The organism is Actinomadura madurae, from assembly GCF_047130825.1.
In the GTDB taxonomy this organism is placed as follows: domain Bacteria; phylum Actinomycetota; class Actinomycetes; order Streptosporangiales; family Streptosporangiaceae; genus Spirillospora; species Spirillospora madurae.
This window is the reverse complement of record NZ_CP083237.1, coordinates 5,451,325-5,508,995: the sequence shown is the minus strand read 5'-3', so window position 1 is coordinate 5,508,995 and position 57,671 is coordinate 5,451,325. Positions and strand designations below refer to the sequence as shown.

At 74.6% G+C, this 57,671-nt stretch carries 45 protein-coding genes (1 of these 45 running past the window's edge); 24 read left to right on the top strand and 21 right to left on the bottom strand.

Going from position 1 to position 57,671, the window contains the following annotated elements:
- The first annotated feature begins 115 nt into the window (after positions 1 to 115).
- The 6 genes from K8Z49_RS24860 to K8Z49_RS24835 all read left to right on the top strand — a co-directional run bounded on the left by K8Z49_RS24860 (position 116) and on the right by K8Z49_RS24835 (position 7,521).
- Positions 116 to 922: an IPT/TIG domain-containing protein gene (locus K8Z49_RS24860; protein WP_412515353.1), complete on the top strand. Its 807-nt coding sequence runs from the start codon at positions 116 to 118 to the stop codon at positions 920 to 922.
- 90 nt (positions 923 to 1,012) lie between these two features.
- Complete coding sequence (locus K8Z49_RS24855; RefSeq protein ID WP_412515352.1) at positions 1,013 to 2,002, top strand: WxL domain-containing protein; 990 nt, start codon at positions 1,013 to 1,015, stop codon at positions 2,000 to 2,002.
- Positions 2,002 to 2,976 carry a WxL protein peptidoglycan domain-containing protein gene (locus K8Z49_RS24850; RefSeq protein ID WP_024934815.1) on the top strand — a complete coding sequence of 325 codons (975 nt, stop codon included), beginning with the start codon at positions 2,002 to 2,004 and terminating at the stop codon, positions 2,974 to 2,976. Before K8Z49_RS24855 ends, K8Z49_RS24850 begins: the two co-directional genes overlap by 1 nt.
- The gene (locus tag K8Z49_RS24845; protein WP_412515351.1) at positions 2,973 to 4,118 is read left to right on the top strand and encodes a hypothetical protein; all 1,146 of its coding nucleotides are present in this window, start codon (positions 2,973 to 2,975) and stop codon (positions 4,116 to 4,118) included. The genes K8Z49_RS24850 and K8Z49_RS24845 overlap by 4 nt, the downstream gene beginning before the upstream one ends.
- Positions 4,115 to 4,765, top strand: coding sequence for a heme oxygenase (biliverdin-producing) (locus K8Z49_RS24840; protein ID WP_412515350.1), 651 nt, complete (start codon positions 4,115 to 4,117; stop codon positions 4,763 to 4,765). Before K8Z49_RS24845 ends, K8Z49_RS24840 begins: the two co-directional genes overlap by 4 nt.
- Positions 4,766 to 4,890: 125 nt before the next feature.
- Positions 4,891 to 7,521, top strand: coding sequence for a cation-translocating P-type ATPase (locus tag K8Z49_RS24835; RefSeq protein WP_412515349.1), 2,631 nt, complete (start codon positions 4,891 to 4,893; stop codon positions 7,519 to 7,521).
- Here the strand turns inward: K8Z49_RS24835 and K8Z49_RS24830 are convergent.
- The 3 genes from K8Z49_RS24830 to K8Z49_RS24820 all read right to left on the bottom strand — a co-directional run bounded on the left by K8Z49_RS24830 (position 7,511) and on the right by K8Z49_RS24820 (position 9,936).
- On the bottom strand, positions 7,511 to 8,512 hold the full coding sequence (locus tag K8Z49_RS24830; RefSeq protein WP_412515348.1) for an NAD(P)-dependent alcohol dehydrogenase: 1,002 nt from the start codon (positions 8,510 to 8,512) through the stop codon (positions 7,511 to 7,513). The two genes, K8Z49_RS24835 and K8Z49_RS24830, sit on opposite strands and share 11 nt — an antisense overlap.
- A 92-nt stretch (positions 8,513 to 8,604) precedes the next feature.
- Positions 8,605 to 9,321: a TetR/AcrR family transcriptional regulator gene (locus K8Z49_RS24825; protein WP_177287882.1), complete on the bottom strand. Its 717-nt coding sequence runs from the start codon at positions 9,319 to 9,321 to the stop codon at positions 8,605 to 8,607.
- A gap of 36 nt (positions 9,322 to 9,357) precedes the next feature.
- A complete protein-coding gene (locus K8Z49_RS24820) occupies positions 9,358 to 9,936 on the bottom strand; it encodes a methyltransferase domain-containing protein (protein WP_412515347.1) in 579 nt (192 codons plus the stop codon).
- 131 nt (positions 9,937 to 10,067) lie between these two features.
- On the opposite strand from K8Z49_RS24820, the gene K8Z49_RS24815 reads away from it, so the two are divergent.
- Positions 10,068 to 11,006 (top strand): NBR1-Ig-like domain-containing protein, encoded by a 939-nt coding sequence (locus K8Z49_RS24815; RefSeq protein WP_111830587.1) that lies wholly within the window; start codon positions 10,068 to 10,070, stop codon positions 11,004 to 11,006.
- Positions 11,007 to 11,058: 52 nt separating this feature from the next.
- On the opposite strand, the gene K8Z49_RS24810 is transcribed toward K8Z49_RS24815, so the two are convergent.
- From K8Z49_RS24810 to K8Z49_RS24800, 3 genes are read right to left on the bottom strand one after another with little or no spacing between them, the layout of a single operon-like run.
- Complete coding sequence (locus K8Z49_RS24810) at positions 11,059 to 11,994, bottom strand: SpoIID/LytB domain-containing protein (RefSeq protein ID WP_412515346.1); 936 nt, start codon at positions 11,992 to 11,994, stop codon at positions 11,059 to 11,061.
- 37 nt (positions 11,995 to 12,031) lie between these two features.
- Positions 12,032 to 12,919, bottom strand: a complete 888-nt coding sequence (locus tag K8Z49_RS24805) for a peptidase inhibitor family I36 protein (protein ID WP_412515345.1) — start codon at positions 12,917 to 12,919, stop codon at positions 12,032 to 12,034.
- Between the two features lie 41 nt (positions 12,920 to 12,960).
- A complete protein-coding gene (locus K8Z49_RS24800; protein ID WP_412515344.1) occupies positions 12,961 to 13,806 on the bottom strand; it encodes a peptidoglycan-binding protein in 846 nt (281 codons plus the stop codon).
- A gap of 304 nt (positions 13,807 to 14,110) precedes the next feature.
- Here K8Z49_RS24800 and K8Z49_RS24795 point away from each other — a divergent pair, with 304 nt between their 5' ends.
- On the top strand, positions 14,111 to 17,863 hold the full coding sequence (locus K8Z49_RS24795; RefSeq protein WP_412515343.1) for a protein kinase domain-containing protein: 3,753 nt from the start codon (positions 14,111 to 14,113) through the stop codon (positions 17,861 to 17,863).
- Between the two features lie 18 nt (positions 17,864 to 17,881).
- Here the strand turns inward: K8Z49_RS24795 and K8Z49_RS24790 are convergent, their stop codons facing one another.
- Both K8Z49_RS24790 and K8Z49_RS24785 read right to left on the bottom strand, forming a co-directional pair.
- Positions 17,882 to 18,274 carry a nuclear transport factor 2 family protein gene (locus K8Z49_RS24790; protein ID WP_021596539.1) on the bottom strand — a complete coding sequence of 131 codons (393 nt, stop codon included), beginning with the start codon at positions 18,272 to 18,274 and terminating at the stop codon, positions 17,882 to 17,884.
- Complete coding sequence (locus tag K8Z49_RS24785) at positions 18,271 to 18,945, bottom strand: TetR/AcrR family transcriptional regulator (protein ID WP_021596540.1); 675 nt, start codon at positions 18,943 to 18,945, stop codon at positions 18,271 to 18,273. The genes K8Z49_RS24790 and K8Z49_RS24785 overlap by 4 nt, the downstream gene beginning before the upstream one ends.
- 113 nt (positions 18,946 to 19,058) lie before the next feature.
- Between K8Z49_RS24785 and K8Z49_RS24780 the strand changes: the two genes are divergently transcribed.
- Positions 19,059 to 19,517, top strand: a complete 459-nt coding sequence (locus tag K8Z49_RS24780; RefSeq protein ID WP_052357381.1) for a DUF6069 family protein — start codon at positions 19,059 to 19,061, stop codon at positions 19,515 to 19,517.
- A gap of 928 nt (positions 19,518 to 20,445) precedes the next feature.
- Here K8Z49_RS24780 and K8Z49_RS24775 read toward each other — a convergent pair.
- Entirely contained in the window at positions 20,446 to 21,630 is a 1,185-nt protein-coding gene (locus K8Z49_RS24775; protein ID WP_021599143.1) for an aminotransferase class III-fold pyridoxal phosphate-dependent enzyme, read from the bottom strand.
- On the bottom strand, positions 21,627 to 23,198 hold the full coding sequence (locus tag K8Z49_RS24770) for an FAD-dependent oxidoreductase (RefSeq protein WP_412515342.1): 1,572 nt from the start codon (positions 23,196 to 23,198) through the stop codon (positions 21,627 to 21,629). Before K8Z49_RS24770 ends, K8Z49_RS24775 begins: the two co-directional genes overlap by 4 nt.
- Before the next feature lie 192 nt (positions 23,199 to 23,390).
- Here K8Z49_RS24770 and K8Z49_RS24765 point away from each other — a divergent pair, with 192 nt between their 5' ends.
- Genes K8Z49_RS24765 through K8Z49_RS24750 form a run of 4 tightly spaced genes read left to right on the top strand, consistent with a single transcriptional unit; the run spans position 23,391 to position 27,530 of the window.
- The gene (locus K8Z49_RS24765; RefSeq protein ID WP_181663181.1) at positions 23,391 to 25,076 is read left to right on the top strand and encodes a condensation domain-containing protein; all 1,686 of its coding nucleotides are present in this window, start codon (positions 23,391 to 23,393) and stop codon (positions 25,074 to 25,076) included.
- Positions 25,073 to 25,975, top strand: a complete 903-nt coding sequence (locus tag K8Z49_RS24760) for a transglutaminase domain-containing protein (protein ID WP_412515341.1) — start codon at positions 25,073 to 25,075, stop codon at positions 25,973 to 25,975. Before K8Z49_RS24765 ends, K8Z49_RS24760 begins: the two co-directional genes overlap by 4 nt.
- Before the next feature lie 39 nt (positions 25,976 to 26,014).
- Positions 26,015 to 26,287 (top strand): phosphopantetheine-binding protein, encoded by a 273-nt coding sequence (locus K8Z49_RS24755; protein WP_021599147.1) that lies wholly within the window; start codon positions 26,015 to 26,017, stop codon positions 26,285 to 26,287.
- Positions 26,288 to 26,291: 4 nt separating this feature from the next.
- A complete protein-coding gene (locus tag K8Z49_RS24750; RefSeq protein ID WP_412515340.1) occupies positions 26,292 to 27,530 on the top strand; it encodes an acyl-CoA dehydrogenase family protein in 1,239 nt (412 codons plus the stop codon).
- A 14-nt stretch (positions 27,531 to 27,544) separates the two neighbouring features.
- On the opposite strand, the gene K8Z49_RS24745 is transcribed toward K8Z49_RS24750, so the two are convergent.
- Complete coding sequence (locus tag K8Z49_RS24745) at positions 27,545 to 28,396, bottom strand: cupin-like domain-containing protein (RefSeq protein WP_412515339.1); 852 nt, start codon at positions 28,394 to 28,396, stop codon at positions 27,545 to 27,547.
- Between the two features lie 108 nt (positions 28,397 to 28,504).
- Here K8Z49_RS24745 and K8Z49_RS24740 point away from each other — a divergent pair, with 108 nt between their 5' ends.
- The 7 genes from K8Z49_RS24740 to K8Z49_RS24710 all read left to right on the top strand — a co-directional run bounded on the left by K8Z49_RS24740 (position 28,505) and on the right by K8Z49_RS24710 (position 39,184).
- Positions 28,505 to 30,259: an AMP-binding protein gene (locus tag K8Z49_RS24740; RefSeq protein ID WP_412515338.1), complete on the top strand. Its 1,755-nt coding sequence runs from the start codon at positions 28,505 to 28,507 to the stop codon at positions 30,257 to 30,259.
- On the top strand, positions 30,256 to 31,659 hold the full coding sequence (locus tag K8Z49_RS24735; RefSeq protein WP_412515337.1) for a hypothetical protein: 1,404 nt from the start codon (positions 30,256 to 30,258) through the stop codon (positions 31,657 to 31,659). Before K8Z49_RS24740 ends, K8Z49_RS24735 begins: the two co-directional genes overlap by 4 nt.
- Entirely contained in the window at positions 31,656 to 32,867 is a 1,212-nt protein-coding gene (locus K8Z49_RS24730) for a diaminopimelate decarboxylase family protein (protein WP_412515336.1), read from the top strand. Before K8Z49_RS24735 ends, K8Z49_RS24730 begins: the two co-directional genes overlap by 4 nt.
- A gap of 278 nt (positions 32,868 to 33,145) precedes the next feature.
- Positions 33,146 to 34,567 carry an asparagine synthase-related protein gene (locus K8Z49_RS24725; RefSeq protein WP_412515335.1) on the top strand — a complete coding sequence of 474 codons (1,422 nt, stop codon included), beginning with the start codon at positions 33,146 to 33,148 and terminating at the stop codon, positions 34,565 to 34,567.
- A complete protein-coding gene (locus K8Z49_RS24720; protein ID WP_412515334.1) occupies positions 34,564 to 36,399 on the top strand; it encodes an alpha/beta hydrolase family protein in 1,836 nt (611 codons plus the stop codon). The genes K8Z49_RS24725 and K8Z49_RS24720 overlap by 4 nt, the downstream gene beginning before the upstream one ends.
- Complete coding sequence (locus K8Z49_RS24715) at positions 36,396 to 37,808, top strand: hypothetical protein (RefSeq protein WP_111830576.1); 1,413 nt, start codon at positions 36,396 to 36,398, stop codon at positions 37,806 to 37,808. The genes K8Z49_RS24720 and K8Z49_RS24715 overlap by 4 nt, the downstream gene beginning before the upstream one ends.
- A complete protein-coding gene (locus K8Z49_RS24710; RefSeq protein ID WP_412515333.1) occupies positions 37,805 to 39,184 on the top strand; it encodes a hypothetical protein in 1,380 nt (459 codons plus the stop codon). Before K8Z49_RS24715 ends, K8Z49_RS24710 begins: the two co-directional genes overlap by 4 nt.
- Here the strand turns inward: K8Z49_RS24710 and K8Z49_RS24705 are convergent.
- The gene (locus tag K8Z49_RS24705) at positions 39,138 to 39,908 is read right to left on the bottom strand and encodes a TfuA-like protein (protein WP_412515332.1); all 771 of its coding nucleotides are present in this window, start codon (positions 39,906 to 39,908) and stop codon (positions 39,138 to 39,140) included. The genes K8Z49_RS24710 and K8Z49_RS24705 overlap by 47 nt on opposite strands.
- Positions 39,905 to 41,062, bottom strand: coding sequence for a YcaO-like family protein (locus tag K8Z49_RS24700; protein WP_412515331.1), 1,158 nt, complete (start codon positions 41,060 to 41,062; stop codon positions 39,905 to 39,907). Before K8Z49_RS24700 ends, K8Z49_RS24705 begins: the two co-directional genes overlap by 4 nt.
- 127 nt (positions 41,063 to 41,189) lie before the next feature.
- On the opposite strand from K8Z49_RS24700, the gene K8Z49_RS24695 reads away from it, so the two are divergent.
- On the top strand, positions 41,190 to 42,101 hold the full coding sequence (locus tag K8Z49_RS24695; RefSeq protein WP_412515330.1) for an arginase family protein: 912 nt from the start codon (positions 41,190 to 41,192) through the stop codon (positions 42,099 to 42,101).
- A 2-nt stretch (positions 42,102 to 42,103) separates the two neighbouring features.
- Here the strand turns inward: K8Z49_RS24695 and K8Z49_RS24690 are convergent, their stop codons facing one another.
- The 5 genes from K8Z49_RS24690 to K8Z49_RS24670 all read right to left on the bottom strand — a co-directional run bounded on the left by K8Z49_RS24690 (position 42,104) and on the right by K8Z49_RS24670 (position 48,109).
- Entirely contained in the window at positions 42,104 to 44,011 is a 1,908-nt protein-coding gene (locus K8Z49_RS24690; RefSeq protein ID WP_412515329.1) for an ABC transporter ATP-binding protein, read from the bottom strand.
- Between the two features lie 3 nt (positions 44,012 to 44,014).
- Positions 44,015 to 44,941 carry a phytanoyl-CoA dioxygenase family protein gene (locus tag K8Z49_RS24685; RefSeq protein ID WP_412515328.1) on the bottom strand — a complete coding sequence of 309 codons (927 nt, stop codon included), beginning with the start codon at positions 44,939 to 44,941 and terminating at the stop codon, positions 44,015 to 44,017.
- A 46-nt stretch (positions 44,942 to 44,987) separates the two neighbouring features.
- Positions 44,988 to 45,320, bottom strand: coding sequence for an N-acetyltransferase family protein (locus tag K8Z49_RS24680; RefSeq protein ID WP_412515327.1), 333 nt, complete (start codon positions 45,318 to 45,320; stop codon positions 44,988 to 44,990).
- A gap of 249 nt (positions 45,321 to 45,569) precedes the next feature.
- On the bottom strand, positions 45,570 to 46,124 hold the full coding sequence (locus K8Z49_RS24675; RefSeq protein ID WP_021596669.1) for an LmbU family transcriptional regulator: 555 nt from the start codon (positions 46,122 to 46,124) through the stop codon (positions 45,570 to 45,572).
- A 395-nt stretch (positions 46,125 to 46,519) separates the two neighbouring features.
- Positions 46,520 to 48,109: a bis-aminopropyl spermidine synthase family protein gene (locus tag K8Z49_RS24670; RefSeq protein WP_412515326.1), complete on the bottom strand. Its 1,590-nt coding sequence runs from the start codon at positions 48,107 to 48,109 to the stop codon at positions 46,520 to 46,522.
- A gap of 107 nt (positions 48,110 to 48,216) precedes the next feature.
- On the opposite strand from K8Z49_RS24670, the gene ligA reads away from it, so the two are divergent.
- Both ligA and K8Z49_RS24660 read left to right on the top strand, forming a co-directional pair.
- A complete protein-coding gene (ligA, locus tag K8Z49_RS24665) occupies positions 48,217 to 50,208 on the top strand; it encodes an NAD-dependent DNA ligase LigA (RefSeq protein WP_412515325.1) in 1,992 nt (663 codons plus the stop codon).
- Positions 50,209 to 50,325: 117 nt separating this feature from the next.
- A complete protein-coding gene (locus K8Z49_RS24660) occupies positions 50,326 to 50,880 on the top strand; it encodes a hypothetical protein (protein WP_021596672.1) in 555 nt (184 codons plus the stop codon).
- Between the two features lie 40 nt (positions 50,881 to 50,920).
- Here the strand turns inward: K8Z49_RS24660 and K8Z49_RS24655 are convergent, their stop codons facing one another.
- From K8Z49_RS24655 to K8Z49_RS24645, 3 genes are all read right to left on the bottom strand, one after another.
- Positions 50,921 to 53,794: a BTAD domain-containing putative transcriptional regulator gene (locus K8Z49_RS24655; RefSeq protein WP_111830571.1), complete on the bottom strand. Its 2,874-nt coding sequence runs from the start codon at positions 53,792 to 53,794 to the stop codon at positions 50,921 to 50,923.
- Positions 53,795 to 53,883: 89 nt separating this feature from the next.
- Positions 53,884 to 55,365, bottom strand: coding sequence for an MFS transporter (locus K8Z49_RS24650; RefSeq protein ID WP_021596674.1), 1,482 nt, complete (start codon positions 55,363 to 55,365; stop codon positions 53,884 to 53,886).
- The gene (locus K8Z49_RS24645; protein ID WP_021596675.1) at positions 55,362 to 56,633 is read right to left on the bottom strand and encodes a metal-dependent hydrolase family protein; all 1,272 of its coding nucleotides are present in this window, start codon (positions 56,631 to 56,633) and stop codon (positions 55,362 to 55,364) included. The genes K8Z49_RS24650 and K8Z49_RS24645 overlap by 4 nt, the downstream gene beginning before the upstream one ends.
- A gap of 90 nt (positions 56,634 to 56,723) precedes the next feature.
- On the opposite strand from K8Z49_RS24645, the gene K8Z49_RS24640 reads away from it, so the two are divergent.
- Positions 56,724 to 57,671: the 5' portion of an Lrp/AsnC family transcriptional regulator gene (locus K8Z49_RS24640; RefSeq protein WP_024934832.1), read on the top strand. The gene runs 66 nt beyond the window's last position; the window shows 948 of its 1,014 coding nt (coding positions 1–948); its start codon is at positions 56,724 to 56,726; the stop codon falls past the right edge of the window.

Genomic DNA, 57,671 nt, shown 5'->3' with positions numbered 1-57,671 from the left:
GTGTCCTTCCCTCTCTGGTGTTGCGTGTGGACGTGTGCGTGTGGACGGCGCGGGTTCTAGACGGTGATCGTTCGTTAGATTAGCTTAGGCTTACCTAAGTTTTAAGAGGTAAGCCTTGCCTAACTCATCGTCGATCTCCCGGGGCGCCGCGGCGGCCGTCGCCGTCGCGGTCCTCACGCTGGCGCTCCTCGTCCCCGCCCCTCCCGCCTTCGCGGCGTCGGTGTCGGTGTCGCCGACGTCCGGGGTGGACCCCGGCGGTCAGACGATCACCGTGCGCGGGTCCGGCTTCGATCCGGACCGCAACAACGGGGCCGGCGTGTACGTGGTGTTCGGGCCGCGCCGCGCGGACTGGACGACCAACGCCAACGCGTACCAGGCGGCGACGTGGGTGCACCGCGGCGCGTCGGCGGGCGCGGGCCAGGCGCCGATGACCGCCTCCGGCGGCTTCTCCATCGGCCTCTCGGTGAAGGCCCGGTACACCGACGGCGACGGCAGGAAGGTCGACTGCCTGACCACCCGGTGCTACGTCATCACGATGGCCGCGCACGGCGTCCCCGACCGCGGCCAGGACACCGTCACCCCGATCACGTTCCGCGGCTCCAAGGCGGGCGGCGGGCAGGGGGTGGACGGCTCGTCCGGCTCGTCCGGGGCGAAGAAGGGGGACGGCGGCTCCTCGCCCGCGAGCACGCCCAAGCCGGGCGCCCCGTCCGCGAGTTCGTCCGGCTCGCCGGCGGCGGGTGCGGCTCCGCGAGAGGGGGCGGCCGTGGACGCGTCCCCGGCGGCCGGTGTCGAACGGACGGTGCGAGGCGGCCGGGCCACGCCCGCGTGGCCGTTCCTGGCCACGACCGGGGCGGCCCTGATCGCCGTGATCGCCGCTCGCCGGTGGGGCCGCCGCCGTGCCGCCCGCCGGGGAGCGCCGTGATCTCCGGCCCGCCCCTCTTGATCCATGACGGCGTCCCGATACAGTCTTCAACTTAGGTAAGCCTTACCTAAGTTTCATGAAGGGAACCCGATGAGGAAGACGACCAGACGGCTCGCCCGCGGCGGGGTCCTGCTCGCCGCGAGCGGGCTGGCCCTCGCGGCGTTCGGGGCCGCCCCCGCGTCCGCGGCGGGTCCCGCGACGACCGTCACCCCGGCGACCGGCGCCGACCCGGACGGCCAGGATCTCGTCGTCCGCGGCAGCGGCTTCGACCCCACGGCGAACAACCGGTTCGGCGTCTACGTGGTGTTCGGGCCGAAGCGCGACGACTACGCCACCAACGCCAACGCCTACCAGGCGTCCAAGTGGGTGCACCTCGGCGCCACCCCCGGCCCCGGGCAGGACGTCATGAACGCCGACGGCACCTTCGACATCACGCTGCCGGGCATCAAGGCCGCGTACACCGACGGCGACGGCAACCACGTCGACTGCCTGACCACCCGGTGCTACGTCATCACGATGGCCGCGCACGGCGTCCCCGACCGCGGCCAGGACAGCTTCACCCCCGTCACCTTCACCGGCGGGGAGAACCCCACCGACCCGGGCGACCCCGGCAACGACCCCGGGACGCCCGCCGGGACCGGGCGGCAGACCCTCTCCACCACCGTGCGCAACGGCGCGCTGACCCTCGCACTGGACGGCGACACCGCCCAGCTGAGCGAGGTGGCGCCCGGCCGGCACTCCACCGGCGCGCTGCGGACCGCCACGGTCACCGACGCCCGCGGCACCCAGGCGGGCTGGAGCCTCGTCGGCGAGGTCACCGACTTCGGCGGCGCGGCGGGCGGCACCATCCCGGCGTCCGTCCTCACCTGGTCGCCCACCGCCGCCGTCGTGGACGACGGCTCGCGGGGGACGGTCACCGCGGGCACCGCCGGGTCCCTCGGGGCGCCCCGCACGCTGGCGTCCTCGGCCGCCGGCGCCAGCGGCGGCGTGTTCCAGGCGGGCGCGGGCCTGGACCTCGGCGTCCCCGCCGGCACCGCGCCGGGCGACTACACCGCCACCCTCACCCTGACCCTGTCCTGATGAACCCGTCGCGCGGCGCGGCCGTCCTGCTCGCGGCGGCCGCCCTGACCGTGCCCGCGGCGCTGCCGGCGGCCGCCCGCGCCCGCGCCGCGCCCGCGCCGCCGTCCGGCGGGTTCGCCTGGTCGGTCCGGCCGGCCGGCGCCAAGGGGCAGGCGCGGCGCGACTTCTTCGTCTACTCCCTCACCCCTGGGCAGCGCGTCCGGGACACGGTCGTGATCACGAACCTGGGCACCCGCCCGCTGAGCCTCCGGGTCTATGCCACCGACGCGTTCACCACAACGGACGGGTCGTTCGCCCTGCTCACCGCCGACCGTCCCGCCGCCGGCATCGGCACCTGGATCGCCATCGGCGGCGCAGCAGCCCGCACCGTCGAGCCCGGCCGCTCCATCCGGGTGCCCTTCACCCTCACCGTGCCCGCCGCCGCCACGCCCGGCGACCACTCCGGCGGCGTGATCGCCGCCGTCACCGAGCAGGCCGCCACGGCGGGCGGGCGCCGCGTCAACGTCGACCGCCGGGTCGCGGCCCGCGTGTACGCCAGGGTGGACGGCCCGCTGACCGCCGCCCTCCAGGTGGAGTCGCTGACGATCGCGCACGACCTGCCGCCGCTCGGCGGCGACGTCCGGGTCACCTACCGGGTCCGCAACACCGGGAACGTCCGGCTGTCCGCCGGGGCGCGGGTCGGGATCACCGGACCGTTCGGCGCCGGCCTCGGCCGCCCCGCCACCCGGCGCCTCCCGGAGCTGCTGCCCGGCAGCGCCTACACGCTGACCGACCGGATCAGCGGCGTGTTCCCGGCCGGCCCCCTGACCGCCACCCTGCGGCTGACCCCGTCCGGCGGCGACGGCCCGGCCGCCCCGCGCCCCACGGTGCGGACCGCCCGCTGGTGGTCGACGCCCTGGGTGCCCGTCGCGCTCCTCCTGCTCGCCGCCGGCACCGCCGTCCTTCTGAGACGCCGCCGCGGGACCCGGTCATGAGGGCGCTGCTCGCCGCCGCGCTGGCCGTCCCGCAGATCGCCTTCCAGGCACCCGGGCCGACGGTCCAGGCCGACCGCGCCGAGGCGCGCGTGGGCGACACCGTCACCGTCGACCTGGCCGCGTGGCCGCCCGGCAACGTGCTGGTCGAGCTGTGCGGCAACGGCGGCGCGCGCGGCTCGGCCGACTGCGCCGTCGCGGCGGCCGCTACCACCTTCGTGGACGCGAACGGGCGCGGCACCGCGATGGTCACCGTCGTCAGGCCGCCGGTCGGCTGCCCCTGCGTCATCTCCGCCCGCCCGGTCACCGGCGGCCGGGCCCGGGCCGTCCCGCTGGCGGTCAAGGGCGTCCCGACGCTGCCGGCGACCCGGCGCGGGAACGCCTCCGCCGCGCCCGCCCGCGACCTGGCCGTCTCCGGGGTCCGGGTGAGCGGCGGCGGGCCGGCCGCCTGGTTCGGCGGGCCCGCCGAGCGGACCGTGACGTTCACCGTCCGCAACACCGGCACCGCCCCCGTCACCGACCCGCCCCTCGCGCTGGCCGCCGGACGCGGCGACCGGCCCACCGGCATGCTGGAGGCACCGAGGATCGGCACCCTCCAGCCGGGGGCGCAGCGCACCTACACCGTCCGCGCCCGCCTGCCCGCGCCGGCCTTCGGCCGCTACGCCGTCGCCGGCGAGGTCACCGGCGTCGACCGCCCGGTCCGGTTCACCGCACGCACCTCGTCCTACCCGTGGGCGCTGCCCGCCCTGATCGCGCTCGCCGCCCCGGCCGTCCTCGCCCGGGAACTGCGCCGCGGGCGCCGGAGGCACGCCGGGCCGCGCCCGGTCCCCGCCACGCGCGCGGTCACGATGAACGAGATCGTGGCCGTCAACATCGGCCAGTGGCGGCGCGTCCGGAACCTCTCGCGGACCGCGCTGGCCGAGGCGCTCGCCCCGCACACCGCGACCGCGTGGACCGGCGGGGACGTCGAGCACGCCGAGACCGCCACCCCGCCCCGCCGCTTCGACGCCGACGAACTGCTGGCCTTCAGCCGCGCCCTGGACGTCCCGCTCCCGGCGCTGCTGCTGCCGCCCGCCGGCTACGAGGTGGCCGCCGCACCGCACGTGACCCCCGCACCGCCCGTTCGCCAAGGAGGACGACGATGACCAGCGAGCAGTTCTCGGCCCGGTTGCGGGCGGCCACCCGCCCCGACCACGATGGCGTCGAGCACTCGTCCTACATGACCGCGCTCGTCGAGGGCCGGCTCGACCTGGAGCAGTACGCGCTGCTGATCGAGCAGCTCTGCTTCGTCTACGACGTCCTGGAGCAGGCGGCCGACCGGATGCGCGGCGACGGGACCGCCGGCGCGTTCGACCTGCCAGGCTTCCGCCGGATGCCCGCGCTCCGCGCCGACCTGGAGTTCCTCCACGGGCCGGGCTGGGCCGGGCGGCTGCGCGCCGACGACGCCACGCGGCGCTACTGCGACCGTCTCCGCGAGGTGTGCTTCGACTGGCCCGGCGGCTTCGTCGCCCACCACTACACCCGCTACCTCGGCGACCTGTCCGGCGGGCAGGTCATCGCCCGCCGGCTCGCCCGCACCTACGGGCTCTCCCCGGCCGGCGGCCTCCGGTTCTACCGCTTCGACGGCCGGCCGAAGGCGCTGAAGGACCGCTACCGCGCCCTCCTGGACGCGGCCCCGTGGGACGAGCCGGAACGCCGCCGCGTCATCGCCGAGGTCCGCACCGCCTACCGCCTGAACAACGAGCTGGCGGCCGCCCTGGACCGCCATCTCCCCATCGACCCCGCCGCCTGATGCGCGGCGCGGGTTTCCGGCCGCGCAGACCGTGAACACTCAGGAGCGGAGCTGGCAGGGACCGGCCTCGGTGGGGGACCTTCGCCCCTGTCCGCCGGGGTGGCGCGGACGTAAGGGTGGGGAACGTGACGACGACGACCGCACTGGACCCGCCGTACCAGCGGACCGCCGCCGAGGTCGCGCACGACCTGGGCACCGGCCTCGACCAGGGGCTCGGCTCCGGGGAGGCCGCCGCGCGGCTGGTCCGGCACGGGCCCAACGTCCTCCCGGCGGCGCGGCGCCGCGGCCCGGTGCTGCGGTTCGCCTTGCAGTTCCACAGCCCGCTCATCTACGTGCTGCTGGTCTCCGCGGTCATCACCGCCGTCCTCGGCGAGCACGTCGACGCCTCGGTGATCCTGGGCGTGGTGATCGTCAACGCGATCGTCGGGTTCGTCCAGGAGGCGCGGGCCGAGCGGGCGCTGACGGCGCTCGCCGCGCTGACCCGGACCGTCGCCACGGCCGTCCGGGACGGGCGGCCCGCCCGCGTGCCGTCGGACGACCTCGTCCCCGGGGACGTGGTGGTGCTGGAGGCAGGCGACAAGATCCCCGCGGACCTGCGCCTGGTCCGGGTCGCCGAGCTGAAGGTGGACGAGTCGGCGCTGACCGGCGAGTCCGCCCCGGTCACCAAGGCGCCCGATCCCCTGATGAGGGAGGCCGCGCTGGCCGATCGCCGCAACATGGCCTATTCCGGGACGTTCGCCACCTACGGCACGGGGACCGGCATCGTCACCGCCACCGGCGCGGACACCGAGATCGGCCTGGTGCACCGGCTGGTCGACCAGGCGACCGCCGTCCAGACGCCGCTGACGCGCAAGCTCGCCCACTTCAGCCGGGTGGTGACCGTCGTGATCCTCGGGCTCGCGGCGGTCACCTTCGGTGTCGGCGTGCTGCGCGGCGAGCCCGCCGCGGACATGCTGACCGCCGCGGTGGCCCTCGCGGTCGGCGCCATCCCCGAGGGGCTCCCGGCACTCGTGACGATCACGCTGGCGTTCGGGGTGGCCCGCATGGTGCGGCGCAACGCCATCGTCCGGCATCTCCCGGCGGTGGAGACGCTCGGCAGCGTCACCGTGATCTGCACGGACAAGACCGGGACGCTGACCCGCAACCAGATGACCGTCACCGGCATCGCCGCGGCGGGCCGCCTGTACGAGGTGACGGGCACCGGCTACGCGCCGGACGGCGAGATCGTCCCGGCCGCCGACCCGGTGGCGCGCGAGTGCCTGCTGGCCGGGCTGGCCTGCAACGACGCCCAGATCACCCCCGACGGGGACGGCGTGGTGGGCGATCCCACCGAGGGCGCCCTGGTCGTCGGCGCGGCCAAGGCGGGCATCGTCGAGGCACCCGAGCGGCTGGACACGATCCCGTTCAGCTCCGAACGCCAGTACATGGCCACCCTGCACCCGGAAGGCACCGTCTACGTCAAGGGCTCCCTGGAACGGGTGCTCGCCATGTGCGACACCCAGCTCGCCTCTGACGGCGAGCCCGAACCCCTCGACCCGGACGGCATCACCCGGATCGCCCACGCCTACGGTGACCAGGCCCTGCGCGTCCTCGCCTTCGCCCGCGCCCGCGTCGACCCCGCGGCCGGCCGGCTCGCCGGCCTGCCCCGGCTCGTCTTCCTGGGGTTGCAGGCCATGCACGACCCGCCCCGGGAGGAGGCGGCGCGCGCCGTGCACGCGTGCCTGACCGCCGGCGTCCAGGTCAAGATGATCACCGGCGACCATGCCGCCACCGCCCGCGCCATCGGCGAGCGGATCGGACTGGACGGCCGGGCCATGACAGGGGCCGACCTCGCCGCCTGCCCCGACGGCGAGCTGCCCGGCGCGGTCGAGGAGACGGCCGTGTTCGCCCGCGTCTCCCCGGAGCAGAAGCTCCGCCTCGTCCGGGCCCTGCAGAGCCGCTCGCACGTCATCGCCATGACCGGGGACGGCGTCAACGACGCACCGGCCCTCAAGCAGGCCGACATCGGCGTGGCGATGGGCCGCGGCGGCACCGAGGTCGCCAAGGAGTCGGCCGACATCGTCCTCACCGACGACGACTTCGCCTCCATCCGGGCCGCCGTCGAGGAGGGCCGCGGCGTCTTCGACAACCTGGTCAAGTTCATCGTGTGGGCGCTGCCCGCCAACATCGGCCTCGGCCTCGTGCTGATGGCGGCGATCCTCGGCGGCGGCGAGCTGCCGATCCTGCCCGTCCAGGTGCTGTGGCTGAACATGACCGCCGTGCTGGTGCTCGGCCTCCCGTTCGCCGTGGAGCCCCGCGACGACGACATCATGCGCCGCCCGCCCCGCGACCCGGGGCTCCCGCTCGTCACCCGCGCCCTCGGCGCCCGCATCCTCCTGGTCTCGGTGATCCTGCTCGCCGGCGCCTTCGGCCTCTTCCACTGGGAACAGGCCCATGGCGCCTCCCTCGGCGAGGCCCGCACCATCGTGGTGAACGTCTTCGCGGCGACGCTGCTGGCCTACCTGTTCAACTGCCTGTCACTCGACCGGCCCCTGCTGTGGCGCGGCGTCCGCCGCAACCCCTGGGTCGGCGCGGGCGCCGTCGCCCTCGTGGCCGTCCAGGCCCTCTACACCTACGCGCCCTTCATGAACGACGTCTTCCGCTCGGCCCCGCTGTCCGCCTCGGCCTGGGCCCGGATCGCCGCCACGGCCGCCCTCACCTACCTCCTCGTGGAGCTCGCCAAGTGGACGTCCCGCCGGCAGGCGGTCAGAAGGTGATGGCGACCTTGCCCCGGGCGTGGCCGCGCTCGATGTAGCGCAGCGCGTCGGGGATCTCGGCGAACGGGTAGGTCCGGTCGATGACGGGGGCGACCTGTTCGTTCTCCATCAGCCCGGCCAGGAACCGGAGGTCCGCGGAGTTCGGCTTCCAGCTGACGGTGGCGATGCGCTGGCTGACGAAGGGGGAGGTCAGGGCGCCGCGGACCACCTGCGCCGCCGGGCCGAGCAGCCCGCCGCGGCGGCTGGCGATGCCGCCCACGATCACGAGCGTCCCGCCGGGGGTGAGGACGCGCCGCAGCGCCGCCAGCGACCTGTTGCCGACGATGTCCATGACCAGGTCGTACCGTTCGTCTCGTCGCAGGACGTCCTCACGGGAGTAGTCGACGACGTCGTCCGCGCCGAGGGAACGGACGAGCTCGACGTTCCGGGTGCTGCACACGCCGGTGACCTCGGCGCCGAACGTCTTGGCGAGCTGGACGGCGAACGTCCCGATGCCCCCCGACGCGCCGATGATGAGGACCCGCTGCCCGGCGGAGATCTTGCCCACGTCCCGCAGCCCCTGTAGCGCCGTGTGCCCGGCCATCGACACCGACGCCGCCTGCTCGAAGGTGAGCCGGCCGGGCTTGACGGCCAGCCTGTCCTGCGGGACGGCGACCGTCTCGGCGAACGAGCCCAGCCGGACCTCCCCGAAGACCTCGTCGCCGGGACGGAGGCCCGTCACATCGTCGCCGACCCGCTCGACGACCCCGGCGAGGTCGGCGCCGGCGACCAGGCCCGGTCTCGGACGCCGCAGGCCGATGCTGAGCCGCACGAGGTTCGGGTCCGCCCCCACGTGGCGCCAGTCGTAGGGATTGACGGAGGCGGCCCGTACCCGCACGAGCACTTCGTCGGGGGCGATGGCGGGCTCGTCGACGTCCTTCAGGGTCAGCACGTCGGGCGGTCCGTAACGGTCCCAGCTCCAGGCCTTCATGGCGCCTTCCTTTCGCGTCATACGTCGTAAGGTTGTCATACGCCGTAAGGCTATCGTACGGCGTAAGGGAGTCAAGAGGCGTGACGGAAATGGGCTCGGTCGGTAACGGAAAGTCAGTGGCCGGCGATGCGGCGCCGTTCGAGCCCGTCCAGGATCAGGTCGAGGGCGAACTCGAACTCGAACTGGTCGTCGCAGAAGCCGAGGGTGCCGTCCGGATCGTCGTGAATCGCGTCCGCGAGCATCCCGACGATGTTCGGGAACCGCTCCGCCATCTGCTCCATCATCGCGGCGGCCGCGTCGTTCGCGGTCTGGGCGCCGTCCGGCTGGAACAGCTCCTGGGTGAAGCCGAGCGCGCGGCTGCCGAGGACGTGCAGCGCACGATGTGCCAGGTCGAACGAGAACCCGCCCGCCCGGAGGATGCCGACGACGTCGTCGAGGTAGGCGATGACGGCCGGGCCGGCGTTCTCGCGCGACTCAAGGACCTGCGGAGCCCAGCGGTGGCGTAGCAGGACCTCCCGCGCGGCGAGGATCCGCGCGCGCAGCGCCGCCCGCCAATCCTCCTCCGGCTCCGGCGCCTCGACCTCGTCCACCGCCACCGTGATCTCCGCGAGGATCACCTCGACGAGCCCGTCGAACACGGCCTCCTTGTTGGCGACGTGGTGGTACAGCGACATCGCCTCGACCCCGACCTCCTGCGCGAGCCGGCGCATGGTGAGCGCGTCGAGGCCCTCGCGGTCGGCGAGCCCCGCGGCGGCGCGGAGCACCCGCCTCCGGCTCAGCGGGATGCGGGGCTGCTCGGTCAGCTCGTCGGCGTCGGTCCGTGGGGTCATGGATCCTCCCGCCGCACTCTACCCGTACAAGGTAAGTCAGGACCGGCGGCGGAGCCGGTACCACTGCGGTGACGTCCTGTTCATAGGCCAGCCCAGCCCCGCGGTGTCCGCCGCTTGGACGTCGAGCAGCTCCCACTCCGGCAACGCGGCCTCGACCTCGGCCTGGGACACTCCGCCGATGCGGGAACGCAGCCGTGTGGGCCCGAAGGCGAGCATCAGCAAGGTCGCGTCCGGATTGGCCAGCTCGGAAACACCCCGCCCTTCGGCCCGCTGCCGTCCGGTGTCCAACCCTTGGAAACAGCCGATATCAAGGAAGAAGTCGAACATCCCGAGCCCTGCCGATGAAAGCTCCGTCACGTCCCCGACGACGTAACTGACGCCCTCACCTCCCTTGCGCTCGGCCGCTTCGATCGCGGCGGGCACGTAGTCGACCCCCACCGCCTCCCACCCCCGGCGTCCCAGTTCGGGGGTGAACTGCCCGCGCCCGCAGCCGAGGTCGAGCGCCCGCCCGAGCGGCCGGGACCGCTCGTTCTCCTCCCGGTCCAGCAGAGCGGCGATGCTCTCACCCGCCGCCTCCCCGTACCGCTCCCAAGGCGTAACGCCAAACCGATACATACGCCCGTAGTTCGCCACAACCCGACCATCTCACGCCTCTCGACTCCTCGCTTTCCGGGGTCGGCGACCAAAGCGCCTGGTCGCCCGGGTGGTGCTTGAGTGGTGGATGGGGGCGCTGTTAGCTTCACCCGGTGGACGACAGGCGTGCACAGGAGGAGGCCGTCGCGGACTTCGCGGAGGCCCTGCGGGAGTTGCGAAAATCGGTCGGAAACCCGCCATTCCGGGAGATGTCCGGACGGTCTGGGGCAATCTCGCACACGACGCTGCATGAAGCCACGAAAGGGAACAGGCTCCCGAGTTGGGGGACCACGGCCGAGTTCGTCAAGGCGTGCGGTGCTGATCCCGCCGAGTACCGCGAACGCTGGGAGAGCGCGAACCGGGTGGTCGGCTCGGCGGGCGCCGGGAAGGTCGCGACCGCTGCGGGTGCCGTCGAGGGTCGTGCCGTGCACATCGACATCGGGGCGGACGGCGAGGTGCCTCGTGCCGGTGGGGCGCCGGAGGGGCGGGGACGGTTCCGGCCGAGCCGCCCGGTCGCGCTCGCGTTGGCGACGGCGGCCGTCGGCATGGGGACGGCGATCGTGATCGTGGTCGCCGTCGATCGCGACTCCCGGGCCGGCGGGGACGGGCTGAAGCCGTCCGGCAGCCTGGCGAAGGCCACGCTGTCCCCGGCCGACTGCCCGGTACGCGCGTCCAACCCGCCGGCGGCCCCGCCCCGGCACCGGGGCGATGCGGCCACGTTCATCGCGGACATCACGCTTCCCGACTGCACGCGCGTCGGTACCGGTAAGGCCGTGACGAAGGTGTGGCGGCTCAAGAACTCCGGGAAGGTGCCGTGGGAGGGGTACTCGCTGCGCCGCATCGACGTCCCGCAGCGGGCCGACCAGTGCCAGACCATCTCGGACGTGCCGATCGACGACACGAGGCCCGGGAAGATGGTCGACATCCGGACCGACATCACCACGCCGCGGAAACCGGGCCTGTGCTACGTGCGGTTCAAGATGGTGGACGCCTCGGGGAAGGTCGCGTTCCCGGGAAGCCGTCCGGTCAATTTCCAGATCATCGTGCAATGACACGGGTTCCCCGCCGTGGAGGGCACGGCGGGGAACCATGGTCGGGCGGGAATCAGGAGAGGGTGATCCCGCTGTAGTAGGCCTTCAGGATCCTGGAGTGACTCCAGCCCGCGTTGGCCTTGTCGCGCGAGCCGTACTGCGACATCCAGTCCCCGGTGACCCAGCCGCCGCACGCCGTCGTCGTCGCGCAGTAGTGGGCCTCAAGGATCTTTCCGCCGCGGGTCATCCGGGTGCCCCACGTCGCGTCCACCGCGGCGCTCGTCGACGCCGTCGCCGAGCCGGGCTTGTAGACCTGGCTGGAGGTGTTGTCGTAGACGTCGAAGCACTGGCCGCCGGGCGTCTTGCGCGTCGAGTGCAGCGCCCAGTACCAGCCGTAGCTCTTGACGGCCACCGCCCCGGCCCGGAGCGACTCCCGAGGCCAGCTCGGGACCCACTCGTTGGGCAGGACGTTCTTGACGTAGGTCTTGAACGACACCCGGTCCACGCGGTTGAGCGACACCCGGTACACCAGGATCGTCGTGGGCAGTTTGCTGTTCGTGCCGTCGGTCTTGCACCCGGTGGAGCTCAGGAACTGGTGCGAGGCGTTCTGGTTCTTCAGGCTGGAGTTGAGGTTGCCCTTGGCGCCGGCCTTGAAGTCCTGGTGCTTACCGCCGTAGTTGCTGTTGAAGTGGACGCGGACGGTCTTGCCGCTGCGGTTCCAGACCGAGGCGGCGGCGTTCTTGATGCACTTGCCTTTGCCGTTGCCGGCGCCTTTGAAGTCGTAGCAGGAGGGTTGTGCGGTGCCGTAGTCGGCGACCGAGCCGGTGAAGTCGGAGACCGAACCCTTGTTGCCGCTGTTGAAGTAGTAGCAGAACTCGCCGCTCTCGCAGACGCCGTTGCGGCTCGCCGCCGAGGCGGACGCCGCAGGGACGAGGACCGCCCCGCCGAGTGCCATCGCGGCGGCCCCCGCCGTAAGCCGCGATATCAGCCGCGCGTTTCGTGTCGACACAGTTGCCTTCCTCTTCTGTCAGTGGCCGCGGGGCGCCCTAGCGGACGTTGTAGCCCTGGGAGTTCCAGAACGAGGTCGGGTTCGGGTTGTCCAGGTGCGGGTCGTTGACACTCTTGGCCGCGTGCGTCTGCCTGCCGAGCCGCATCTCGACGTGGGTGTGCGCGGCCGAGCTGGACGACACCCCGCGCCACGACTCGTCGGCGATGACCTGGCCGCGCTTGATCGACTGGCCCACGCTCAGCCCGGACCGCGGCGCGGAGTGCAGGTAGATCACCGTCTTGTTCAGCGAGGAGTTGTAGACGGAGATCGTGGAGAGCCCGCCGCTGCCGGTGTGCCCGCGCGCGATGTAGATGATCTTGCCGGCCACCAGGGCGCGGACGTCGGAGCCGACGCCGCGGGCGATGTCGATGCCCTCGTGCCGTCCGGGGGTGCTGGTGTAGCCGTCGAAGCCGCAGGTGATCCGGCCGCCGCTCGCCGTGTACAGCCCGCGCGACATGTTCGTGCGCGACGACGGCGAGAACTGGTGCGAGGCGTTCTGGTTCTTCAGGCTGGAGTTGAGGTTGCCCTTGGCGCCGGCCTTGAAGTCCTGGTGCTTACCGCCGTAGTTGCTGTTGAAGTGGACGCGGACGGTCTTGCCGCTGCGGTTCCAGACCGAGGCGGCGGCGTTCTTGATGCACTTGCCTTTGCCGTTGCCGGCGCCTTTGAAGTCGTAGCAGGAGGGTTGTGCGGTGCCGTAGTCGGCGACCGAGCCGGTGAAGTCGGAGACCGAGCCCTTGTTGCCGCTGTTGAAGTAGTAGCAGAACTCGCCGCTCTCGCAGACGCCGTTGCGGGCCGCCGCCGAGGCGGGCGATGCGAGGGCGGCCGCCGCCCCGCCGAGCGCGATGGCGGCGGTCGTCGCGGTGAAGATCTTGGTGAGCGTGCTCATGACGTTTCTCCTCCGGTGAGTGGGCCTGGATGTCGGATGGGTCAGCGGGTCCGGTACTCCTCCCAGGTGCGGGTGGTCACGTTCGGGCCGTCGTCCGGGCCGCGGTTCGCGAGCCCGTTCAGGCCGAGGTAGTAGTCGCCGGTCTGGTGCTGGGCCGGGCCGGACAGGTCGGTGTCGTTGATGGCGGCGGCGTGGATGTGCCACGGCCAGTCGCCCTGGTCGGGGCTGCGCACCCACGCGGCGAAGCCGACGCGGCGCAGCGCGCGGGCGGCGGCGGTGCGGGTGGCGGCGCTCATCCCCTGGACCGAGATGTCGACGACGCCGCCGCCGTCGTGGGTGCCCGCGGACGTGGGGTCGCCGCCGGGGTTGTAGGACCCCTGGTCCAGCACGAGGTCGCGGCCGAGCAGCCGCTTCGCCTCGGCGAGCATGCTCCGCGTGCGGGTGTTGACGACGACGCCGCCGGTGGTCACCCGGGCGCCCGGCTCGATGAGGTGGGTGACGGTGAAGCGGCCGGCTCCGAGCCTGGTCAGCGACGTCTTGCCCGGCAGCCCGTTGGCGGCCAGGCCGGTGTAGCCGAGCGACTTCTGGTACTTGGCGTAGGCGGTGACCGTGGTGGTGCCGAAGTAGCCGTCCACCCACTTGGCGGCCAGCAGCTTCCGGTCGCGCAGCGCCCGCTCGACGAGCAGCACGCTGGCCTTGGCGCCCGGGGTCAGCGTGTCGTCGGCACGCCGCGGATCGATCTGGGCCGCCTTGACGGTGGCCTCCATGTTCACTTTCGGGAGGGCCGCGGCGCCGGCCACCTGGGCCGCCGACGTCCCGGACGCCGCGGTGAGGGAGGCGAGCAGGGCGGCCGCCGCGATGCCGGCGACATATGAGGGCAGCTTCATCTGATCTCCTGACGGCGGAAGCTTGGGAGCTGGGAGCTGGGAGCCGGGCGGTGACGCCCTCGGCGGGATTCCACGGTCATGGATCACCCGCGTGTCCACAAGAAGATCGTTGTTGTCAGCTTGTTCGCCAGGCACTCCGTACAGGCGGACGCGTCATCTGACAGCCGCGGGAGGCCTCGCGAGGTGCGCCTTCGCCGGGGAAGCGGCCGTGGCATCGGGAGGGGAGGCGCCCTGTAAGGCGACGGCTCCGGACGCCTATGCCCGTTGCGCTGAACTCCGCCCGGGTTCGCGCCATCGTAGTGACGTGATCACACATCTTGATCACGGTCGGGTGGCGGAGGTGGAGGCGGACGTGGACGCGATGCCGGATCGGCTGGAGCCCGGGGACCCCCAGCAGATCGGCGAGTTCTGGCTGTCGGGCCGGCTCGGGGCCGGCGGCCAGGGAGTGGTGTACGACGCCTACGGCCCGGACGGCGGCCGGGTCGCGATCAAGGTGCTGCACGGGGCGGAGGACTCACCCGGGGAACTGGAGCGGATGGCGGCGGAGGCGCGGGCCGCGCAGCGGGTCGCCTCCTTCTGCACCGCCAGGATCCTCCAGGTGCGGCTGGAGCCGCCGCGGCCGTTCATCGTCAGCGAGTACATCGACGGGCAGAGCCTCCAGGCCGCCGTCGCGGGCACGGGCGGGCGGCCGGGGCGCCGGTTCGGCGGGGACGACCTGCACCGCCTCGGCATCGGGATCATCACGGCGCTGACGACCATCCACCAGGCCAGGGTGGTGCACCGCGACCTCAAGCCCGGCAACGTGATGCTGGGGCCCGACGGCCCCCGGCTGATCGATTTCGGCATCGCGCGGGTGCTGGACACCCACTCGGCCACCGGCAGCGGGTTCGCCGGCACGCTGCGGTACATGGCGCCGGAGGTGTACGCGGGGCAGCGCGCCGGGGCCGAGGCCGACGTGTTCGCCTGGGGAGCGATCATGGTGTTCGCGGCGACCGGCGAGCACGCCTTCGGGGGCGGCACGCTGCCCGAGATCGCCCACCGGATCCGCACCCACGACCCCGACCTGACCGCGCTGCCGGACGCGCTGCGCCCCCTGGTGGCGTCGGCGCTGGCCAAGGACCCGCTGGCGCGGCCGTCCGCGCGGGCGATCCTGGCGGCGCTGACCCGGGACCCGAACGAGGGCGCCGACGATCTGGACGGCCTGGTCGCCGCGGGGGTGGCGCAGGCGGGGCCGCACACCCGGTGGGAGCCGGGCGACCCGGCGCTCGGCAAGGTCGCCGAGGACGCCTACACCGCCCTGCCGCCGCGCGAGCGGGACCTCGTCCCCGAGGTGTTCCTGCGGTGCGTGGTGCCCGGGGAGGACGGAAGCCTGGCCACCCGTCCCGTGCCGGTCGCGGAGCTGGCCGACCGGCAGGAGCAAGGCGAGTCCCAGGCGATGGAGCGCGTGGTGCGGGCCTTCCATCCGCTGCTGGTGGTGACCGGCGGGCAGGTCGTCCTGGCGCGCCCGGCGTTGCTGCGGGCCTGGCCGAGGCTGCGGGACTGGGTCGAGGACGAGCGCGCCGGGCTCGCGGCGCACCATCGCCTCCGCCAGGCCGCCCGCACCTGGGACGACCACGGGCGGCGCCGCGGCGACGTGCTGACCGGCGCCCGCCTCGACGAGGCCGTGCACTGGGCGACCGCCGGCCGCCGCCAGTCCCTCAACCGGCTGGAGCGCGGGCTGCTCGACGCCAGCACCCGCGCCCAGACCGCGCGTGCGCGCCGCGTCCGCGCCGTCGCCGTCGCGATGGCGGTGACCACGGTGCTGTCGCTGGCGGCCACTGGCTGGGCGGTCAAGGCGCAGCGGACCACGGTCCAGCAGCGCGACATCGCGGCCGCGCGGCAGCTGGCCGCGCTGAGCGGCCAGTTCGGCGCCGCCGCGCCGGACAAGGCGGCCCTGCTGGCCGTCGCGGCGCAGAGCATCCGCGAGACCCCAGAGAGCCGCGCCGCGCTGCTGACCCTCGTCACCAAGCCGGCCCGCGGCGTGCTGAGCGGGTACAAGGGCGATCCCGTCGCGGTCGCGGCCGACCGCGGCGGGCGGCTGCTCGCGATCGGCAACGCGGACGGCACGGTCGCGCTGTGGGACGTCCGGGCGCACCGCCAGGTGGGCGGTTTCCTGCGGTTGCTGACCCCGTCCAGCGGCAGCCTCCCCCTGTCGGTGGCGGTGAGCCCCGACGGCCGGACGCTGGCCGCGGCGGCGTCCGAGGTGACCGACACGCCACGCGGCGAGGAGGTGAAGCGCGCCGTGCGGCTCTGGGACGTCCGCACCCGCCGGCCGCTCGGCGACCTGCCCGTCACCGCCCGGCCGAACTCGCTGGTCTTCACTCCCGATGGGAAGAGCGTTGCCGTCGACGACGGCGAAGGCGTCGCGCTCTGGGACGTGCGAACACTGAGCCGCCGCGGTCCCGGCGTCCCCCACTCGACGAACAACAACCCCGACGGTTTCACGGTCATCGCCCCCGGCGCCGCGACCGTGGCCACGGGCACGGTCGTGGGCGGCCCAGGCCCGACCACTCTGCGGGTGTGGGATCTGAACACCGGCCGGCCCAGGAAGTCCTTCCCGGTGAAGGGCACGGCGGTGGCGCTGAGCCCGGACGGGCGGACCGTCGTCACCCGGGAGACCCGGGACCCCGATCAGGGTGAGGGCTTCGACGTGTACCTGTGGGACACCCAGACAGGCCGGCAGCGGGGCGGGCGCATCCCCCTGCCCAGCGGTGGCGAGGTGGGACCGTTCAGCCCGGACGGGCGGGTCGTGGTGATCGGCACGCAGCTGTGGGAGGCGGGCGGCACGCACGTCGGCACGATCGCGACGGACGTCGGCGGCCTGCTGGGGGTCGCGGCGTTCGCCGGTGAGAGCACCGTGGTCTCCCTGGACGGGGACGGCTCCAGGAAGACCGTCCGGCTGTGGGACGTCACCGTCCATCAGCCCGACCACCGTCCCTTCGCCGCCGGGCGTCGCATCGGCATTCCTCCGGGCGACGAGGGGCCGCAGGTGCAGGGAGCCAGCCCGGACGGGCGGACCCTGATCACCTACGACAGCGAATCGGGCGGCTCCTTCCGGGTCTGGGACGTCGCGACCGGGAAGGAGAAGGCGCCCGCCGTTCCGATGCCGGCCGACACGGCGGGGTCGACGGGGGTGTCGCGGGTCGTGGTCGCTCCCGACGGGAAGACCTTCGCCACCGGCAACGACTACGGCCAGGTCAGGATCTGGGACCCGGGGGCGCGCCGGTGGTTCGGCACCGATGGCGCGCACGCCGGCAGTGTCAGCGCGATGGCGTTCAGCCCCGACGGCCGGTTCCTCGCGACCGGGGGCGGCGTCCAGAGCCAGGGGACCGAGACGTCGGTCGACGGCAAGGTGCACCTGTGGGACATGAAGAAGCACGCCCTGGTCACGAAGGAGCCGCTCATCGCCACCGGTTCGGGCGAGAGCGACGGGGTGACGGCACTGGCGTTCAGCCCCGATGGCAAGACCCTCGCCGTCGGCGTCGACCAGACGGCCCAGCTCTGGGACGTCTCCGGGCGGAAACAGCGCGGACGGCCGATCAGCGGGCTCACCACCGAGGTCAACGCGCTGGCCTTCGGTCCCGGCAACACGACCCTGGCCATCGGCACCACCAGGACGGCCGTGCTGTGGAACGTCCGCGATCGGCGGCAGGTCGGCACCCCGCTCACCGGGCACACGGGCAGGGTGACGTCGCTCGCGTTCAGCCCGGACGGCGGCACTCTGGCCACCGGCGGCGACGACGAGGTCGTCAAGCTGTGGGACACCGCCGGGCAGAGCCAGATCGGCGCGCCCCTCGCCGGCCACACGGGCCCGGTGACCGCCCTGGCCTTCGGCCGGGACGCGGCCTCGCTGACCACCGGCGACAACGCCGCCACCGTGCGGCGGTGGAACATCGCCATGCCCGCGAACCCCGCGGCGACCGCGTGCGCCATCGCGGGACGCACCCTCACCCGCGCCGAGTGGGCGCAGTACGTCCCGCCCGGGATCGGCTACCGGGACGTCTGCGGGACGGCGTGATCGCCGCCGGCGGGGGCGTCAGGGGGTGTCGCGCCAGGAGCCGCCGGTCTCGCGTTCGAACGCGGTGCGGGTGGTGACGGTGTCGTAGAAGATCCGCAGGGTCGTGATCAGGCCGTCGCCGTCGAGTTCGAGCATGTCGACGCATTCGAAGCCGGCCGGGGTGCCCGAGGGCAGCGTCCAGTCGAAGCGGAACCAGACGCCGACGAGGCGCTCGCCCTCGGTGGCTCCGCGCAGGTGCAGCTCCGCCGAGCCGGTGTCGGCGAGCAGCCTCGGATAGAACTCCGCGGCGGGCGACGGCCCGTACAGCGGGGAGTGGACGACCGCGTCGGGGTGGAAGAGCGCCAGGATCTCGTCCAGGTCGCCGCGCTCCAGGGCGCCGAGGTAGGCCCTGGCCAGCGTGCGGCCGGTCATGAGCGCTGCTCGATCAGGACGGCCAGGCCGTCGAGGAGGCGGTCCAGGCCGAAGGCGCGGGCGTTGTCGTCCAGGCACGGGGTGGGGCCGCTCAGCGCGTCGCTGAGCTCGGGGAACAGGTCGGCGTGGCCGCGGATCAGTTCGGCCATCTCGCTGCCGCCCGACCATGCCTGGGTGCCGGCGGTGGCCACCGACTGGGTGTTGCGGACGTGGCCGAACAGCAGGAAGGCGGCCGCCAGCCGTTCGTCGCCGGTGAGTCCGGTTCCGGCCAGCGCGGCGACCGCGGTCTCGGTCCAGCCGGTCTCGCAGGGGCCCATGACGCGGGTGCCGACGGTGACGTTGGGCAGCCACGGGTGCCGCCGCCACACCTCGGCGAGCTGCCGGGCGAACTCCTCCATCTTGGCCCGCCAGCCGCCGGAGACCCCGTCGAGGTCGGGCGGCTCGCCCGCCGCCGTGTCGATCATGAGGCTGAGCAGCTCGGACTTGCCGGCGACGTGGCGGTAGAGCGACATCTTGGTGAAGCCGAGGTCGCCGGCGATGCGCTGCATGGAGACCGCGTCGATGCCGTCGGTGTCGGCGATCGCGATCGCGGTGTCGACGATCGCGGACACCGACAGCGGCATGCGCGGCTTCTTCTCCGGCTCGTCGCGGAGATCCCAGAGCGCGTTCATTTCACCGTTCCCCTTGTCAATCCGGCCTCGATGTGTCTAGCTTACATCAAGTGTCCGGTGGACACACAGCGTCCACCGGATATCCCCTCCTCCGTGAAAGGCAAGGTCAGACCATGACGACGACCGACGTCACCACCGGCGGCCTCGGCTCCGCCTCCACTTCCGTGACCGGCTCCGCGAACCCGGCCCGCGGCGTCCCGATGTGGCGCACCGCCCTGGTCGCCTGCGTGGGGGCCGCCGTCGCCACCACCGTCATCGCCGCCGTCGCGCGGGGCGCGGGCGTGGCGCTGGAGATCGAGGGCGAGCCGATCCCGCTGATGGGCTTCACCCAGCTGACGCTGCTGTTCAGCGCGATCGGGGTGCTGCTGGCGGTGGCGCTGCGCCGCTGGGCCGCCGCGCCCAAGCGCACCTTCCTGGCCGTCACCGGCGTGCTCCTCGCGCTGTCGATCGTGCCCGACCTGCTCATCTCGGCCACGACCGGAACGAGGCTCACCCTCATCGCCACCCACCTGGTGGCCGCCGCGATCGTCATCCCGCTCGTCGCCGGCCGCCTGCCCGGCCGCACCCGCTAGCGATCCGCGGGGCGGCTCCGCGCCCTCCCCGTCGGCCCCCGGCCGGCGCGGAGGGCCGCCGCCGTTTCCGGAACTGACCGGGTGGTCATTCGTTGGACGGGTGATGCCCGGCCGGGGCGGTGCCTGTGAGACTGGGCGTTCCGTGACAGGAGGGGACGATGGTCGCAGCGTCCACGCCGGAGGGGTTCCCGGTGGCGACCTCCGCGCCGGGGGTCGTGCTCACGCCCGGACCGGCCGAGCATGCCGTCGAACGGATGGTCGCCGGGCTGCGGGAGGCGTTCGCCGGGGAGTACGGCACGCATCTCGCCGCACCGCCCGTGCTGGACGCGGCCGTTGCGGAGCGCACCGGGTACGCGGCGTCCTTCGCGCACCTGCTCGGCACCGTGGGAGGGGCCGCGGACACGGGTCTCGTCCTGGCGCCGGCCGCCTGCCATCACGTGTACCCGCTCTTCGAGGGGCGGACGCTGGACGCGCCGGCCGGGGTCGGCGTGCTCGGCCACTGCTTCCGCAGCGAGGCCACCGCCGAGCCGGGTCGGCTGCGCTCCTTCCGCATGTACGAGGTGGTCCGGCTGGGCGGCTCCCCGGAGGAGTGCCGGGCCTGGCGCGACCGCGTCCTCGCGGTGGCGGGCCGCTGGCTCGGCGACCTGGGCATCACCGCGACGGCCCGGCCCGCCAACGATCCGTTCTTCGGACGCGGCGGCAGGCTGCTCGCGTCGGCCCAGCGCGACCAGGACCTCAAGTGGGAGCTGGCCGCGCCCGTCGGTGAGGACGTCGCCCAGGCGGTCGTGTCAGCGAACTACCACAAGGACCATTTCGGTGAGGCGTTCGGGATCGTCGCCCCGGACGGGAGCCCGGTGCACACGGCGTGCGTCGGCTTCGGGCTGGAGCGGCTGCTGCTCGCCCTGGGCCACGCGCACGGCGACCCGCGTCACGCCATGGACCAGCGCGAGACCGAGGCCGGCGACGCGGCGAAGAACTCCCCGGCGAACGCCGCCGCGGCGGCCCCGCTCGGCCGGCCCGCGCGCTCGCCCGCGGCACCCGGGAGCTCGGACGCGGCGGCGGAGAGGAAGGCGTCGACGTCGGAGTCCGTGAGGGCCGCGGAGGGCATGAAGCGCTGGCCGTAGCCGATGACGAAGCCGCGGTCCCGGACGCGCCGGAAGAAGGCGCGGCCCTGCCCGGGGTCGGCGAACACCACGTCGAACATCGTGGGATGCGAGAGCGCCCACGCCTCGACCGAGTGCTTGAGGAACAGCTCGTTCAGGCCGTCCATGAGCGCCGCGCCGATCCGGCCCATCCGCGCGACGGCGTCGGCGGACGCGTCCAGGGTCGCGAGGGCGGCGGCGTAGGGCGTGGTCTCCCGCTGGTAGGTGTTGCCGAGGTGGGTGCGGGCGGCGGCGGCCATCACGCCGGCCCGGCCCGCGACCGCCGACAGCGCGAAGCCGTTGGCGAGGCCCTTGCTGACCGTGAGGAGGTCCGGCGCGACGCCCGCGGCGGCGGAGTAGCCGCCCCAGGCGTACCGGAACCCGGTCATCACCTCGTCCACGATCAGCAGGGCGCCGTGGTCGCGGGTGAGGCGCGCCAGCTCGCGCAGGTACTCCGGCGGGAAGAAGTTGACCTCGGGGGTGACGATGACCGCGGCGACGGGGCCGCGGCGGCGGGCGAGCCGGTCCAGCTCGTCGAGGTCGTAGCCGAAGTCGGCGGTGTCGGGGTCGCGGTCGGGCAGCGCCATCGCGGGCCGGTACTGGAGCTGCCAGTCGTGCCAGCCGTGGTAGCCGCTGGTCAGCACGGTCCGGGCGGCGGTGTGGAGGCGCGCGACGCGGACGGCGGCCGTGGTCGCGCACGAGCCGGTGCGGAAGAACTCGGCGGTCTCGGCGGCGGGCACGATCCGGGCCAGCCGCCCGGCCACCTCCGCCCGCAGCGCCGAGGCCGGCTCGGGTACGACGCCTCCGGTGCGGCGCAGCTCGGCGACCACCCGGTCCAGGACGGGTTCGTACCCGGCGCCGAGCGGGGCGGCGCCGCTGCAGGAGGTCAGGTCGATGTGGCGGGCGCCGGACGCGTCCCACGCGTGGGCGCCGAGCGCCCGGTCCCAGCGGATCTCAGCGGCTGCGGTCATGACGTGCTCCTCCCGAGGGGGACTGCGGTGGCGGCGCCCGCGGTCAGGCCGGCGACGATGCGGCGGGAGATCCGGACGGCGTTCGCCAGGATGGTCAACGTCGGGTTGACGCCGCCCGGGTAGGGGAAGAACCCGCCGTCCACGACGTAGACGTTCTCCAGGTCGTGCATGCGGCCGTCCCGGTCGACCACCGAGCCGGCCGGGTCGTCGCCCGCCCGGCACCCGCCGTGCAGGTGCCGGCTGCCGTGCTGGTAACGGCTCGCCTCGAAGGCGACGTCGGTGGCGCCCGCCGAGCGCAGCAGCCGGGCGGCCCGGTCCGCCAGGTGGCCGAGCCGCGCCCGGTCGACCGGGTGGGTCGCGTAGTCCATGATCAGCTTCGGCACGCCCAGCGGGGTCGGCTCCCTGCCGAGCCGGACGCGGTTGCGCCACATCGGCTGGTCCGCGGCGTGGTAGTGCAGGCGCAGGGGGAGCCGTCCGGCGCGCGGGGCGCGGTCCTCGGGGCTCGCCTCGTACAGGACGCCGCCGAGGCCGGTGGGGCTGGCGTCGTCGAGGTAGTGATCGGTGAAGGCGACCGTCGAGAACGGTCCGGCCGTCGGCCCGGCCGGAGCCCGGGCGGACGGGACGGTCGCGTTCGCGTAGCCGCTGACCTTGAAGCAGAGCCCGCGGCCGACCATGTCGTACCGGTTGCCGAGCCCGTCCGGCGACCACCGGTTCCCCGAGCGCAGCAGCAGCGCCGCGGACTGCACCGCGTTGGCCGCCAGCACCACGATCCGGGCGCGGGTCACGTGCCGGCGCATCGCGCGCAGGTCCAGCCATTCGACGTGGTCGGCCCGGTCGAAGCGGCCGGCGCCGATGCGCAGCGCCTTGCTCCGGGTCGCGACGGTCAGCGTCCCGCCGCGCGCGGCGGTCCGCAGCAGGGTCTCGGCGACGTCGGCCTTGGCGCCGACGGGGCAGGCGTACTCGTTGCAGGGGCCGCAGTGCACGCAGGCGGGGCGCCCCCGGTACGGGACGGAGTTGATCAACAGCGGTGTCGGGAACGGGCGCAGGCCGAGCGCGGTGCCCGCCTCCGCGAGGACGGCGCCCTGGGCGCTGAACGGGTGGGGCGGCATCCGGGGCGGGGCGGCCGGGGGTTCCAGCGGGTCGGCACCGTCGGCGCGGGCGATGCCGAACAGGGCCTCGATCTCGTCGTAGCCGGGGCGCAGGTCGCCGTATCCGATCGGCCATCGGGGGTCGAGCGCGTCCGCGGCGACATGCCCGCGGGCGTCGAAATCGACCTCCCGGAAGCGGAAGCCGATTCCGGCGAACAACCGCATGCCGCCGCCCAGCGCGCGGGCCGACCACGGTTTTCCGAGCGGGCGGAATGTGCCGTCGCGTCCCGGGACGAGCGCCGTCTCCCAGTCGGGTTCAACGGCTTTGAGACCGGCTCCGCCGTCGATTCGGCCGCCCTCCTCCAGAAGGAGCACGCGCAGCCCGCGACGGCTCAGGAGGTGGGCGGCGACGGCACCGCTCGCACCGCCGCCGACAATGCAGACATCGGTATCAAGATAAGGGCTGGAACGGCTCCCCAAGAGATCTCACCCCGGATTCCGAGCGACTCTCGCCAACGCGGTCCGCCGGCGGTCACACTATCGCCGGATCCGCTTTTCGGGTTTGGCGCGGCGCGGGTCCGGCGTTTTTCCGCCGGGTATTCCCCGCCGCATGCGGACGCGTTCCGCCGCGCCTTCCCGATGCGTCGGGCGAGGGTCAGCGAGGAGGAATCGATGGCAGCGGTGACATGGCGGTCGTGCCGATTCTCCGGCGCCGGTGCCGCGATCGGGCCGGCGACCTGCGGGCAGAAGGGGCTGTGGCTGGACATCGCCGCCAAGGACCACCGGACCGCGTTCTTCAACCCGTCCAAGGAGGTCGAGGTCCCCGCCGGGCTGTCGGTCGGCGACCTGCTGGCGAGCCTGCGGACGCTGGTCGTCCGCCACCAGTCCCTGCGGACCGTCCTGTACCGCGACGGGGACGGCGCGCTGACGCAGGAGGTGCGGGCGGACGGCGCGATCGACGTGCCGCTGGTGGAGATCGGCGACGACGCCGCGGCCCTCTGGGACGCCGTGGCCGACCACCGGCGGGACGTGGAGCGGCGACCGTTCGATCTGGCCGCCGACCTGCCGCTGCGCCCGGCGGTCTTCCTGTCCGGCGGGAAGCCGGTGGCGGTGCTGCTGTGCACCGCGCACACCGCGGCGGACGGCACCGGGGTCGGCAATCTCGCCGCCGACTACGGCCGGCTGCTGGCGGCGCGCACCGGCGGCGACGGCGCCCTGCCCCCGGCGCGGCAGCCGCTGGAGCAGGCGCGGTACGAGCGCTCCGCGCGGGGACGGCGGCGGCTGTCCAAGGCGCTGCGCCACTGGCGGACCGTGCTGGAGACCGCGCCGCGCACCATGTTCCCCACGGAGCCGGACGGGCCGCCCCGGTACCACGCGGGGACGCTGTACTCGCGCGCGGTCGGGCCGGCGCTGAACGCCGCGGCGCGTCGGTACGCGGTGAGCGGCAGCACCGTGCTCCTCGCCGCGACCGCGGCGGCGCTCGGCCGGCACACCGGCATGCCGCGCTGCCCCGTCCAGCTGATCTCGGCCAACCGGTTCGCCGACGCCGAGGTGAACGCCGTGGCCTGCATGATCCAGGGCACCCCGGCCGTGATCGACCTGGACCGCCCGCGCTTCCGGGACGTCGTGGAGGACGCGTGGGAGGCCGCGATCCGCGCCCTGCGCCATGGCGTCTACGACCGGGACCGGCTGCCGGGGATCATCGCGTCCGCGCAGCGCCGCCGCGGAGTGGCCCTGGACCTGTCGTGCTTCTTCAACGACATGCGCGCCCGCACCGAACCCGATGCCGCGCTGGCGGCGGCCACCGACGCGGCCGCGCTGGCGGAGGCCGCACGGGACACCCGCTTCCGCGTGGAGGACGCGGTCGAGCAGGAGAAGTTCGCCCTCTACGCCGAGAACGCCTCCACCTATGAGGACGAGACGGACGAGCTCGTCGAGCTGGTGCGGCTCACGGTGCACGCCGACGCGCGCTTCGTGGACCCCGGCGAGCTGCGCGCCCTGCTGTCCGGCATCGAGAACCTGCTGGTCCAGGCGGCCTGCCGGGAGGTGCGGATGGACGAGATCGGCGAGGTCACCGGGATCGCGCCACCCGTCCGGACGGGACGGTGGGTCCTGCACGACGGCTGCTGGGTGGACCTCGACGCGGTGGAGCGGATGCTGCGGGAGGCGGTGGACGTGACGGACGTGCGGGTCGAGGCGGGACGGGCACCGGACGGCACCGAGGAGATCGTCGCGCGGCTCCGGCCGCGGGCGGGCGGGCTCACGGCCGAGGACGTGCGCGCCGCGTGCCTGCGGGCGCTGCCCGGCCGGCAGACCGCCGTCGTGCCCGGTCGGTTCGTCCTGGAGGGCGGGGCGTGAGCGGCGGCCGGGGCGTGGCCGCGGAGGTGGCGGAGTTCCTGGAGACGCTGCGGCTGATCCCGGACGCGGCCAGGGATTTCGAGGTGCCGTGGGAGCGGGCGGCGGAGACGTATCTGCTGCCCGATGACGTCCTGAAGGCGATGGCCGCCGCCGGGCTGGCGGCGGACCGCCCGGACGGCGGTGACGGTCCCTGCTTCGACCATTTCGACCTGCTCAACGTGTCCCTTGAACTGCGGGTCGCGAACGTCTGGACGTACGGCCCCGACGCCTGGGGCCGCGGGCTGCGGGCCTCGAAGTCCCGGTCGCCGGCGCGGGTGGAGGTCGAGCCGATCCCGGAATGCTCCGGGGTCGAGCACGAGGGCGGGGAATGCTCGCTGAGGGTGCGCTTCCCCGACGGGTGGCGCCCTTACGACCCGGATTCCCCGCCCGCCCTGCGCAGCGAGATCCGGACGTCGTGGCCGGCGCCCGGCGCCGGGACCGCCGCGCTGCTGGAGGAGTTCGGCCGGCTGCGGTTCGTCCGCCTTCCGGCGCTGGTCGGGAACGATCCGGCGTTCATCCGCCGTACCGGGATCGCCGACTGCAACGGGGCGGCGCGGCTCATGGCGGAGGAGGGGGAGAGGCGCGGGCTGAAATGCCGGCTCGCGCAGGGCGTCATCCTTTCCCCGCCGTTCTCCATCGCGCACTTCTGGACGGAAGTTGAAACGGACGGCCGGTGGGTCCCCTACGATCCGCTGATCGTGAAAGCGATGCTGCGCTGGGGAATCCTTGACGCCGGTGAATGGGATATCTACCGTTCGACGGGCGCGATTCTGGTTCGGCTCGCCGACGGACCCGGCGGCCCGCTCGCCCTCGACCACGGCGAACCCGTCGGCCTTTCGTTCGCCACCCGGCTCAGCTGACCGAGAACGGCTCCCGCGGACAACGAAAGAGGCGTTGGAATGGATGAAGTGACGACGGCGGTGGCGGACCGGCTGCGCGAGGTGTTCCGGCGGTGCGACGTCCCGCCGCGCGGGCTCGCCGGGGCCGGGCCGGACACCGACCTGTGGGATCTGGGCATGGACTCGTTCGCCACGATCAAGGTCATGGTGGCGATCGAGGAGGAGTTCGCGATCGAGTTCCCCGACACCATGCTCACGCGCGAGACCTTCCGCACGCTCGGGTCGATCACCGCGGCGCTGGAGACCCTGCTCGGCGCCGGGGACCGGGTCTGAGCCGGTGGACACGGTGACGTCCGGCGACGCGGTGACGTCCGGCGACGCGGTGAGGTCCGGCGACGCGGTGAGGTCCGGCGACGCGGGCACGGCCGGTGACGCCGGGTCGGCCGTCGGCGCCTGCCGCGAGCTGGCCCGCACGCTGGCCGAGCACGCCGCCGACGTCGACCGCCGCGCCCGTTTCCCGGAGGAGGGCGTGCGCGGGCTGCGCTCGGCCGGCCTGCTCGCGGCGGCGGCGCCCGCGCGCCTCGGCGGGCCGGGCGCGGACGTGCCGACCCTGGCGGAGATGGCGTCCGCGCTGGCCCGCGGCTGCGGCGCCACCGCGATGATCTGGGCGATGCAGCAGGTGCAGCTGGCCTGCCTCGCGCCGGGCGAGGACGACCCGCGGCTGGGGGCCGAGGTCGAGGCGATCGTCCGGGAGCAGCGGCTCGTCGCCTCGGTGACCAGCGAGGCCGGGGTCGGCGGCGACCTGCGCACCAGCCGCTGCGCCGTCGAGCCCGGCGCGGACGGGCCGCCCGGGGAGGCCGGTCCGACGTACCGGCTGGTCAAGCACGCCACCACCGTCTCCTACGGGCCGCAGGCCGGCGCGTTCCTGGTCAGCGCCCGCCGCGCGCCCGGCGCGGACCCCGGCGACCAGGTCGCCGTCCTGCTCGCCGCCGACCGGACCGAGCGGGAGGTCACCGGCCCGTGGGATTCGCTCGGCATGCGCGGGACGTGCAGTCCCCCCATGCGCCTGAGCGGCGGTTTCGAGGGGTGGCGGGTGCTGTCCCGCCCGTTCGCCGAGATCGTCGAACGGGCCATGACGCCGCTGGCGCACGTCCTCTGGTCGGCGGTGTGGCTGGGCCTCGCGGCCGAGGCGGCGGACCGCGCGGTCGCCTGGTCGCGGCGGCGCGCGGCGGGCGGTCCCGCCCCGAGCCCCGGCGTCGCCGAGGTCAGATGGCGGCTGGCGGCGGCGCGGGCCCAGCTGACCGAGGCGGCCGGCCGCGCCGATGCCGTGCTGGCGGGGACGGCCGCGCCGACCGTCGGCTTCGCGGTCGAGATGAACTCGCTCAAGCTCGCGGCGTCGGAGAGCGCCGTGCAGGTCGCGCTGGGGGCCCTCCGGGTCTGCGGCATGGCGGGCTACGCCGAGACCGGGCCGTACTCGGTGGCCCGCATCGTCCGCGATCTGCTGTCCGCCCCGCTGATGATCGGCAACGACCGGCTGGCGGCCGCCAACGCCACCCTCGCGCTGATGTCCCGCTGATGTCCCGGTGAGGCTCAGCCGGGCAGCCCGACCGTGCGCTCCAGCAGCCCGCGGGCCGGGACGGTGACCAGGTCGCGGGTGAGGTTGCCCGCCATCGACAGCAGTTTGAGCCGCGGGTGGCTCCATCCCGTCACCAGCGGGTCCCAGAAGAACGTCACCGCCGTCGAGTAGCCGGGGCTGCGGACGAGGTGCCCCCAGTACAGCGGGATGAACAGCGCCTCACCGGCGCGCACCTCGCAGCGCCAGGGGTGGGCGCGCTCGTGCCGCAGCTCGCGGTCGAACGCGATCCGGCTGAAATTGAAACGGTAGGAGTACCACGGCTCGTAACCCAGCAGCCGGCGGTCCTCCGGTGGAAAGAGCGTGACGTCCTTTCGTCCGGCCACCATGCACTGCAGCGCCTGATTGGCGCTGTGGTAATGCAGCCCGGTGACGGTGTCGCGGCCGAGGAAGAACGCGGCCCCCAGGCCCGGTGCGGGATGCAGCAGCTCCGGGACCTCGATATCAGGGACCAGCTCGGGGAAGACCTCGGTCAGCGGAACCTGGGACACGTAGCACTGCTCGGGCTCCGTCGCCGTGATCAGGTCGAGATACGCGGAGAACCGCATTTCCACGTTGATCTCGGGATCGAAGAACGACCCGGTGGGATAGAACTCGACGCGCACCCGCCGGGACCCGACGGTCTCCCGCAGATGGTCGAGGGTCCAGCGTTCCGGGGCGGACCAGCCCTGCTGGAGACCGGTGACGATCACGGGCGTGCCGGCCCGCTCCAGCCGTTCGAGATCGCCCACTTCGGTCACCGGGATCCGGGGCACCGGCGTCTCGTACGCGCGGCTCCCGCGCAGCGTGTTCGTGCGGCTCTCGTTCATACGCGTCCTTCGCCCTTCGGGGTTCCGAATGCTAGTCCGGATGTGCTGATAATTGTCGGCCGCGACGGGAATTCTGTCCCGTCAACGGGACAGCGGCGAAAGGACGCCATGCCGGTCTTCCTGCACGAAGTGCTCGCGGCGCGGGCGCGTGCGCACGGGGACGCTCCGGCGTTCACCGTGCCCGGAGAGGCCACGCTTACTTTTCAGGAATGGCATGAACGCGCCCGCGCTTGCGGCGCCGCGCTGAATGTGCGTTCCGGTGACCGGGTACTGCTCGTCTTCTCCGACGGCGACTGGTATTCCTTCGCGGCTCTTTTCGCGGCGGTCACGGGAGCGGGCGGGACGGCGGTCGCCGTGCGCCACCCCGTGCCGCCCGCGCGGCTGGCGGAGATGGCGCGGCTCGTGGACGCGGCAGGGGCCGTCACCGGACGCGGGGTGCCCCCGGCCCCCGGCTGCGCGTGGACGGTACCCGCCGCCGACCTTCCCCGGGCGCCCGGGGAAGCCGTCCAGGGCGGGGCACGCCGCGGATGGCCCGCCAAGACGAGGCCGGCGCCGGAGCGGCCCGCCTCGATCCTGTTCACGTCCGGGACGACGGGGAAGGCCCGCGCGATCGTCTGCCCCCACGCCGACCTGATGACCACCCGGCGGATGCGCGGCGACCTGCTCCGCCCGCGGGAGAACGCGCTGCTGACCTCGGTGGCGGTGGGCACGAACGCCGCGCAGACCACGCTGCGGGACTGCCTGCGCAACGGCGTCCACACGGTGGTGGTCAACCCGTTCGACCCGGACGCGGTCGGGCCGCTGGCCGAGGAGCACGGGGTCAGTGCGGTGAGCCTGATCCCGACGACCGCCCGGCTGGCCGCCGAGGCGCTGGGCGCGGCGGGCCGCACCCTGCCGCGCGTGCGGTCGGTGGTGTGCTCGTCCGCGCCGCTCGACCGGACGACGGTCGCGCGGCTGGCCGGGGTCTTCCCCCGCGCGCGGATCCGCAACGTGTACACGATGGCGGAGGGCGGCCCCAGCCTGGTCGCCACCTGCGCGCCGGACCGCTCGCCGGCGCTCGGCGTCCTCGGCCCGGGCGTGCGCGTCGTCGACGAGGACGGCCGGGACGTCCCGGCCGGGCACGTGGGGGAGCTGAGGCTGCGGGCCGGCGCCCGGCGCCGCTCGTACGTGCCGGACGGCTCCCCGCCCTCCGGCTCCGGGACGCGCTACCTGCCCGGCGGCTGGATCGCGACCGGCGACCTGTGCCGCGTGGAGGACGGCGGCACCGTGGTGTTCGTCGCCCGCGCCGACGACGTCATCATCTCGGGCGGGCGCAACATCGCCGCCACGGCCGTGGAGGCGGAGCTCCGCATCCACCCCGCCGTGCTGGACGCGGCGGTCTTCGGCGTCCCGCACGAGTCCCTGGGGCGGCTGCTGGTCGCCGCCGTCGTCCTGTCGGAGGACGGTGCGCTGCCGCAGGTTCGCGAGCACGCCGTGCGGCGGCTGCCCGCCGAGCAGGTGCCGCACGATGTCGTCGCCGTGCCGGAGATCCCGGCCACCGCCGGCGGGAAGCCGCTGAAGCGCGTGCTGGTGGAGCGCTACCGCGCGGGGCCGTCCGGCACGAACGTCCCGGGCACGGATCTCGCGGACGGCATGGAGGCGACCGTCGCGGCGGCGCTGGGCGAGGTGCTGAACGTGCCCGTCCTGGACGCGGACGGCAACTTCTTCCGGCTGGGCGGCCACTCGCTGCTCGCCGTCCAGGTCGCGCAAGAGCTGAGCAGCCGCACGGACCAGGACGTTCCCGCCGCGTGGGTGCTGCGCCATCCCCGCGTGCGGGACCTCGCCGCCGCCCTCACCCGGGCCCGCGCCGAGCGGGTGCCATGACGGCCGCCGCGCCCGCCGCAGGGCAGGCCGAGCGCCTGCGCGACGAGATGCTGCACCTGCTCGACCGGGGGCTGAAGACCGCGCCCGCGGGGACGTCCGCCGCGGAGGACCTGGCCGCCGAGGCGCGGTGGTGGGAGGCGGAGCGCCTCCCTGACCTGGCCGTGTCCGTCCGGCGCGCCTTCGCGGCCCGGCGGCTCCTGCTCGCCGCGCCCGACCGGCGCACCTGGCGGGACTCCCTGTCCTACATCGGTGACGCGGACCCGGCCGACCTGACGGTGTCCGAGCACGAGTACGAGCGGTCCGACATCGCGCTGCGCGACGACCATCCGCTGGCGGCGCCGTACCCGTGGGCGGCGGGCCGGGACGTCGGGCTGACCGTGCGGTACACCGGCTCGGGCATGGCGGCGATCACGGCCTGGTACCTGGCGCTGGCGAAACTCACCACCGATGTCACGGTGGTGACGAACACGCTGTACTACGAGACCGAGACCCTGTTCGAGCTGTGCCCCGCCGCCCACGTCCGGGTGGAGCCCCGCGCCGATCGGGACGGTTTCCTGCGGCGGCTGCGGACGGCGTCCGGCCCGGTCGTGGCGTTCCTGGACTCCTGCCAGCCGTTCGGCGACGCCGCGATGGTCCGCGAGGTGCTGGCGCGCGGCGACGAGCCGGGCCCGCTGGCCGTGGTCTGGGACAACGCGTGCGCGCCCATCGCGGCCGACCCCTGCCCCGGCGGCTGGACGGGGGTGCCGCTCGTCCTGCTCCGCAGCCACCACAAGCTGGACGAGCTGGGCCTGGAACTGGCGACGCTGGGCTCGGCGGCCGTCGCGACGCCGCCCGGCATGGACGAGCCCCGGCGGGCGCACGCCGAGGGGCTGCGGGACCTGCTGCCCAGGGTGCTGAGCGTGGCGGGCGGGCACGCCACCGCCGCCGCGCTGCGGACCATGGACCGGTACGGGCTGCCCGATCCCGCCCTGACGGCGCGGGCGAACGCGGCGACCCTGGCCGCGAACCGGGCCGGGGGCCGCGCGCTGCGCGCCGCGCTCGACGGGGCGCGCGGCTGCCTCGTCCAGGAGTACGAGCACGGCTGCTTCGTCAACGTCCGCCTGACCGGGCTGCGGCCGCGGCTCGGCAACCCCGCGCTGGACCTGGTGATCCGCCGCGCCGCCGCCGACGCCGCCGCCGAGGGGCTCGCGGTGTGGCGGTCGGGGAGCTTCGGCTTCCACTACACCGCGCTCAGCGGCTGGGCGGTGGCCTCCCATGACGTGGAGAGCCTCGGGCACGGCGCGCACACGGTGCTGCGGGTGTGCTTCGGCGGCCACGACGACGACGTGGCCGCCGCGGTAGCCCGGCTGGTCGCGCGGCACGTGCGGGAGCTGGCCCCGGCGGCGGGGACCCCGGCATGACGCCGCCCGCCGTCCTGTACCCGCGGACGGACATCGGCGCCGCGACGCGGAGGGCGATCGAGGCGGCGGCCGCGGCGGGCCGCTCCGGCTGGTTCGTCGACCTCGACCGGTTCGCCGAGCGGTGCCGGAGCGCGGTGCGGGCGGCCGAGCCGTACGGCGTCCGGCTGCTGCTCGCGGTGAAGTCGACGACGGTCCCCGAGCTGCTGCGGGTCGCGGCGGGCGCCGGGCTCGGGTTCGACGTGGCCAACATGGCGGAGTACGACGCCGTCGTCTCCGCGCTCAGTGCCGGGACGCCGCCGTTCGTCAGCATGACCTCGCCCGCGCTGCCCCCGTCCGAGCGCGACCGGCTGCTGGGCGCGATCGGCTCCGGCCGCGTCCACCGCTGCCACTGGGACAGCCTCGGCCAGTTCGGCGAGGCGTGCCGGTCGCTGCCCGTCCAGGACGCGGGCGTGCGGGTCAACCTCGACGGGGAGGACCTGCCCGAAGCGTTTCCCCAGGTCACCCCCAGCAGGTTCGGCGTCCGCGCCCGCGACCTGGCCGCCGTGCGGGAGACCGCCGAGCGCGCGGGCCGCCGCCTGCGGTGGCTGCACACGCACAACGGCTCGGAGGAGAACGACCACGCGAGCTTCGTCACCGCGGCGGAGGTCGTCCTGCGGCGGGCGCGGGAGGCGGGGCTGCGCCCGGCGGCGCTCGACCTCGGCGGCGGGCTGCGCGGTGACCCGGCCGCCCTGCCCGGCCTCTTCGAGAGGCTGCGCGCGGTCGCGGGCGACGTGGAGATCGTGCTGGAGCCGGGGCAGTTCTGGACGCAGGACTGCGGCTACCTGGCCACCCAGGTCCTGGACGTCAAGCCGCTGGACGACCGGATCCTGGTGGTCTGCGACTGCGGCACCCTCAACCACCTGCAGTGGTCCACCGCGCCGGCCCTGCCGAGACTGGGCCGGTGGGCCGGCTCCGACCGGCGCCCCTACGTGCTGTGCGGGCGGACCTGCTTCGAGTCCGACTACGTCGGCGCGGTGCCGCCGCGCGCCGGGGCCCCGGCGCCGCGGCCGGGGGACTGGCTGGTCGTCGGCGGCGTGAACGGCTATTCCGCGGAACTCGGCAGCGCCTTCAACGGAATCGCGCCGCACCCGCCGGTGCTGATCAGCGAGCGGTATTGGGATACCGCCTCCGAAACGCCGCCGGAGAGCGTCGAGAAAATGAGTTCGTAAACGGGCACTTCCCGGTGAAGGGTAGGCCGCCGCGGTCCCGGTCATTAGCATCCGGAAAGGATGGCCGTGCCATTCCGGGGCTCGGTCGCGCCCGAGAGGAAGGAACCGTATGGGGCACAGTTCGAAGCCCAAGGACAGCTGCGGCGGAACCCGTGGCTGCGGTGGGAACATGCTGCTCGTCGGCGTTCCGCAGCAGCGTGACTCGGTGGTGAAGCGCAACATGCGCGCGCTTTCCGACATCGTCGCGGCGGTCAAGGCGACCCGGAGCCGCTGAATCCATGAAAGCTCCTGACCGCGTTCAGGAGGAAGGGGTCTCCCGGTTCACCGGCGGACCCCTTTTCCTGTCGGAGGCGGACGGCCGGCGGTCCGCCGATCCGCTGGAGATCGCGCCCGCCCGGAGGTTCTCGCTGGCCTCGCTGGCGCCCAGTTTCGCCAATCCGTGGGTGGACGGGGAATTCCGGCCCGCCTGCCCGTGGGAAGGGGTGCGGCGGGTCGACGCCCCGCCGGTGGTGCCGCCGCCGGGATCGTCCGACCCCGCCGAGCTGCCGGCCCGGTTCCGCGCCGCGGTCGAGGCGTCGATGGGCGACGCGGACACCGTCGTGGTCATGTTCTCCGGCGGCATCGACTCCACCGCCGTGCTGTGGCACGCCCACGAGGCGTGCCGGCGGCAGGGCCGCAGGCTCGCCGTCGTCACCTGGGGCCTGCGCGACCAGTTCGGCCGGTCGACGGGCATGGTCGCCGAACGCTCCCTGCGGGGCCTCGGCCTGGACCTCGACATCACGGTGGTGCCGACGGAGTGGCGGAGCCTGCCGGAGCCGCCGTGGTCGCCCGCCGGCCCGCGCCACGACTACTACGTCGGCCTCTTCCAGGCCTCGGTGGACCTCGCCGAGGAGATGGGCGCCGGGGTGATGCTCTGGGGCGAGGGCGGCGACGAGATCCTCGGCGCGTGCCACTACCTGACCCGCGACCTCGCGCGGTCGCGGCGGTGGCGCGACCTGCGCGCCTACCTGTGGGGCTCGGTCAACGGCGAGTCGATGGCGGCCACGGCCGGCGAGCTGGCCGCCTTCGCGGCGCCGCGGCTCCCGGCGGGGCTGTCCCGCCGGCTCTACACGGCGTTCGAGCTGTCGGCGTTCCTCCGGGACCTGCCCGAGCCCGTCCTGCGGCCGCCCTACCAGGAGATCGCCCGCGTCCGCCGCAGGGAATGGCTGGACGAGCGCGCCGCCACGTTCGCCGAACGCGACCACGGCCGGGACTGGACGCAGGCCGCGATGTGGGACCTGTGCTTCCCGTTCGCCCTCGACCCGTATCCGCTCTCCGCCGGGGTCGCGCAGCGCTCCCCGTTCTTCGACGACGCCTTCCTCGGCTACGCGCTCGGCCTGCCGACGTCCGCCCGGTTCCGCAGGCTCAGCCCGTACCCGTACCACTGGTACAAGGCGCTGCACTTCCGGCTGATCCCGTCCCGCGCGCACCGCGCCCTGCCGACCTTCAGCCAGGACTACTACCCCGAGTTCCGGCGGCACGCGCTGGAGGTGCTCCCCGACGGGCCGCTGGAGTGCGTGCGGCTGGGCCTGCTGCGCCCGCTGGACAGGCTCGACCTCGAACGCGTCCACCTGCGGCTGCCGATCGTCGTGCGCAACATCGAGCGGTGGGTCGCCGGGGCGCTGGAGCACGGCGCCGAGCCGGTCGGCGTGGAGGCATGAGGGGGCGCCCCGCCCGCCGGGGCGCCGTCCCGGCGCGGGCACTGTTCGCCGAACCGGCGGTCACGGAGATCGGCGTGAGCGCGGACGGCGCGTGGGTCAGCCAGCTCGTCCGGCACCGCCGCGGCGAGGCGCTCACGGTGCGCCGCGTGGTGGACGGCGCCCTGGACGGCGTGGAGCGCACCGTGGCGCGGGAACGCGGCATCACGGCGCACGGCTGGCTGCCGTCCCGCGACACGGTGCTCTACCTGGCCGACGGCGGAGACGGCGACCGCGCGTTCACCGTCGACGTCTCCACCGGGAAGCGCGGCGAGGTCACCCCGGAGGGCGCGACCGGCCTCACCCTCGTCGATCCCGACACCCACCGCGAACTCGGGCCGCTGCTGTCGGCGCGCGACCCGGACGGCCGCCTGGTCCTCCACCGCGTCGCCGGCGCGGGCCGGGCCGCCGTGCCGATCGACGCGGCGGGCGAGGCCGGGCAGTGGTTCCTCGACCGCGACGACCGGCTGCGCGCGGCGACCAGGCTCGACGACGACGGCGTCCTGCACGTGCTGGCGCGGTCCGGGGACGGCTGGACGGTGGTCCGCGAGGTGCCGCCGCCCGCCGCGCTGTCCACGCATCCGGTCGAGGTCTCGGCGGACGGCGGGGCGCTGCTGTTCGTGGCGCCGACCGGGATCGGCCGCATGGGCCTCATCGCGGTCGACCTCGGTTCCGGCGCGGAGCGTACCGTCTTCGCGCAGGACGGCGCGGACCTCGACTACGTGGAGACCCATCCGCGGAGCAGGGCGCCGCAACTGCTGGTGTTCGCCGGCCCCCGGGCGCGCTACCGCCCGCTCGACGACGAGGCCCGCGCCGCCCTGGAGGGGCTGCGGCGGATGAACCCCGGCGACCCGCAGATCGTGTCGAGGTCCTGGAACGACCGGACCTGGGTGGTGCGGTTCGACGGCGCCGACAGCCCGCCCGCGCACGTCGTGTGGCACCGCGAGGAGGGCCGCGGCGAACCGCTGCGCGACCCGTACCCGGCGCTGCGGCGGCGCACGCTCGGCACGCCGCGTCCCGTGTCGTTCGAGGCCAGGGACGGCTGGGCGCTGGACGGCTACCTCACCCGCCCCCGGACGGCGGGCCCCGAACCGGGGCCGATGGTGCTGCGCGTCCACGGCGGCCCTTGGACGCGGGACGCGTGGGAGTTCCAGCCGGACCCGCACTGGCTCGCCGGCCACGGCTACACCTGCCTCCAGGTCAACTTCCGCGGCTCGGACGGCAGCGGACCCCGCTTCCTGGACGCCGCCGACGGCGACTGGGGCGGCGCGCCGCAGGACGACCTGGAGGACGCCGTGCACTGGGCCGTCCGCGAGGGCCACGCCGCCTCGGGACGCGTCGCCATCGCCGGCCAGTCGTACGGCGGCTACGCGGCGCTCGTCGCGGCGACCATGCGCCCCCGGCTGTTCGCCTGCGCGGTGGCCGTCTGCGCGCCGGTGGACCTGGTCGACTTCGTGGCCCACATCCGCGACGCGCGGCTGCCGACGCGCGGGCACTTCCTGCACCGCGTCGGGCATCCGGACCGCGACCGGGACCGGCTGGCCCGCCGCTCCCCGCTCGGGCACGCGGCCTCCTGCCACACGCCGGTGCTGCTCGCGCACGGCCGCGCGGACCCGCTGGTGCCCGTCCGGCACACCGAGCGGTTCGCCGCCGCGCTGGCCGCGGCGGGCCGTCCCACCGAGCCGCTGCTGTTCCGCGACGAGGGCCACGGCATCGCCGGACGGCGCGACCGCGTCCGGCTGGCCCGCGCGGTCGCCCGCTTTCTCGCCGCACACCTGGACCGAGGACGACGATGACGCCGACGACGCGCGACCACGGACGAGCCGCCCTGCCCGCCTTCCGCTACGCGCGGCCGCCACGGCCGGACGCGGCCTTCGAGACCGCCCCGCGGTACCGCCGCGGCGACGGCGGGCTCACCGGCCGGCCCGCCGCCGGCGGCCCGTTCTCGGTCGCCCGGCTGGCGGCCGGCTTCACCCCGCAGGCCCTGGACCGCGGCCTTTTCCCGGAGTCGCCGTGGGCGGACTCGGCCCGCGTGCGGTTCGCGCCGCCGCGCCCGTCGGGCCGGTCCGCGCCCGCCGAGTTCGCGGAGCGGTTCGAGAGCGTCCTCGAACGGGTCATCGGCGACCGCGAGGCGGTGGCGGTGGCCCTGGCCGGTGACCTGGAATCGGCCGCGCTGGTGGACCGGGCGGCCCGGGTGTGCCGCCGGACGGGCCGCACGCTGCTCGCCGTGACGGTCGACGACGCCGACGACCTGGGGCGCCGCTCCCGGCACCTGTCGGAGCGGCTGCTGGAGCATCTCGGCCTGCGCTGCCGCCACCTGGCGGTCGCGGCCGTCCCCGGCCGGTGGCCCGAGCCGGAGTGGAGCGAGCACGGACCCCGGTTCGAGATGGTCCCGCGGTTCCGCAGCGGCACGGCCATCGTCGCCGCGGAAGCCGGCGCCGAGATCCTGCTGCACGGCACGGGCGGCGAACGGCTGCTGCGGGCCACGCCCTACCTCGCCGCGCGGTACCTGCGGGCGCGGTCCCTGCACGACCTGGCCGTGTACTGGAGGGACGGCCGCGAGGCGCCCCGGTTCCCGGCGGGGGAGCTGCTGGCGGCCGTGCTGCCCCGCACCGGCCGGGGCCGGGCGGCCCGCCTGTTCTGGGCGTGGACGGGACTCGGCGGAGAGGACGGAGAGGGCGGGCGGCCGGGACCGCTCACCGCGCCGATGGCCGCCGCGGCGCGCACCTGGTCGGACGCCCTTCGGGAGGAGGGGGCGCGCACCATCGCACGGACCGACGCGGCCTGGCCCGCCGCCTTCGCGCTGCACCGGCTGTTCCCGTACGACGTGTCACCGCCCGCCACCGGCCTGCCGGAGGCGTCCCCGTTCCTCGACCCGTCGTTCGCCGCGTACGCCCACGACCTGCCGCCCGAGGCGCGGTACTCGGCGGGCCACCCGGACCCGGCCCTGCGGGAGCACCGGCTGCTGGCCGACCTGCTGCCGGACGGGATCGAGCGGGTGATCCCCTCCTACGGCCGGCACATGTACCGGTCGTTCGACCGTTACTGGCGGGCCTGCCCGCTCGACGGGGAGCGCTGCGTGGACCTGGGGCTGCTGCGCCCCGACTGGCGGCGCCGCTGTGGTGGCGCCGCCGAGCTGGCCGCGGCGCTGGCGGCCGAGATCTGGGTCCGCGGCGCCGAGGACCGCGGGGCGGTGGCGGGATGACCGGCGCCCTCGACGCGGTGACGGCGGTGCCGCGCCCGTCCGCCGAACGGCTGGCCCGGTACCTGTCGGCGCCGTCGCTGGCCCTGGGCTGCCATCCGGCCTCCCCCAGGGAGGGCGGAGCACTGGGGGAGCGGCCGGTCGAGGCCGCCGAGGAGGCCGCCGGGGGCGATCCGGTGGCGCTGCGCGACCGGTTCGCGTCGGCGGTGGCCGATTGCGTGGAAGGGCACGACCACGTCGCCCTGCTGTATGTGAACGATCTCGCCTCGGCCGTCCTGACCGAGCGTGCGGCGGATCTCTGCCGCCGCTCCGGGCGCCGGCTGCTGGTGATCGTCGCCGACGGGGTCGCGGCGGACGGGACGAGCCTGGCCGCCCGGTCCCAGCGGACGATCGCGGAGGTAGCGCGCGGCGCGATGGCGCAGATCGTGGAGACCGAGCGGTGGTTCCGTCCGGCGCCCCGCCGGGGCAATCCGGTGGCCCCCGACCTCCGGCATACCGAGTTCGTCGCGCGGGCGTCGCTGCTGGCCGCCGACCAGGGCGCCACCGTCCTGCTCTCGCCGTCCGGCGCGGACGCGGTGCTCGGCGCGCCGCGGTTCCTGGCCCGGCATCTCGGTCCCGGCGCCGTGCCCGGGTATCTGCGCGACGCGTGGCGGACCTCGGGACCCGCCGGACCGCTCGCGGACGGCCTCGCCGTGCTCGGCGGCCGGGCCCGCCCGGGACGCGGCGGCGCCGCGCGCCTCGCCGTCAGCAACCTCGCCGTGCCGGCCGCCCCGCCTCCGGAGGGGCTGTCGGCGGCGGCGCGCGACGCGGCCCGAGCCTGGGCGACGACCTGGCTGGACGATGTGACGGCCGCGCTCGCCAGGGCGCGTCCCGCCGTGGTGGAGGCGGCGTACCTGCGGCGCATCGCCGTCCAGGAGCGGGTGGTCGCCGGGTACGGCACCTTCCTGGTGGACGAGCCCGGAGGCGCCGCGGTGCCGGCACCCCCGCGGGCCCTTCCCTTCCTCGACGACGGCGTGGTGCGCTGCGCGTCGGCGATGCCCCTCGCCCGCCGGTACGACCCCGCGCTGCCCGTGCCGTACCAGCGGACGCGCGCCGCGCTGGTGGGCCTGATGCCGCCGCGCCACCGCGAGCACCTGCCCGTCGCGCCACCCGTTCCCGGCCCTGACGACGCCTACCGGCCGGCGGTGCCGCCGGGCGGGTTCCGCCACTGCGCCGACCTGGGCCTGCTGGACGGACCGGTCCCGCCGCCGGGCACCCCGGAGCCGGTGCTGCGCCGCCTGGCGCTCCTGGACGACTGGCTCGCGACGGCACCGACGTGTCAGAGGCCTGAAATCAGCCCGGGTCAGGCAGGGCGGACCGGGGTGCGCCCGGACCGATGAGGTCCCGCCAGATCCACGTCCGCTCGTACGGGAAGGACGGTCGGGGCGGCGCGCCGGCGTCCGCGGCGGCCGCCCAGAGCACGCGGAGCGCGTCGGCGCGCTTCTGGTCGACGGCCCCGGAGGGCAGCCAGCGCCGGAAGGCGTCGAGGGCCGCCGGGTCGACGCCGGCGTCCGCCGCGTCGTCCAGGAGCCGGTCGTAGGCGCGGTCCGCGTAGTAGGTGGCCTTCGCCACCGCCGTGAGCGCCGCCCCCACGTCCGATGTGACCACCCGGTCGCGCACCGCCGCCTCGACCGTGACGCGGATGTTGACCAGCGCCTCGCTCAGCGCCCGGTGGCCGCCGCGGGCCGTCGCGTGCAGGACCGTCACCTCGTCGTCGCCGGTCAGCTCGCCGCACCGGAACCGGCGGAACACCTCACCGACCCCGATCATGCCGAAGGGATGCAGCTCGGCGGCGCGCAGCGCGCCCATGCTGGCGCCGCCGTACAGCCGCACGCCGCGCGACAGCGCGAACATCAGCTCCTTGTGCCAGACGGCCGGCACCCGTTCGAAGAAGCCGTCGACCAGCACCACGACGCCCGCGCCGTCCCGCACGGCGGCCTGCACGTCCCCGAGCGCGGCCGGCGGGCGCACGTCCGCGCGCGGCAGCAGCGCCCGCGCCGTGGACGCGGGCAGGCTGGGGCCGGCGAACACCACCGTGCCGGGCCCGCCCCGCCGCCGCCTCACGGCCGCCACCGCAGCCCGGGGACGACGACCTTCACCACCGGCAGCCCGATGCCCGCCATGGTGAGGTCGACGGCGATGGCCTGCCGGGCGCCCGCCTTGGCCAGCAGTTCGAGGAGCCACTCCAGGTCCGCGTTGAACGTCTCGTGGTCGGCGTGCGGGATGCTCGCGAAGTCCCGCCGCTCGGGAAGCGCCAGCGTGCCCGCGATGTCCGCGCGCGCCCGCTGGTCGAAGTACCACCGGTAGCGCTCCCAGCCGATGTCGTCGCGGGAGCCGGCGATGACGCTGGCGCGCGCCTGCGCGGCCTCGGTCAGCGCGCGCAGCAGCGCGATCTCCCGGCGCGGGTGCGCGCCCGCCCCCTGCGCCTGGGGCAGCGGGTGGTACCAGGGCGGGTCCACCTCGACCATCCAGCAGACGAAGGTGGCGAGGCCGAGGTCGGAGGTGCAGTCGAAGATCACCGATTCGACGCCGCTGGCGCGCAGCAGGTCGAGCAGGGCGCGGCAGTCGGGGTCGCCGACGGAGCCGGCGCGGACCCGCCGGTCCGCCTCCCCGGCCTCGCCCAGGTCCTCGAACGCGGCGACCGCGTCCCGCTCCATCACCTCGCACAGCCCGTGCACGGTGGCCTCGATCAGCGTGTTGCCGGACGCGAGCCCGTTGGAGCCGTTGACGAACGCGTGCTCGCCGTACACCTCCGGGAGCCGCCAGTCGCAGTGCACCACCTCGTAGGGCACCCAGGTCGCGGTTCCCGACGGCAGGTCGTGGCCGAGCACCCAGCGCATCGGAAGGCCCGGACGGAACTTCCCGCACGCGCAGTGGACGAGGTCCTCGACCTCCGCCACCGCCTCGCCCGCGGCGCGCAGGTCCGCCGCCGAATCGAAACGGAATGGCAGATGATGGGTCTCGGCGTGCCACAGTTCCAGCGACTCCATCAACGCCGACACTTTCGCCGCTTCCGGCAGGAGGCCTTTTCCCTGGGACGCGGCCAGGCTGCGCGCCGCCGGGCGGATCGCCGTGTGGACGGGCATGCCGAGGCGGTCCAGGCCGGTGATGTCGGCGAGCCGGGTAATGCCCGCGACCTCGGCCAATGCGGTCGCCCTGGCCAGCGACTCCTCCAGCGCGACGGCCCGGTCGGTGCCGCCGCGAAACGTCTTGCGCACTTCTGTCGACAGCGCGTCCGGAAATCCGGAGATAGCTATTTTCCACCTGCCTCGCCGGGAAATGCTTTCCTTTGGTTTATCGTAGATTTCCGCACCGGGCCAGGGCGTCAGGAAAAGAGGGTGGCAGATGGATTCGCCGGGCACCTGCAATTTCGCCGGACTGCCGTATGCACCGGACGGAACGGCGGGCGGGGAGCGCGCCGACGCCGCTGTGGTGGGCGTGCCGCCGGGCGCGGGCGGCACGTCCGAGGCGCCGGACGACGGGCCCGGAGCGATCCGCCGCGCCGCCCGCCCGATGCCCGCCGCCTACGACCCGGCCACCGACACCGAGATCTTCGACCGGCTGCGGGTCGTCGACGCCGGCGACCTGAACGTCCCGTCCGGCGGGCCCGGCGCGGTCGCCGAGCGGCTGGCGCGGATCCGGGCGAACGCCGCCCTGCTCGCCGTGCTGGGCGGCGGCCCGGCCGCGTCCGCGCCCGCCGCCGCCGCGGCGGCGGGCGCGGCGGGACGGCCCCTCACGCTCGTCCGGCTCGCCGCCTCGGCGGGGCTGGCGACCGGCGACCCGGCCACCGGCGCCGTCCGCTGGATGATCGAGCGGGACCACCTGGCCCGCGTCTTCCAGATCGGCCTGCGCGGCTTCGGTGCGACCCGCGCCGACCTGCGGTGGGGCGCCGGGACCGGCGCGGAGTACTGGAGCATGGCCGACATGGAGGAGATGGGCGCCGCGCCGTTCCTGGACCGCATCGTCTCGGTGGTCTCGACGCCCGTGTACCTGTCCGTCGACCTGGACGTGCTCGACCCCGCCTTCGCCCCCGCGGTGGCCGTCCCCGAGCCAGGCGGCCTCACCACCCGCGAGGTGCTCGGCGTCGTCCGGATGCTGGCCCGGCACGTCGACCTCGCCGGGCTCGACATCGTGGGCCTGGTCCCCGGCCGCGACACCGGCGGCGCCACGGCGCTCGTCGCCGCCCGCCTGCTGACCGAGGTGCTGGCCGGACGCGCCGCCGGGATCTCACCCGGGGCCGTCCCCGCCCCGGCCTGACCTCACGCGGGACGCCCGCCGGGCTCGCCCCGCCCCGGCGGCCCGGCCGGTCCCGCCCGCATGGCGCGGACGTCGCCCGCGGCCTCCTCGAAGGCGGCGCGCTGGGCGGCGTAGACGCCGCCGGAGCGCAGCAGCTCCTCGTGCGTCCCCTCCTCGGCGAGCCGCCCGTCGCGCATCACCAGGATCCGGTCGGCGATCCGCGCGCTGTCCAGCCGGTGCGTGACGAGCACGACGGTGCGCGGGCCGCCGTCGCGCCGCAGGTGCCGCAGGAAGCCGGCCTCGGCGGTGGGGTCGAGCGCGGCCGTGGGCTCGTCCAGGATCCACACGGGTGCGTCCCGGTACACGACGCGGGCGAGGGCCAAGCGCTGCCACTGCCCGCCCGACAGTTCCCGCGCGCCCGGGAACTGGCGGCCGACCGGGGTGTCCACGCCCTGCGGGAGCCGGTCGGCGACCGGCCGCAGCCCGGTCACGTCCAGCGCCCGCCACATGCGGTCCCGGTCCAGCTCCTCGCCGACCCGGCCGAGCCGCACGCCCTCGGCCATGGAGAACTCGTACCGCCCGAACTCCTGGAACAGCACCCCGACGAGCGCGCGGACGCGCTCCTCGCCGAGGTCCCGGACGTCCGCGCCGCCGACCAGGACGGCGCCCGCGTCCGGCTCCAGCAGGCCGAGCAGCAGCTTGACGACGGTGGACTTGCCCGCGCCGTTCTCCCCCATCAGCGCGACCAGCTCGCCCGACTCGACCGTGAACGACAGGCCGCGCAGCGCCGGGACGCCGGTCGGGTAGGTGTACCAGACGTCGCGGAACTCGATGGACGGCGCCATGCCGGGCGGCGTCTCCGGCGGCGTCTCCGGCGGTGGGGCGGGCACGTGGCGGGACGGCCGGGAGGCGGCGGCGGCCGGCGGCACGCCGTCGACGAGCTCGAAGTACTCCGCCAGGTACGCCGAGTGCTCCTCAAGGTCGACGGCGATCCCGAACAGGTCGACCACGCTGGTGGTGAGGGTGGCGAAGGCCGTGAACGCCAGGAACAGCTCACCGGCCGACACCCCGGCGCCCGCCGCGTGCCGTCCCGCCACCAGGTAGGCGGCGAGCAGGCAGGCCGCGCTCAGCACCCCCGCGAGCACGGACCAGGCGACGTTGCGGCGCTGCACCGCCAGCTCGCGGCGCAGCATCTCGTCCGCGACCTCCGCGTGCCCGCGGGCGAACGCGCCGCCCAGCCCGTAGCCGCGCACGTCCTTCGCCAGCTCGGGCCGCAGCAGCACCTCGACGAGGTAGTCGCGCCGCCGGGCCCGCATCGTGTTCTCCCGCCGGACGCGGTAGAGCGTGCGCGCCTTGACGCGCCGGTGCACGAGCATCGGCACGGCGGCGAGCACGCCGAGCGCCAGCATCCCGGCCTGCAGCGTCCCGACGATGGCGGCCAGCCCGCCGATCGCCGTCACGACGCCGAGGAAGCGCAGCGCCGTCGCCATCGCGAGCTCCGGCCGCCAGTCGATGTCGTCCTCGGCCCGCGCCACCGCGTCGTACCACCGCGACTCGTCGAACCGGGTCAGCGGGACCCCGGCCGCGACGTCCAGCAGCCGCTGCTCGGCCGTCACCCCGATGCGGGCCGCCAGCTCCTCCTGCTTCATCGCCAGCAGCGCCTGCGTCACCGTGCCGAGGGCGTTCACCACGGCGATCGCGGCCACCAGCGGGACCGCCACCGCCTCGGCGCCGTCCACCCACGCGTCGACGACCAGCCGCACCAGCACCAGCGTCACCGGCGTCACCAGCGCCGACACCACCGCCAGCGCGACCACCACGACGACCAGCGACGGAGACGCCCGCCAGGCCAGCCGCAGGATCGCGGCCACCGTCGCGCCGGCGCGCCGGACCGAGACGCGCAGGCCGCGCAGGCGCCCAGCCGCGCGCACCCGTCAGGGGCCGATCACATCGACGAGCTCCGCCGCGGGCGGCGGCACCTCCCGATGCCAGTCCTCCAGCGTCCGGGCCAGCACGAACGGCGCCTCCCTGCGGGGCCACGGCGTCCGCACCCAGCGCCGGGACGACCAGCCGCGCGTGAGGGCCTTCCACCCGGGCAGCCGCGGGTAGTGGTGCGGATGCAGCGACGCCCGGCACACCGGGAGCCGCGCCGGCTGGTAGCGGGCCCACAGCGACCCCGCCAGGCCGGGCGACCGGTTCTCGTCGCAGCCCCACACGGTGAGGCCGTGCAGCAGGACGACGTCGCCGGGCACCAGGTCCGTCCCCACCCACCAGGCCGGGTCGTCCGCGGGCGGCGCCTCGGCCTCGGCGCCGCCGAAGGGCGCGGGCAGGGTGGTCAGCGGCCGCACCCGCCGCGGCCCGGACTCGCGCAGGACCCGGAGCGCGCAGGTGTCCGGGCCGGACCGGGTCAGCGGGATCCACGCGGTCAGCACGTCCGGCGTCCCCTGGATCTGCAGGTACTCCTGGTGCGGCGGGATCCGGAAGCCCGGCGGGACCAGGCTGAGGTAGCGGCGGGGATGGTTCAGCAGCCGCCCGCCCACCGTCGCCCGCGCGGGCCCGGTCAGCGCCGGGTGGTGCGCCAGCCGGTGCATCGCCTCCAGCCGCTGGAGGTCCTCGTACATGTGCCACCAGCCGGGGCTGCCGTCGCGCCGGTTGGCGTCGGGGACCAGGTCGTCCGGCGGGGCGCCGTCCTTGAGGTGCCCGTGCTCCGCCAGGACGCCCGCCACCAGCCCGCGCAGGCCGGTCACCTCCCCGGGCGGGAGCAGCCCCTTCAGGACGACGAAGCCGTCCCGCCTGATCCGCTCCCGGATCGCCGCGCCCGCCGCGCGCGCGGGCGCCGTCAGCCTCGTCACCTCTGCCATGGCACTCCTTCTCCGCTGGTCGATCTGGGGGCCGCGACCGGCGGGCTCAGTCGTAGCGGGAGAACACCACGGCGTCCTGCTTCCAGTGCCGGCGGCGCCGCCAGAACGCCAGGCCGGCGCGCCAGTCGTGCGGGACCTCGACGTTGTAGACGACCACGCCGCGGCGGCCGAGCTCGGCGACCGCCGCGTCCACCAGCTCGGTGGCGAGGCCGCGGCGCCGGTGGGCGGGTAGCACGAAGAGGTCCTCGATCCGGCCCGCGCGGTTCTCGAACAGCCCGATCGGCCCGACCATGCCGGTGATGAAGCCGACCGGCCCGCCGTCCGCGTCGGCCACGAAACAGAAATGCGGCGACGCGGGCGACAACATGTCCTCCAGCAATGCCGTGACCCCGGTGTGCGGATCGGTGGTGAGCGCCTCGACCTCCGCGACGTCCGGCCTCGCGGGAACGGGGACACCGGGCCCCCAGCGGTCATAGGAGATCAGTTCGATGTCCTCGGCGCCGAGATGGCCCCACAGGTTGAGGACCGGGTCGATGTCCTCTTTACGCAGCGGTCGTACCCGGGACAGAATCGGCCTCCCGTCATGGGAGCGCCATCGCCAGATGGCGCCTCGAATTCTCGGCTCACGTCATTTGTCGTCGTTTTCCAGCACGTTCACCGCGGCCCGGTCCAGGGCGTCGCACACCCAGCGGGTCAGGTCGGCGCCGGTCTGCTCCGCCGCCTCCTCCCACCGCCGCTGCCGCTCGGCGTCCACGTTCACCCGGAGGATGAAGGTGGGGTCGGCGGCGGCGTCCGCCGGCCGGTTCTGCCGCGCGGCCCGCAGCCGCCGGCGCAGCTCGGTGACCGACCAGCCGTCGAGCGCGGCCCGGTCGAGCCATTCGTCCTGCTCGGCGTCGGGGAGCGCCACCACCTCGGCGTGGTGCTGCATGCTGAGCGTGTCCCGTCGACGGGACATGGGAAAACGGCGGGCGATCCACGCGTAGTTGCGCAGCGTCTGGTAGGACAGCCCCGTCCCCTTCATCGCGCGGCGGTATCGCCCGGGGTACATCTCCTGGCCGTAGACGAGCCAGTCGCCCAGCCACCACGACGACGCGTCCGCGATGACGGAGATCTCCTGCCCGATGCTCACCCAGGACTCGATCGACAGTTCTTCCGGGAGCAGCAGGCTGGTCCGCTTGGTCATCGCCCGACGATCCAGTGACAGGCGCCTGCTGGTTTCCGAAACAACCTTCATACCCGTCTCTTCTCCCCGCTGTCAGATCGTTTCGGACGATGTTTCACGTCAAGTCAGGGACATCAACCGACGTGCGGTCCGGGGGACCGCTCGATATGCCGGCCCGTCATGCGGCCGGGCATATTTAAAATCTGTAGGAAAAGGTCACCGGTACGGCGGTAAGGCCGTGATCATGGTCCGATGCTAATAACGAGTGGATCTTAACTTCAAGGGCGTCCGGCCGAACCCGGATGAACCAATCGGTGCGCAGCGCGCACGGAGGGTCCGGCAGCGTGACCGTCCCGGGCGGGCGGCGGGAACCCCCGCGGTACCTGACCTCGCGGATCGCGGCCCGCGCCCTTGCGCTACCCGGCCGACGCCGCCGGGACGAGGTCCAGGGACGAGCGGACGGCGCCGGGAAGCTCGCGCAGCCGGTGGGCCGGCACCTCCAGCAGGGTGACGTCCCGCGCCCACGGCGCGGCCTCGGCCACGACGGCGCGGGCTTGGCGCTTCGTCAGGCCGTCGTGCAGGTCGATCAGCGCGTCCCGCCAGACGTTGACGATCTTTCCATGCGCCCGGTCCATGACGGCGCGGACGACCCGGCGCGCCGGATCGTCTCCACCGGGCGGGACGCGAACCGCTTCGACGGCCGGGCCGCGCCGGGTCAGCTCGTACACGCCCGCGAGCAGCTCGGCCTCGGCCGAGAGGTCGTCCGGGGGTTCGGGCAGGAACACCCGCACCTGCTCGGCGCGGGTGGCCAGCAGCACCCGGACCAGCGCCGCCTCCAGCCCCGGCGGGAGCGCGACGGCCGCCCGCCGCACCCGCGCCGCATACGGCTTCGCCAGCCAGGTCGTCAACCGCACCCGCGGCACCTGCGCGAGCGTCCCCTTCGGCCAGTCGCCGACCAGGACGTCCGGCTCCAGGCCGGCGATGTCGTCGGCCGAGACCGGCGCGGCGGTCCGGGCCTCGACCGCCTGCGGCCCCTGGGTGTAGATGGCCGTGGCGAACCGGTCGGCACGGGCGTCGGCGGCGGGCAGGGTCCTGCCGGTCGGCCGCAGGACGTACAGGTCGGCGCGCGAGCCGATCGCCTCCGCGCCGAAATAGCGGTTGAAGTCGGGGTAGACGGCCTCGGACACCAGGTTCAGGTCCTGCAGCGCCTGCTGCACCTTCAGCGCGAGCATCGGGGTGCGGTCGCTCGCCCCGTAGGCGAGCAGGACCCTTCCCCGCCCCTGGTCCCGCAGGCCCTGCACGGCCCGCGCCACGAACAGCCCGACGCCCTCGGGCGTGTACGGGGGGTCGGTCACCGCCAGGTCCGCGGACGCGGCGGCCGACGGCGGGAGCCCCAGCCTCAGATCGGCCCAGCGGGTGCGGACGTCCACGCCCAGCTCGGCGGCGCACGCGTCGATGTAGGCCAGGATCCGCTCGTCTACGTCCACCACGGTGGTCTGCACGCCGGGGTGGACCAGCCCGACCGCCAGCGAGGTCAGGTCGTGGTCGCCCACGCACAGCAGCCGCGTGCCCGGCAGCCAGAACCGCGCGCCCAGCAGCAGCGCGCGCCGCACCACCGTCTCCGGCGTCGCCGACACGTGGTCGAGCACGTGCCGCGCCCGCGGCGCCCGCTCGATCAGCCCGGCCACGCGTTCGACCACGCCGGCGTGCTCGGCCAGCAGGTGCCCCACGGGATCGGCCGGGTCGAGCGGACGGTGGCCGGTGCGCAGCACGCCGGCGATCTCGCCGCTCTGCTCGGGGGTGAGGCGGAACCGGTCGCCGCCGGCACGCTCCAGCGACAGCCCGGCCAGCAGCGACTCCACCGAGCGCCGCGGCGCCCCGGTCTCCCGGACCAGCTCGCCGAGGGTCCACCACCGCCGGTCCGCCAGCAGGCTCAGCGCGGTATGGATCCGCCGCGGGTCCATGTCCGCGACCGGCAGCCCGGCCGCCGTCTCCCCATCGTCCACCCGGAGATGCTATCCAGCCCCGCGGGCCCCGGCGGCCCGGCGCGGGCGCCGCTGGAGGGCGCCGCTGGAGGGCGGAGACTGTCGGTGCCGTCGCGTTTAATCGAAGGGTGGACGTCGAAAAGCGCATCCTGGAGCTGACCGCCGAGGTCAGGCGGCTGAACGACCTGTACTACGGCGCCGGCGACAGCCCCCTGCCGGACGCCGACTACGACGCGCTCAAGGACGAGCTGGCGGCGCTCGTCGCCGAGCACCCCGGGCTCGAACCCGCCGACAGCCCGCTCGACAAGGTCAACGCGCCGGCGGAGCTCACCGGGCCGACCGTGCGCCATGCGCGTCCGATGCTCTCGCTGGCGAAGGCGACGGACGAGGCGCAGATCCGCACATTCTGCGAGCGGTTCGGCGGCCAGGTCTTCCGCGTCTCGGAGAAGCTCGACGGGCTCTCCCTCAGCATCGTCTACACCGGCGGGAAGCTCGACTACGTCGCCACCCGCGGCACCGGCGCGGTCGGCGAGCTGGTCACCGAGAAGGTGCGCCACGTGATCCCGGGCCTGCCGGCCGAGATCGAGGCTCCCGGCCGGGTCGAGGTGCGCGGCGAGGCCGTCATGCTGCGGTCGGTCTGGGCGGCCTACAACGAGGCGCACCCCGAACGCACGCTGACCAACCCCCGCTCGGGCGCCGCCGGGACGCTGGTGCTCAAGGACCCGGAGGCCGCCGCGAAGGCCAAGCGGCTGCTGCGGTTCTACGCGTTCGGCGCCGACCGCGACGGCGCCGCCGTGGAGATCCCGGCCGGGTTCGAGCCGGTCGCCCAGTACGTGTGCGCGGACGCCGGCGAGGTGCTGGACGCGATCCACGAGATCGGCGACCGCCGCGACGGGCTGGACTACGACATCGACGGCGCGGTCGTCCGGCTGCACGAGCCGGCGGCGTTCGACGCCGCGGGATTCAACAGCGCCGAGCCGCGCGGGGCGATCGCGTTCAAGTACCCGCCGGAGGAGAAGCTGACGACGCTGCTGTCGGTGGAGTGGCCGGTCGGCAAGATCGGCCGCGTCCCGCCGCGCGCGAAGGTCACCCCCGTGTTCGTCGGCGGCGTGACGGTGGAGAACGTCACCCTGCACAACCCGCGGCTGATCCGCGAGCGCGACCTGCGGATCGGCGACACGGTCGCGGTCGTGCGGCGCGGCGACGTGATCCCGTTCGCCGGCCGGTCGCTGCCGGAGCGGCGTGACGGGAGCGAGGTCGAGATCGTCCCGCCGGAGCACTGCCCGTCGTGCGGGTCGGAGCTGGAGGTCCGCGGCACCGGCGAGGAGCGCTGGTGCGTAAACCTGCAGTGCCCTGCCCAGGCGACGCGCCGGCTGATGCACTGGGCCTCGCGCCCGGCGGCCGACATGGAGGGCGTCGGCGACACCTGGATCGAGAAGCTCGCCGAGGAGGGCGTGCTCCGGCGGCGCAGCGACTTCTACGACCTGACGGCCGAGCAGTTGCTCGGCTACGAGCGGATGGGCGAGGTCAGCGCCCGGAACATGGTCGAGTCGATCGCGTCCTCCAAGGGGATGGGGCTGCGCCGCGCACTGATCGGCCTGGCGATCCCGATGGCGTCCGAGGGCACGGCCAAGCGCCTGTGCCTGGCCGGGTACGAGCGCATCGAGGACGTCGCCGCGGCGACGGTCGACGACCTGGTGGCGATCCGCGACATCGGGCCGAAGGCCGCCGAGAGCGTCGTGGCCTTCTTCGCCCGCGCGGACGTGCGGGAGGAGATCGCGGCGCTGCGCGAGCGCGGCGTGAACCTCGACGTCCTGGACGAGGACCGCCCGGTCGACGCGGCGGCCGCCGGCGACTCGCCGCTCAAGGGCAAGTCGGTCGTGATCACCGGCGCCTTCACCGACCCGCGCTCGGGCGCCAAGATCAGCCGGCCGGACGTCACCCGCCTGGTCGAGCAGGCCGCCGCGGTGACCGCCTCGTCGGTCTCGTCCACGACCGACTACCTGCTCGCCGGCGACAACGTCGGCGCCGCCAAGACCGGCAAGGCCGAGAAGCTCGGGGTCACCGTCGTCCACCAGGACGAGCTGTGGCGCTGGCTGGCCGAGGCCGGCGTCATCTGACCGCACCGTCACCTCACGCCGGTGCGGCGTGTGACCGGGGAGTGACCGGGGCGATAGCGCATCGAGCGAGCGTGGGCAGCGTCCGAGCCGCGCCCGACCCACAGATCGGAGATCTCGATGCGCGAGAAAGACCGCGACCTCACCACACGCTCCGGAAGCGTCGCCACCCTCACGGCGGCCCCCCGGCGGGGGAGCCGGAGCATCCGCCGGTACGTCGCCCCGGCACTCCTGACCGGCACCGTGCTGGTCCTCGCGGCCGTTCCGGCGGGTGGCGCGACCGCCGCCGGAACGGCCGCCCGCACGTCCTCCGCCCGGCCGGCGTCCCCGGCCGACTGCGCGAACTGGTGGAAGCCCGGGCCCGGCTTCGACTTCGTCGCGCACTGGCACCGGGCCGGCACGACGAGCGCCCGGCGCGTGCAGTTGCGCGTCGGCAGGATCAACGGCATCCAGCACGGCTGGGCGCACATCGGCCGGGAGACCAAGCGGGGGGACGCCGTCTGGATGGACGTCACCCGGGGCGGAGGCCGGTGGCTGCAGTGCGGCCCGTTCGTGGTCACCGCGGACGGCCAGGAAGTCTCGACCCCGGCGGCGCGCACCGAGAAGGGATCGTCGCTGAGATTCCGCGCCTGCTCACGGACCGACGGCAAGACCTTCTGCAATCAGTGGTGGTGACGCACTAGGCCGCGGCGCACGCCCACGCGTGCGCCGTGGTTCAGAGGGAACCGATGATCTCGTCCACCATCGTCAGCGCCAGCCCGACGCCGTCGTCGTCGGCCGATCCCCGGTGCCAGGCTTGCGCGTAGGCCTCCCGCGTCAGCGCGCCGCGGATCAGCCGCGCGGCCTCGGCATGGGCGGCCTGGAACGGCTTGAGGCCGGTCAGCGTGACCCCGGTCGCCTGCCGTAGCCGGTGCGCGGCGCCCAGCAGGACGGCGGCCCGGTGGTGCTGTCCGATGGCGGCGGCCGTCCACGCCAGGGCCTCCACGTCCCAGACCGGTCCCCAGTCATCGCCTATGGCGTGCTGGCGTACCAGCGCCTCGCGCAGCGGAGCCAGCGCGCGCGACGGCTCGCCGTGCCGGAGTTCGGCGAGACCGGCCGTCCACAGGGCCCAGGAGGCGGCCCAGGCCGCTCCCGTCGTCTCGGCTTCGGTGCCGTAGACGTCGCGAGCGTGGACGGCGGTGTCCCGGTCGCCCAGGTAGGCGGCGGCCATGGCCCAGAACATGGTGGCCATGTGGGCGTCGCCGGCCTGGCCGGCGGCGAGGAACTCCGCACGGGCACGGGCGAGCAGGGCGATGGAGCGCGCGTCGTTGCCGCGGAGCAGGGCGTGGACGCCCTCGACGTAGACGGCGGGCGCGCAGGGGTGCGCCGCCGCGGCCGCCCGGCACGCCGCGATCGCCTCCGGCACCGCGCGGCGGTCGCCCTGGACGATGATCAGGAAGGCCCGCATCGCCGCCGCGGCCGTCTCCCGCTCGTCCGGCGCGTCCCCGGGCCGGGCCGTGGACAGCTGGTCCAGCCAGTGGCGCGCCTCTCCCAGCGTGCCGCTGAAGAACCAGAACCGCGTCCGGAGCAGATTGATCACGATGTCCAGGCCGGCGGCGGCCGGACCCGGGCCTGTGGCGCACGACTCCAGCGCCCCGCGCAGGTCGGGCAGGTCGCGGCGCAGTCGGCACAGCCAGTCGACCTCGTCCGGGCCGCACCAGTGGGCCGCCGCGCGGAGCGTCAGGTCCCGGTAGTGACGGGTGTGCCGGAGACGGAACTCGTCGATGGCCCCCGCCTCGCGCAGCTGCTGGCGACCGTACCGGCGGATGGTCTCCAGCAGGCGGTAGCGGGTCCTGCCCTCGGTGCCGTCGGCCATGACGATCGACTTGTGCACGAGGCCGGCGAGCAGGTCCGCCACCTCGGCGGCGGTGACGCCGCCGCCCGCGCACACCGCCTCCGCCGCCTCCAGGTCGAACCCGCCGGAGAAGATCGAGAGCCGCGCCCACAGCAGGCGCTCGCCCTCGGTGCACAGCCCGTGGCTCCAGCCGATCACCGCCCGCAGGGTCCGCCGGTAGCGGCCGCGGGCGCGGGCGGGGGACGCCGACAGCGGCTGGAACCGGTCGTCCAGGCGGTCCAGGATCTCCTCGACCGCCATCGAGCTCAGCCGCACCGCGGCCAGTTCGATGGCCAGGGGGATGCCGTCAAGGAGCCGGCACAGCCGCACGATCGCGCCGCGGTTGCGGTCGGTGACGCCGAACTCCGGGGCGGACGCGGCGGCGCGGTCCAGCAGGAGGCGCACCGCCTCCGAGCGGTCCTCATCCGAGTCGCCTGTTCCGGGCGGCAACGCGAGGCCCGGGACCAGAAGGACGTGCTCGCCCGGCACGGCGAGCCGTTCCCGGCTGGTGGCGAGGATCCGCAGTGCCGGGGCCGCGCACAGCAGCCGCTGTGCCAGTGCGGCGACCTCCTCGACCAGGTGCTCGCAGTTGTCCAGGACGAGCAGCAGGCGCCGGTCCCGCAGATGGTCGGCGACGGCGTCGGCGGGGGACCGGGGCGAATGGTCGTGCAGGCCCAGCGACTCGGCGATCGTCCGGTAGAGCTGCTCGGCCTCGGTGCGCGGCACCAGCTGCGCCAGGTCCGCGAGCCAGGCGCCGTCGGCGAAGGCGGGAGCGGCTTCGGCCGCCACCCGCAACGCGAGCCGGGTCTTGCCGACACCGCCGACCCCGGTCAGGGTGACCAGCCGGGCCCCCTCCAGTGTCCGCAGCGTCCGCGCGAGCTGGTCTTCGCGTCCGACGAAGGAGTTCGTCTCGGCGGGAAGGTTTCCCCGCGCCGGCCGTCGACGCACCGGGGTCAGGTCCGGCCCGGGACGCTCCGCCAGCATGGCCAGATGCAGGGCCTGGAGGTCGGCCCCAGGATCGACGCCCAGCTCGTCGGCGAGCAGGGAGGCGACGGTGCGGTAGCACTCCAGCGCTTCTCCCCGGCGCCCGGACAGGTACAGCGCCCGCATCCGCTGCGCCCAGAACCGCTCCCGCAGCGGGTGCGCCCCGACCAGCGCCCGCAGCTCCGGCACCACCTCGTGGAACCGGCCCAGCGCCAGATCGGCGTCGATCCTCAGCTCCAGCGCGTCCAGGCGCTGCTCGGCCAGCATCGCGACGACATCGGGCAGCAGGCCGGGGGGCAGGTCCGAAAGCGGTTCGCCCTGGCACAGGTCCAGTGCCTCTCGCAGCGGGCCCGCCGCCCGCTCTGGGAATCCGTCCTGCAACGCGGCGCGGCCACGGCTCACCAGCGCCGCGAACCGGTGCAGGTCCATCGCGTCCGGATCGACCGCGATCGAATAGCCCAGCGCATGGGACACCACCACCCGGCCGCCGTCCTCTCCGAACGCACGGCGCAGGCGCAGGACGTAGTTCTGCAGAGCATTGCGGGGCCGGCCGGGGGGCGCCTCCCCCCACAGCCGGTACACCAGCGTGTCGAGGGTGACGACGCGGCCGGCGTCGACGAGCAGCGACGCCAGCAGCAGCCGGAGCTTGGCCGCGCCGATCGGCACCGGGACCCCGTCCCGCCGGACCTCCAGCGGCCCGAGGAGCCTGAACTCGTAGCGAACGCCCTCCACGACCTGATGGTATGACGTTGAGCTACTGATCGAACACTCTTTGTCATTGCCATTGGACGCCGCACGCCCTCCAGGGGACGCGGGTCCGATCAGAGGTGGCCGACGGAGGAGGTCTCCGTGCCGGCGCCGGTCCGGCCGCGCATCGCGCGGACCAGGAACAGCGCCGGGATCGCGGCCAGGACGAACACGCCGCCGATCGTGGCGATGTAGACGTAGATGCCGGTCACCGAGTTCACCTTCTCGCCGTCGACGACGACGGCCGTCTCGCCGAGGATGGCGGATCCGACGAAGTTCATCGTCACCGATCCGATGGCGACCATGACCATGACCAGTCCGGAGACCGTGGCCTGCCGTTCCCGCGGGGCGAGGATCGATGCCAGGTTGAACCCGGAGGTCACGAGGTTGCCGGCGGTCAGGCTGAGCAGGAACGAGGCCGGCACGGCGACGGCGAGGTGGCTCGGGCCGTCACCGAAGTACATCAGCGCGGTGCCGGTCGTTCCGGTCAGGATGGCCACCGCGAGGCACCACGCCGGGCCGACGCGGGTGGCGATGGCGCCGGAGCCGACGCCGCCCAGCGCGATGCCGATGGACGGGACGCCGAACATCAGCCCGAGGGCGAGGGGGCTGGCGAGCCCGTATCCCAGCCCCTCGTCGGGCGAGGTCTCCACGAGCATGCTGATCAGCTGCAGCTTGCTCTGGTAGGCGCCCGTGCCCATGACGACCACGAGCAGCCCGAGCCCGAGCGTGAGAGAGATGCCGCGGATGTCGATGATGGGTTCCGGTTTGCGGCTGAGAACGGCGCGCCAGTACACCAGGGCGGCGGCCCCGGCCGCGAGCACCAGGAGCGGAACCGGGCCCGCCCAGCCGAGGACCTGCCCGAGGCTGATGTAGCCGAGGACGCCCGCGATGCCGCCGCCGAGGACGAGCGCGCCCGCGACGTCGACCGTGCCGGGCGTCCGCTGCCGCGTGTCGGGGACGACGAGGCGGGTCAGCAGCGCGGCGGCCGCCGCGAACGACGCGGAGATCACGAAGACGGACCGCCAGCCGAAGACGTCGATCGCCGGCTCCAGGACGAACGGGGTCACGATGCCGAACACGGCCGACCCGGCCGTGACGACGCCCGTGACCACCATCGAGAACTTCCTGGCGCAGATGTCGCGGATGATGGCGATCGAGAGGAAGAGCGCCGCCACGGCCGCGCCCTGGAGGAGCCGTCCCAGCACGAACACGGTGAGGTGCGGCGCGGACAGGCACACGAGCCCGCCGGCCGCGGCGACGAGCAGCGTGATCACGAGCACCCGGCGCTTGCCGTGGATGTCCGCGCTCTTGCCCAGCAGCGGCGCCCACATGGCGCCCGCGAGCATGGCGCTCGACCCGATCCAGGCGAACTGGGTGGTGTCGAAGGCCCGCGCCAGATGGGGGAGGACGAAGGTCGGCGCCGTGACGACGCTGTCGACCATGACGTTGACGAGGATGAGGATCGCGACATAGGAGGCGACCTTGGGCGTCCATCCGTTGTGGAGCGCTGCCGTGCGCCTGCCGTCCGTGGCGGTGGAGCCGAGATCGGTCATGAGTGCTGTCCCTCCGCTTGGAGACCGTCGCCGAGACGGGTGGCGCGGACGACGCCCTGCTGGGCGACGAGGGTGATGCGGGAGGGGTCGCCGAGCGCCCGGATGTCGCGGAGCGGATCGTCCGCGCACAGCACGACGTCGGCGAGGTGGCCCGGCCGCAGAACGCCCAGCCGGTCGTCGACGCCGAGCAGGCGGGCGCCGGCCGCGGTGGCGGCGCGGACGGCGTCCATGGGCGCCATCCCGAGCTCGACCAGGCACCACAGCTCGAACGGGTTCTCGCCGTGCGGCGTGATCCCGGCGTCGGTGCCCGCCGCGATCGGCACCTTCCGCTCGATCGCGCGGGCGATGTTCTCCTTGGCGATCGCGTTCCAGCGCAGCTTCTTCTGGTAACGCCACGGCGTGGTGGTCGCGGGGTCGAGCGGCTGGAAGACCGCGGAGAGGGTCGGCACGAGGAACGCGCCGCGCTCGCCGAGGAGGTCGCAGCCCTCGTCGTCGATCCCGAAGCCGTGCTCGACCGAGCGGACGCCGCCGCGGAGGGCGGACAGGATGCCCGCCCGGCCCTGGGCGTGCGAGGCGACGGCCCGGCCGCCGTGCCGCTCCGCCTCGTCGACGACGGCCCGGATCTCCTCGTCCAGCAGGTCCTGGTCGTCGGGGTCGTCGGCGGCGCTGGTGATGCCGCCGCTCGTGCAGATCTTGAGCACGTCGGCGCCGGCGCGCACCAGCTCGCGCACCGCGACCCGCGCCCCGGTCGCGTCGTCCGCGATGACGCAGGCGTCGAGGTCGAGGCTCCTGCCGTTCGGCAGCGTGGGGTCCGCGTGGCCGCCGGTGTGGCCGATGACGGCGATCGAGGTCTGGATCCGCGGTCCGGCGACGCGCCCGCGGGCGACCGCCTCGCGGTACCCGGCCGGGAGCGCGCCGAGGTCGCGGACCGACGTGATGCCCGCCCGCAGCGTGCGCTCCAGGCGGTCGACGGTGTCCAGGGCGGTGAGCACCGGGTCGCTCATCAGCGCCGCCTCGAAGACCGACCGGTCCGAGGGCATGCCGAGATGGGTGTGGCAGTCGAAGAGGCCGGGCAGCAGAGTGCCGCCCTCGCCGTCGATCTCGGTCGCGCCGGGCCGCGCCGGCGGGGCTCCCGCGGCGGGGCCGGCGTAGGTGATGCGGCCCGCGTCGTCGGATTCGAGCACCGCGTCCTCGACGACCTCGTCGCTCACGCCGTCGATGAGGCGGACCCGATGGATCCGCAGGGCGGCGGCTTCGGAGGTCTGCATGGCGGCGACGCTAGAGTTGCCGATCGAACGTGGCCGCACATTGCATGAAATCTCTCGCGGGGGTACCTCCCGCGCAGGAAAGGACACCTCGTGGCCGCCACCGGCTTCGACGAGCTCGACCTGGCGATCGTCGACGCGGTGCGCACCGCACCGCGCGCCAGCTGGCGCGATCTCGGCTCGGCGCTCGGCGTCAACCCGTCGACCGTGAGCCGGCGGTGGGCGCGCATGGAGTCGTCGGGCGCCGCCTGGGTCACGGCGCATCCGTCGGGCGGAGCGATGCCCGTGTGCGCCCTCGTCGAGCTCGACTGCGAGCCCGGCAGGGCGGTCGCCGTGGCGCGCGACCTCGTCCCGGACCGGGAGGCGGCGTCGATCAAGGTGACCAGCGGCCCCCGCGACGTGGTGGTGCTCGTGCAGACGGCGAGCCTCCAGGCGCTGTCGGACTACCTGCTCGGCCTGGTGCCGCGCGTCCCGGGCATCGCCCGCGTCCGCAGCCACCTCCTCACCCGCTCGACCCTGGAGGTCAGCCGGTGGCGGGACGGCACCCTCGACCCCGAGCAGCGGCGGCGGCTCGACCCGCCGCCGGCGGCCGGCGCCGCGAGGGCCGGCGTGCTGGACGGGACCGACCGCCTGATCCTCGCCGCGCTGCACGCGGACGGGCGGATGCCGCTGGAGCGCATCGCGGAGCACGCCGGCGTCGGCGCGCTCGCCGTGCGGCGCCGGCTGGCGCGCATGCGCAACGGCGGACTGGTGACCCTGCGCTGCGACGTGTCGCACGAGCTGTCCGGCCGGTCGGTCTGGGCGATGTACTTCGGTTCCCTCGACGTGCAGGACCTGCGCTCGGCCGAGCGGCGCGTCCGCACCCTCCCGGGCGTGCGGGCGGCGAGCTTCGTGGCGGGGCCGTTCAACGTCGTGGTCGACGCGTGGCTGCGGTCCGTCGCCGAGGTGCACGATCTGGAGTGGCGCATGAGCCGTGAACTGCCGGAGCTGCGCGTCCAGGACCGCTCGGTCGTCCTGCAGATGACGAAGCTGATCGGGCAC

Coding starts and splice junctions, on each gene's coding strand:
- K8Z49_RS24720 (WP_412515334.1), top strand. CDS start 34,564: ATGAGGGGGCGCCCCGCCCGCCGGGGCGCCGTCCCGGCGCGGGCACTG.
- K8Z49_RS24845 (WP_412515351.1), top strand. CDS start 2,973: ATGAGGGCGCTGCTCGCCGCCGCGCTGGCCGTCCCGCAGATCGCCTTC.
- K8Z49_RS24775 (WP_021599143.1), bottom strand. CDS start 21,630: ATGACCGCAGCCGCTGAGATCCGCTGGGACCGGGCGCTCGGCGCCCAC.
- K8Z49_RS24725 (WP_412515335.1), top strand. CDS start 33,146: ATGAAAGCTCCTGACCGCGTTCAGGAGGAAGGGGTCTCCCGGTTCACC.
- K8Z49_RS24790 (WP_021596539.1), bottom strand. CDS start 18,274: ATGACCGGCCGCACGCTGGCCAGGGCCTACCTCGGCGCCCTGGAGCGC.
- K8Z49_RS24830 (WP_412515348.1), bottom strand. CDS start 8,512: ATGACGCGAAAGGAAGGCGCCATGAAGGCCTGGAGCTGGGACCGTTAC.
- K8Z49_RS24855 (WP_412515352.1), top strand. CDS start 1,013: ATGAGGAAGACGACCAGACGGCTCGCCCGCGGCGGGGTCCTGCTCGCC.
- K8Z49_RS24850 (WP_024934815.1), top strand. CDS start 2,002: ATGAACCCGTCGCGCGGCGCGGCCGTCCTGCTCGCGGCGGCCGCCCTG.
- K8Z49_RS24645 (WP_021596675.1), bottom strand. CDS start 56,633: ATGCAGACCTCCGAAGCCGCCGCCCTGCGGATCCATCGGGTCCGCCTC.
- K8Z49_RS24685 (WP_412515328.1), bottom strand. CDS start 44,941: ATGGCAGAGGTGACGAGGCTGACGGCGCCCGCGCGCGCGGCGGGCGCG.
- K8Z49_RS24730 (WP_412515336.1), top strand. CDS start 31,656: ATGACGCCGCCCGCCGTCCTGTACCCGCGGACGGACATCGGCGCCGCG.
- K8Z49_RS24780 (WP_052357381.1), top strand. CDS start 19,059: ATGACGACGACCGACGTCACCACCGGCGGCCTCGGCTCCGCCTCCACT.
- K8Z49_RS24715 (WP_111830576.1), top strand. CDS start 36,396: ATGACGCCGACGACGCGCGACCACGGACGAGCCGCCCTGCCCGCCTTC.
- K8Z49_RS24650 (WP_021596674.1), bottom strand. CDS start 55,365: ATGACCGATCTCGGCTCCACCGCCACGGACGGCAGGCGCACGGCAGCG.
- K8Z49_RS24735 (WP_412515337.1), top strand. CDS start 30,256: ATGACGGCCGCCGCGCCCGCCGCAGGGCAGGCCGAGCGCCTGCGCGAC.
- K8Z49_RS24805 (WP_412515345.1), bottom strand. CDS start 12,919: ATGAGCACGCTCACCAAGATCTTCACCGCGACGACCGCCGCCATCGCG.
- K8Z49_RS24755 (WP_021599147.1), top strand. CDS start 26,015: ATGGATGAAGTGACGACGGCGGTGGCGGACCGGCTGCGCGAGGTGTTC.
- K8Z49_RS24820 (WP_412515347.1), bottom strand. CDS start 9,936: ATGTATCGGTTTGGCGTTACGCCTTGGGAGCGGTACGGGGAGGCGGCG.
- K8Z49_RS24745 (WP_412515339.1), bottom strand. CDS start 28,396: ATGAACGAGAGCCGCACGAACACGCTGCGCGGGAGCCGCGCGTACGAG.
- K8Z49_RS24785 (WP_021596540.1), bottom strand. CDS start 18,945: ATGAACGCGCTCTGGGATCTCCGCGACGAGCCGGAGAAGAAGCCGCGC.
- K8Z49_RS24800 (WP_412515344.1), bottom strand. CDS start 13,806: ATGAAGCTGCCCTCATATGTCGCCGGCATCGCGGCGGCCGCCCTGCTC.
- K8Z49_RS24740 (WP_412515338.1), top strand. CDS start 28,505: ATGCCGGTCTTCCTGCACGAAGTGCTCGCGGCGCGGGCGCGTGCGCAC.
- K8Z49_RS24660 (WP_021596672.1), top strand. CDS start 50,326: ATGCGCGAGAAAGACCGCGACCTCACCACACGCTCCGGAAGCGTCGCC.
- K8Z49_RS24840 (WP_412515350.1), top strand. CDS start 4,115: ATGACCAGCGAGCAGTTCTCGGCCCGGTTGCGGGCGGCCACCCGCCCC.
- K8Z49_RS24765 (WP_181663181.1), top strand. CDS start 23,391: ATGGCAGCGGTGACATGGCGGTCGTGCCGATTCTCCGGCGCCGGTGCC.
- K8Z49_RS24675 (WP_021596669.1), bottom strand. CDS start 46,124: ATGACCAAGCGGACCAGCCTGCTGCTCCCGGAAGAACTGTCGATCGAG.
- K8Z49_RS24825 (WP_177287882.1), bottom strand. CDS start 9,321: ATGACCCCACGGACCGACGCCGACGAGCTGACCGAGCAGCCCCGCATC.
- K8Z49_RS24695 (WP_412515330.1), top strand. CDS start 41,190: ATGGATTCGCCGGGCACCTGCAATTTCGCCGGACTGCCGTATGCACCG.
- K8Z49_RS24710 (WP_412515333.1), top strand. CDS start 37,805: ATGACCGGCGCCCTCGACGCGGTGACGGCGGTGCCGCGCCCGTCCGCC.